We start from the raw sequence: 56,600 nt of genomic DNA on the forward strand, positions 1-56,600 counted from the left end.
TCGTCGAAGTTCGCCGCCGGATCGAAGTAGTCCAGCGCCTTGGTCATCAACAGATAAGTGTTGGCATCGAAACGCCCGGAGAACTCTTCGCCCTGATAGCGCAGGTAGCTTTCGACCTGAAACTCGACGCTGTGGAAGTCGTAGTTGAGCTTTTCACTCTTCAGGCCACGGCCGAATTTCTCGCCCATCGAGTCGTCGGACAGGTAGGTGATGTGCCCGACCATCCGCGCCAGCATCAGCCCGCGCTTGGGGATCACGCCTTGTTCCTGGAATGAACCGCCGTGGAACTCGGGGTCAGTGAGGATGGCCTGACGCGCGACTTCGTTGAAGGCGATGTTCTGCGCCGACAGTTTGGGCGCCGAGGCGATCGCCAGGCAGTGGCGCACGCGATCCGGGTAGGTGATGGTCCACTGCAAGGCCTGCATGCCGCCGAGGCTGCCACCGATCACGGCGGCGAACTGATGGATGCCGAGCAGATCAGCCAGACGCGCCTGGCTGTGCACCCAGTCTTCCACGGTGAGCACCGGGAAGTCGGCACCGAACGGCTTGCCGGTGTCCGGGTTGATGCTGCTCGGGCCGGTGGAGCCGTTGCAACCACCCAGATTGTTCAGGCTGACCACGAAGAATTTGGTGGTGTCGATCGGCTTGCCGGGACCGATGCAGCTGTCCCACCAACCGGGCTTGCGGTCGTCGGGGCTGTGATAGCCGGCGGCATGATGATGGCCGGACAAGGCGTGGCAGATCAGCACGGCGTTGCTCGCCTGCGCGTTCAGCGTGCCGTAGGTTTCGTAGATCAGGTCGTAGGCGGGCAGCGAACGTCCGCAGGCCAGGGCCAGGGGTTCACTGAAGTGCGCCGTTTGCGGCGTCACCAGACCAACAGAATCGGGGGGAAAGGCAGCTGGCATCGACCCTGCTCTCGTTGAAATGAGGCGTAAGTCTAAAGACCGGTGGGGTTAGCGGCAAGCAGCCCTCACCCTAACCCTCTCCCGGGGGGAGAGGGGACTGACCGAGGTGATCATTCGAGCGACGCCGACCTGAGTTATCGAGTCGAACTCAGGTATTGAAAACCAGCCAAATCAGGTTCCTCCCCCGGGGGGAGAGGGGACTGACCGAGGTGATCTTTTGAGCTGCACCGACCTGATTTATCGAGTTGAGCTCAGGTCATGAAAAACAGCCAAATCAGGTTCCTCCCCCCAGAGGGAGAGGGGGCTGACTGGCGGGATGTTCGAGATACGCCGACGTGGGATATCGAGTTGAACTGTGGTTTTGACAACCACGCAAATCGGCTCCCTCTCCAAGGGGAGAGGGCTGGGGTGAGGGGCGCAGACGCCGCAAAACTCAAGACGGGCGCCCAACCAGCCCCGGCAAATCCGGCAGTTTCTTCGGCGAACAGATCTTCACCCGTTTCTGCCGGTTCAATTCGCCGCTGAGCAAGCTGACCTGGCTCTTGGATACCCCGAACGCCTTGGCCAGAAAGGCCATCAGGTAAGCATTGGCCTTGCCCTCGACCGGCGGTGCAGTCAGGCGAATCTTCAAACGATCCCCGTGCAGCCCGCAGAAATCATCGCTGCGGGCTGCCGGTTGCAGGTGACATTCGAGGATCAAATCGTCCCCGTCCCAGCGAAACCAGCTCACATCAGCAGGCGCAGGATTTCCGGCATCATCGTCATCGCCGCCAGATTGTTGATCACCAGCATGTCGATCAGCTTCAGCGCGAGGAAGGCGAAGATCGGCGACAGGTCCAGACCGCCGAGGTTTGGCAGAATCTTGCGGAACGGCGCCAGGGCCGGTTCGCAGATCTGGTTCACCAGTTCAGCGCCCGGGTTATGGCTGCCCGGGGCGACCCACGACAGGATCACGCTGATGATCAGGGCGAAGAAGAAAATCTTCAGGAACAGCGCGGTGACGCCGATGATCGCCCAGATAAACAGCTGCAGCGGGTTACCGGTGGTGCCGTAGGTCAGCAGCAGGGTCAGGGCCATCAGTGCCAGTTGCACCAGAATCGCCAGCACCAGCGACGACATGTCAAGGCCGAACACGCTCGGGATGATCCGGCGCAGTGGCTTGAGCAGCGGCTGGGTGGCCTTGACCACGAACTGGCACAGCGGGTTGTAGAAGTTCGCCCGCACCAGTTGCAGGACGAAGCGCAGCAACACGATCAGCAAGTACAGGCTGCCGAGGGTTTGCAGCACGTAAACCGCTGCGGTGTTCAATCCAATCATGTAAGGCTCCTTATTTGCCCAGTTGTTCGGCCATTTCGGCCGAGCGGTGCGCGGCGGCGCCGAGTGCGGTTTCGACCAGGGCTTCGAAGCCGTTGGCCTGGAATGATTTGATTGCGGCCTCTGTGGTGCCGTTTGGCGAGGTCACGCGGCGGCGCAGTTCTGCGGCGTCGACATCGCTGGCAACTGCCATGTGCGCGGCGCCGAGGGCGGTTTGCAGGGTCAGCTGTTCAGCGATGTCCTGCGGCAGGCCGAGTTTGACGCCGGCGGCAGTCATGGCTTCGATCAGCAGGAAGAAATACGCCGGGCCGGAGCCGGAGACGGCAGTCACCGCGTCGAGTTGCTGTTCTTCGTTCAGCCACAGCGCGATGCCGACGGCGGACAGCAGCGCTTCGGCCTGCTGACGCTGTTCGGCAGTCACTTCGCTGGTGGCGTACAGGCCGCTGACGCCCTGACGCAGCAGTGCCGGAGTGTTGGGCATGCAGCGCACGATCGGCTGCTCGCCGAGCCATGCAGTCATGCTCGCGCAAGTGATGCCGGCGGCGATCGACACCACCAGTTGATGCGGTTTGAGGCTTGGGCGAATGGCTTCGCACACGGCTTTCATCGCCTGTGGCTTGACCGCCAGCACGATCACGTCGACACCGTCGATGGCCTGGGCGTTGTCGGCGAAGGTTTCGATACCGTGTTCGGCGCTGACCCGTTTACGGGTTTCTTCGCCCGGATCGCTGGCGCGGATGTGGCTGGCTTCCAGACCTTTGGCGCGCAAGCCGCCGATCAAACTGGCGGCCATGTTGCCGGCACCGATAAAGGCAATACGTGTGTGGCTCATGTTTGGTCCTTATCTAGAAGCGTTCAAGAGTGGGCGGCGTAGTCGCGGGCACCGAACAGGGCCGTACCGATCCGCACCCAGGTGGCGCCTTGGGCGATGGCCGCCTCGAGGTCGTGGCTCATGCCCATGGACAGTGTGTCGAGCGGCAGATTCAGGCTGGCCTGCAAACGTTGCACGGCAGCAAACGCGGCGTCCTGTTCGGCGCGATCTTCGGTCGGCTCGGGAATCGCCATCAGCCCGCGCAGTTTCAGCCGGGGCAGGGCGCTGATGGCCTCGGCCAGTGCCGGCAGGTCGGCCGGGGTGCAGCCGGACTTGCTGGCTTCACCGCTGACGTTGACCTGAATGCAGATGTTCAGCGGCGGCAGCTCGGCCGGGCGCTGTTCGGACAGGCGTTGGGCAATTTTCAGGCGATCCACGGAGTGCACCCAGTCGAAATGCTCGGCAATAGCGCGAGTCTTGTTCGATTGAATGGGGCCGATGAAGTGCCAGATCAAGGGCAGGTCGGCCAGTTCGAGCTGTTTGCCCAAGGCTTCCTGCAGATAGTTCTCGCCGAAATCGCGCAGGCCTGCAGCATGGGCTTCACGCAGGTCCTGTGCGGGTTTGGTCTTGCTCACGGCCAGGAGCTGCACGCTGTTCTCAGGGCGTCCGGCAGCGGCGGTCGCGGCGTGAATGCGTGAACTAACGAGGGCAATGTTGTCTGCTATCGTGGACATCAAGAGGCGCCGGCGGTCTGAAGGTTCGCGGCATTCTACTGGAATTGAGGAGCGCTATGGATATCACTGAACTGCTGGCCTTCAGCGCCAAACAAGGCGCTTCCGACCTGCACCTGTCGGCCGGTCTGCCGCCGATGATTCGTGTCGATGGTGATGTGCGGCGAATCAATCTGCCGGCGCTGGATCACAAGCAGGTGCACGAACTGATCTACGACATCATGAACGACACCCAGCGGGTCGACTTCGAGAAACACCTGGAAACGGATTTCTCGTTCGAAGTCCCCGGCGTGGCGCGCTTTCGGGTCAATGCCTTCAACCAGAACCGTGGCGCCGGCGCGGTATTTCGCACCATTCCCTCGAAAGTGCTGAGCATGGAAGACCTCGCCATGGGCGATGTCTTTCGCAAGATCACCGACGCCCCGCGCGGGCTGGTGCTGGTCACTGGGCCGACCGGCTCCGGCAAGTCGACCACGCTGGCGGCGATGATCGACTACCTCAATACCCACCGTCATCATCACATCCTCACCATCGAAGACCCGATCGAGTTCGTCCACGAATCGCGCAAATGCCTGATCAATCAGCGTGAGGTCCACCGTGATACCCGCAGTTTCGCGACCGCGTTACGTTCTGCATTGCGGGAAGACCCGGATGTGATCCTGGTCGGCGAGATGCGCGACCTGGAGACCATTCGCCTGGCCTTGACCGCTGCCGAGACCGGGCATTTGGTGTTTGGCACGCTGCACACCACGTCGGCGGCGAAAACCATCGACCGGGTCGTGGACGTGTTCCCCGGGGACGAAAAGTCGATGGTGCGTTCGATGCTGTCGGAGTCGCTGCTGGCAGTGGTGTCACAGACGCTGATCAAGAAGATCGGCGGCGGGCGGGTGGCGGCGCACGAGATCATGCTGGGAACGTCGGCGATCCGTAACCTGATCCGCGAGGACAAGGTGGCGCAGATGTACTCGGCGATTCAGACCGGTGGTTCGTTGGGAATGCAGACACTCGACATGTGCCTGAAGGATCTGGTGACCAAGGGTTTGATCAGCCGCGAGCATGCGCGGGAGAAGGCGCGTACGCCGGATAATTTCTAAGGGGGATTTTCGGTGTTCTAACCGGCCCTTTCGCGAGCAAGCTCGCTCCCACAATTGAGTGCATTCCTTCAATTGGAATGCTTTCACCTGTGGGAACGAGCTTGCTCGCGAAGAGGTCAGTACTGGCTGCGGATCAGTCAGTTCAACGTTGAACGACGCGCATCTGCTTGCCGGCCGGTTCTTTCGGCAACACACGCTTGGCAACCACGTAATGCTGTTTCCAATACGGTTTGTTCAGCGTGTCGATGCTCACTGCTTTGCCACGACGCGGTGCGTGGATAAAGCGGTCGTTGCCCAGGTAGATGGCAACGTGGTTGACCCGACGGCTCTTGATGTTGAAGAAAATCAGGTCGCCTGGCTTAAGATCCTTGCGCTCGACTTTCTCGCCGTGACCGCTGGCCATCGCATTGGAGGTGCGTGGCAGGTCGAAGGTGGCGTCGTTGAACGCATATTTCACCAGACCGCTGCAGTCGAAGCCTTTACTTGGGCTGCTGCCGCCCCAACGGTATGGAGTACCGAGGACGTTCACCGCGCGGCTCAGGACGTTGCTGCTTTCCTTGTTCGCCATCGGTGGAACCAGCTTGCCGTGATTGTTGCTGGCGAGCGTGGTGTGTTTCGTTTGTTTGCTGCTCTTGCTCGAAGGAGCCGAAGCATGGGATTTAGGGGTGAAACCGTTAACGTTGGGAAGACGTTGCTCACGATTGGTGGCGTGGGCGGCCAGTGGCATTAATAGGCAAATAGTTAGCCATGTCTTGAAAAATGGTCGCATTAGGCGTGGCTCTTATGGGTTTGCGCGCAACTTTATAACAGCTTTTTTTTCGATTCCGAGGCCGTTGGTCGATTCAATCGGCTGACAATGGAACCAAATAAGCGGCAAAAAGACGCAATTGTCCGACAGAAGTCCGGTGCTGTAAGGCTTTGACGGGAGACACGGTAACATTTGCCATACGTCGGCTACCTGTAAAAAAGTCACAAAGAATTCAAGAATATTTATCTATCGTGTGAATCGAGGTCTTCATGAACCGCTATCAGCTACCCCGTGTGAACGAAAAGGACACCCACAGCAAAATCATCGGTTACCTGCTGTGGATCTTCGGATTTACCGGCGCTCACCGCTTCTATTACGGCAAACCGGTCACCGGGACGATCTGGTTTTTCACCCTCGGCTTGTTGGGTATTGGCTGGCTGATCGACTTGTTTCTGATCCCGGCGATGGATCGCGAGGCGGATCTGCGTTTTGCTGCCGGGCCGATCGAGTACAACGTGGCGTGGATTCTGCTGACGTTCCTGGGGGTGTTCGGCGTGCACCGGATGTACCAGGGCAAGTGGATCAGCGGGTTGCTGTATCTGCTGACCGGCGGGTTGTTCTTTGTCGGGGTGCTGTATGACTTCTGGACGCTGAATGATCAGGTATCCGTACGCAACGCCGAAGGCAGAGGCGCCTTCCAGTAAGCCATCGCTGGCAAGCCAGCTCCCACAGGTTTTTGCGCTAACCCAAAGATAGCGCAAGACCTTGTGGGAGCTGGCTTGCCAGCGATTGGGGGCAACCCGGTATCAAGCCTGGTGGCTGATCCGCCCATCCACCAAGGTGTAGCGAACCACACCCGGCAACGTGTGGCCTACAAACGGGCAGTTCTCACCCTTCGACAACCAGTGTTCACCGGCGACTGTCGAAGCCTTCGGATCGAACAGCACGATGTCCGCCGCACCGCCCACCGTCAGTTTGCCCGCCGGCAGGCGCAGCGCGTCCGCAGGGCCAGCGCTCAGGCGCGCGAGCAGGGTCGGCAGATCCAGCAAACCATCCTCGACCAGGGTCATCGCCAGCGGCAGCAGCAGCTCGACGCTGCTGATGCCCGGCTCGGTTGCGCCGAACGGCGCCAGTTTGGCGTCGCGTTCGTGGGGCTGGTGATGGCTGGAGATTGCCGACACCACACCCGATTTCACAGCCTCACGCAGGCCGTCGCGGTCTGCGCGGGTGCGCAGCGGCGGTTGCACGTGATAAAGACTGCTGAAGTCGATCAGCGCTTCATCGGTGAGGATCAACTGGTACAGCGCGACATCCGCCGTGACCTTCAAGCCACGGGCCTGAGCCTGGGCGATCAGGGCCACACCGCGAGCGCTGGTCAGTTGGCTGAAGTGCGCACGCACGCCGGTCTGCTCGACCAGCAACAGATCGCGGGCCAGGGCCACGGTTTCCGCCGTTTCCGGAATGCCCGGCAGACCAAGGAAGCTGGCGACCGCGCCTTCGTGGGCCAGGCCGCCATCCGCCAGATCGTGATCCTGCGAGTTGAAAATCACCGTCAGATCGAAGGTGGCCGCGTATTCCAGTGCCCGGCACAGGGTGCGGGTGTTGCGGAAACTCTCCAGACCGTTGCCGAACGCGACGCAACCGGCGTCACGCAGCGCCACCAGCTCGGCAAGCTGTTCGCCGTCCAGGCCTTTGCTCAGCGCGCCAATCGGGAACACTTTGGTGTTGCCGGCTTCGCGAGCACGGTCGAGGATCAGTTCGGCCACTGCCGAGGTGTCGAGCACCGGTTTGGTCTTCGGCGGGCAGCACAGGCTGGTCACGCCACCTGCCGCCGCTGCGCGGGTTTCGCTGGCAATGCTGCCTTTGCGGCTGTAGCCCGGCTCGCGCAGGGCGACGTTCAGGTCGACCAGCCCGGGCGCGGCGACCAGGCCCTGGGCGTCGATGGTTTCGACGGCAGTGAAACCGGCCGGCGCGGCGCCGAGGGCGACGATCTTGCAGGCTTCAACGTGGATATCGGTGATTTGATCCAGGCCGCTGCTTGGATCGATGACGCGGGCGCCGAGAATGCTGAGCTTCACTGGGCGTTCTCCTGCTCGAATTGACGTTGCGCTGTTTGCCCGCTCATGGCCATCGACAGCACGGCCATGCGGATGGCGATGCCGTAGGTGACTTGATTGAGGATCACCGAGTGCGGGCCGTCGGCCACCGCCGATTCGATCTCTACACCACGGTTGATCGGCCCCGGGTGCATGACGATGCAATCGGGTTTGGCCCCGGCCAGACGCGCGGTGGTCAGGCCGAACAGGCGGTAGAACTCGCCTTCGCTCGGCAGCAGGCCGCCGGTCATGCGCTCACGCTGCAGGCGCAGCATGATCACCACGTCGACGTCCTTCAGGCCTTCGTTCATGTCGGTGTAAACCTTCACGCCGTACTGCTCGATGCCGATCGGCAGCAGGGTCTTCGGCGCGATCACGCGGATGTCCGGGCAGCCGAGGGTTTTCAGCGCGAGCATGTTCGAGCGTGCCACCCGCGAGTGCAGGATGTCGCCGACGATCGCCACCGAGAGGTTTTCGAAACCGCCCTTGTGCCGACGGATGGTGAGCATGTCGAGCATGCCCTGGGTCGGGTGGGCGTGACGGCCGTCGCCGCCGTTGATGATCGCCACCTGTGGGCAGACATGCTCGGCGATGAAGTGTGCCGCACCGGAATCGCCGTGGCGCACGACGAACATGTCGGCGGCCATGGCTTCGAGGTTGCGCAGGGTGTCGAGCAGGGTTTCACCTTTGCTGGCCGACGAGGTCGACACGTTCAGGGTGATCACGTCTGCCGACAGCCGCTGGGCCGCCAGTTCGAAGGTGGTGCGGGTGCGCGTGGAGTTTTCGAAGAACACGTTGCACACGGTCTTGCCGCGCAGCAACGGGACCTTCTTCACCGCCCGGGCCCCGACTTCGAGGAACGAGTCGGCAGTGTCGAGGATTTCCGTCAGCAACTCGCGGCGCAGGCCGTCGAGCGAGAGGAAGTGGCGCAGCTGGCCCTGATCATTGAGCTGCAGCGGGCGCTTGGTATCTAGAGGCGTCATCGCGAAGGGGACTCTCAATAGGGCGGATTAAGGGTTCAGGTCTTGCAGTTCGAGCGTCAGCGGCTCGGGGCCGGACAGCTTGACCCGCTCGTGAGCGGCCAGCGACAGGGTCGCGCCGACCACGTTCGGGCGGATCGGCAGCTCGCCGGCGTCCAGGTCGAGCAGGCAGACCAGGGTCACGCTGGCCGGGCGGCCATAGTCGAACAGTTCGTTCATCGCGGCGCGGATGGTGCGGCCGCTCATCAGCACGTCGTCGATCAGCACCAGGTGCTGGCCTTCGATCTCGAAGGGCAGGGCCGAGGGGCGCACTTGCGGGTGCAGGCCGTTCTGGCTGAAGTCGTCGCGGTAGAAGGAAACATCCAGCGTGCCCAGTGGCGCATCGCTGCCCAATTCCTTGAGCAGGGCCTGCGCGACCCAGATACCGCCGGTGCGGATGCCGATGTAACGCGGTTCGCTGATCTCACGCTGGGCAAGGTGCGCCTTGAGGCGGGTCGCCATCTGGCTGATCAGATCGGCGGGATTTGGCAGGCTCATGGTTGCTCCTTCTTGGGGTCGAGCCGGGTCCTTGGACGCGGCTCGGGTCGTAGCTCAAAAGAAAAGCGCCGAAGCGCTTGTCAGGATTCAAACAATGCAGTGTTTTCATCGAGCCAGCCCTGCAACAGCAGAGCGGCGGCGATGGCGTCCACCGGGTTGTCGCGGTAACTGCCTTTCTGCCCGCCACGTACCAGTCGCTCGCCTTTGGCCTCAAAGGTGGTCAGGCGTTCGTCGTGGGTATAGAAGGGCACATTGAAGCGGCCGTTGAGACGTCGGGCGAATTTCTCGGCGCGCAGGCACATTTCGCTGGGCGTGCCGTCCATGTTCAGCGGCAGGCCAACCACCACGGCGTCGGGTTTCCACTCTTTGAACAGCGCTTCGACCTGGTTCCAGTCCGGAACGCCGTTCTGCGCTTTCAGGGTGCACAGCTCGCGGGCCTGGCCGGTAATCACCTGGCCGACTGCAACGCCGATCTGTTTGGTGCCGTAGTCGAAGCCGAGAATCAGACGCAGGGCCATCAGGCGTGGCCTGCCTGGCTGGTCAGCAGACTGAGGTTGATCCCCAGGTGCCGTGCCGCCGCTTCCAGACGCAGTTCGCTGCTGGTGTTGAACAGGATGTCGGCATCGTACGGGCAGGTCAGCCAGGCGTTGTCGGCCAGTTCGGCCTCCAGTTGCCCGGCTTCCCAGCCCGCGTAACCGAGGGCGATCAGGCTTTTCGCCGGGCCTGCACCGTCCGCGATGGCAAACAGCACGTCCTGGGAAGTGGAGAGCGCCAGATCGCCGTCCAGTTGCGCGGTGGCCTGGAACATCTGGCCGGCCGGGTGCAGGACAAAACCACGATCAGTCTGCACCGGGCCGCCGATGAAAATCGGTACGTGCTGGCAGAGTGCTGGCGGCTCGATGTCCGGACGCAGTTGCTCGAGGATGTCAGCCAGATTCAGCTCTTGCGGTCGATTGACCACCAGCCCCATGGCGCCATTGGCCGTGTGCTCGACGATGTAGGTCAAGGTGTGGGCAAAGTTCGGGTCGGCCATGTGTGGCATGGCGATCAGGAAGTGATGCTTGAGGTAGCTGGGGCTGACGTTTTTCATGAGCGATAGTGTGGCGTTCGGGGGGCGAACTGACAAGCTGGAGATGCTGACAACAACACAGACCCCTTGTCGGAACATGGCATTTGTGGCGAGGGGATTTATCCCCGTTGAGGCGCGAAGCGGCCCTGAATCCATTGATACGGTCTGCCTGACACTCCGTGAATGATGGTTTTGCGACTGCTGCGCAGCCGAACGGGGATAAATCCCCTCGCCACAATGAATCTCATCGCTACAGGAATATTCAGTTGCTCGAGAGTTTGTCGCCCCGGGCGAATTTCCAGGTGCGGATGATTTCCAGTCGGTCGATATCCGACAGATCACCGGTAAACGGTGCAAACGGTGCGGCCAGCCGGACGATGCGCTGGGCCGCCTGATCCAGCAATGGCTGGCCGGAGGATTCGAGCACCAGCACTTCATACAGCGAGCCGTCGCGGTTGATCGAGACCATCAGGCGCAGGTTGCCGTAGATCTGCTTGCGCCGGGCTTCTTCCGGGTAATTGAGGTTGCCGATCCGCTCGACCTTCTTGCGCCAGTCATCCTTGTACCAGGCGCCCTTGTCGCGCATGGTCGAGGCGGCGCTCAAACGGTGAATGCGCGGGCGTTTGGCGTACAGCTGTTGTTCCTTGGCCAGTTCCGCTTCGAGGCTGGCGATGTCGCTGGACAGCTGCGAGCTATCGAACGTCGGTGCGTCGACCGCCGGTTTGGTCTCGGTCTTGGTTTCTTCTTTCTTGGTCGGCGCCTTTTGCTGTTTCGGCGCGACCGTGGTCACGGCAGCCTTGGGCGCGGCTTCACGGACTTCCGGCTTGGCGGCCGGAGGCGGGGTGACTTTCTTGACCTGATTGTCCTGGAACGGCGCGATCTCGGTGGTCTTGGGGATCGCCTTTTTGTCGAGGGTGCCGCTGCCTTCCTGGTTTTCCTGGGCGAGGAAATCGGCCTTCTTCGGCTTGGTGTCGCTCTTGAAGGTGGCGAGGGTGATTTCCAGGGTTTTGCTGATTTGCTTGGGCTCGACCATGGTGAAGCCGACGCCGAGCAGCAGCGCCAAATGAATCAGCGCTGCGAGAAACAGGGTAAATCCGAGGCGATCGGCCGGGCGCACGCCACGGTGGGCGAGTTCTGCGGGCAGATCGGACGGGAGGGTCATGACAGAAAAACCAACATCGCGTTTTTACGGGCTCGGCATGATAACGCAATGTTGGTTTTTAGCTGCAAGCTTCAAGCGGCAAGCGACAAGCTGCTCGCCGCTGGCTTCAAGCTTGCTGTTTGCGGCTCGAGGCTTGCAGCTGCTTTTCGATCGCATCCATCAGCATGCCGCCGATGTCGGTACCGAAAGCGTTGTCGATTTCGCGGATGCAGGTCGGGCTGGTGACGTTGATTTCGGTCAGGTGCTCGCCAATCACGTCCAGACCGACGAACAGCAGGCCTTTCTCGCGCAGGGTCGGGCCGACTTGCGCGGCGATCCAGCGATCCTTGTCGGTCAGCGGCCGCGCTTCACCACGACCACCGGCGGCGAGGTTGCCACGGGTTTCGCCCTGGGCCGGAATCCGCGCCAGGCAGTAATCCACCGGCTCGCCGTCGATCATCAGGATGCGCTTGTCGCCATCGACGATGGCCGGCAGGTAACCCTGAATCATGATCTGCTGCTTGCCGTGCAGCGTCAGGGTTTCGAGGATCACCGACAGGTTCGGGTGACCGGCGGTGTGACGGAAGATCGACGAACCGCCCATGCCATCCAGCGGCTTGAGGATCACGTCACCGTGGTGATCGGCGAATTCGCGCAGCACGTCCGGGCGACGGCTGACGATGGTCGGCGGCGTGCACTGCGGGAACAGCGTGGCGAACAGCTTTTCATTGCAGTCGCGCAGGCTTTGCGGCTTGTTCACCACCAGCACGCCCGCCGTTTCGGCCTGTTCGAGCAGGTAGGTGGAGTAGACGAATTCCATGTCGAACGGCGGATCCTTGCGCATCAGGATCACGTCCAGGTCGCTCAGCAGGTTGTCCTGCTCGGCGTCCAGTTCGAACCATTTTTCCGGGTTGGCGAAGACTTTCAGCGGCTTCATGCGCGCCCGCGCCTGGCCTTCGGCCTGATACAGGTCGCGCTGCTCCATGTAGAACAGTTCCCAGCCACGTTTTTGCGCGGCCAGCAGCATGGCCAGCGAGCTATCCTTTTTATAGGAGATGCTGGCGATAGGGTCCATGACAATCCCGACGCGAACGCTCATTGGGTTTTCCTCGAAAATTGGCTACCGGATCGGTATTGAAAAAGTGCCGCCAGAGTGGCTCCGGGCGGGTTTTCGGTCAAGGAAAAACCCGTCGATAGATTGCATCTGGAGACTGTGCTAAAAAGGCTGGCATGCAGCGCTGGCCCTTGAACATCAAGGGTTTCCAGCCATCACTGATAGCAAAACGGACAATTTGATTCGCAAAGGCGACGGTAGAGCCCTCTTATGGAACAGCAGTCCAGCGCCTTGAAGGTCATGGTGATCGACGACTCGAAAACGATTCGTCGCACCGCCGAAACATTGTTGAAAAATGTGGGTTGCGAAGTGATCACGGCGATTGATGGTTTCGACGCGCTGGCGAAAATCGCGGACAACCATCCCGGAATCATTTTTGTCGACATCATGATGCCGCGTCTGGATGGTTATCAGACCTGCGCTTTAATCAAGAACAACAGCGCATTCAAGGCCACGCCGGTGATCATGCTGTCGTCGCGCGACGGCCTGTTCGACAAGGCCAAGGGGCGGATTGTCGGTTCCGATCAATTTTTGACCAAGCCTTTCAGCAAGGAAGAACTGCTTAACGCGATTCAGGCCCATGTTCCGGGCTTCGCCGCCGTTTTGCCGCAGTAAGACACGTACAGTGATGCTCGGCCAGCGGGCCGGGCGTCAACAAGAAAAATGGGGAAAACCATGGCACGTATCCTGATCGTCGATGATTCGCCGACTGAAATGTACAAACTGACCGGCATGCTCGAAAAGCACGGCCACGAAGTACTGAAAGCCGAAAACGGCGCCGACGGTGTCGCGCTGGCCCGTCAGGAAAAACCCGATGCAGTGCTGATGGACATCGTCATGCCCGGCCTCAACGGTTTTCAGGCGACCCGGCAATTGACCAAGGACCCGGACACCGGCCACATCCCGGTGATCATCATCACCACCAAGGATCAGGAAACCGACAAGGTCTGGGGCACCCGTCAGGGCGCCAAGGATTACCTGACCAAACCGGTCGACGAAGACACCCTGATCAAGACCCTGAACAACGTGCTCAAAGGCTGATCGCGCAACCATGAGCGAATCGCTGACCGCGTTCGAACTGCTCTGGCAAATCGACCAGCGCTGCCGCTTGCTGGCGGCGGACTTGCCGTCGCAGGCCGCGCGCCAGGATCGCTGGAGCGGTATCGGCTTTCGCCTTGGCGAGCATTGGTATGTGGCGCCGATGGGCGAAGTCAGCGAAGTGCTGCACGAGCCGCGCTTCACTCAATTGCCCGGGGTCAAGCCGTGGGTCAAAGGGGTGGCTAACCTGCGTGGGCGCTTGCTGCCGATCATGGACCTGTGCGGTTTTTTCGGGCACGAGCTGTCGCCATTGCGTAAACAGCGGCGGGTATTGGTGGTCGAGCATGGCGATGTGTTTGCCGGGCTGATGGTCGATGAAGTCATCGGCCTGCAGCATTTCGAGCAGGACAGCTTCGAACCGATTTCGATCAGCAAGCGCCAGGGTTCCAAGGCCGAGTTCGTCAAAGGCTATTTCCGGCGCGAACAGAACTGGCGGGTGTTCAGCCTGTTTGCCCTGGCTAAATCCCCGGTATTCATGAGCGTCGCAATTTAGTCGAAACAACAGAGAACCCATGTGGGAATGGGCCATGTAATGGTGTGATTCTGTGGCAAGGGAAACCTGTGGCGAGGGGATTTATCCCCGATGGGTGGCGAAGCCGACCCAAAGGCTGCATTCGAGATGTATTTGATACAGCTCGAATCTTGGGGCCGCTGCGCGACCCATCGGGGATAAATCCCCTCGCCACAAAAGCTCCACTTCACAAGGCTAGCTTCTACAGGTGCTTCGGTGAGTTTCAAATTAGGCGAGGACCGATGACAAAAGCAAAAACAGACAAGTCGGCGGAAGGATCGCGCAGTCGCTCGCAGATCATCGTGCTGTTCATCGCACTGATCGTGTTCATCATGCTGCTGTTCGCCAACTTCGCGTACCTCAACACCCAGGCCAACTACGACAAACAGTACATCGGCCACGCCGGTGAACTGCGCGTGCTGTCGCAACGCATCGCCAAGAACGCCACTGAAGCCGCCGCCGGCAAGGCTGCCGCGTTCAAGTTGCTGAGCGATGCGCGCAACGATTTCGCCCAGCGCTGGGGTTACCTGAAGAAAGGCGACCCGGCCACCGGCCTGCCACCGGCCCCGGCCACCGTGCGCCCGGAAATGCGCGCCGTGCAGCTGGATTGGGAACGCCTGCTGAAAAACACCGACGCGATTCTCTCCAGCGAGCAGACCGTGCTGTCGCTGCATCAGGTCGCCGCGACGCTGGCCGAAACCGTGCCGCAGTTGCAGATCGAATACGAAAAAGTCGTCGAGATCCTCCTGCAACGCGGCGCTCCGGCGGCGCAAGTGGCGATGGCCCAGCGCCAATCGCTGCTCGCTGAACGGATCCTCGGCGCGGTCAACACCGTACTGGCCGGCGACGAAAACTCGCAGCAGGCCGCCGACGCCTTTGGTCGCGACGCCACCCGTTTTGGCCAGGTGCTCAACGGCATGCTGCAAGGCAACCCGGCACTGAAAATCAGCCAGGTCGAAGACCGCGATGCCCGCGCACGCCTGAGTGAGATTTCCGAGCTGTTCCAGTTCGTCTCCGGCTCGGTGGATGAAATCCTCGAAACCTCGCCGGAGCTGTTCAAGGTTCGCGAATCGGCGAGCAATATCTTCAGCCTCTCGCAAACCCTGCTCGACGAAGCCTCGCACCTGGCCACTCGCTTCGAAAACCTTGCCGGCGGGCGCAACACCGACACCATCGGTGGCTACGTCCTCGGTTTGCTGGCACTGGCCTCGATCATCCTCATCGGTCTGGTGATGGTCCGCGAGACCAACCGCCAGTTGCGCGAGACCGCCGAGAAGAATGAGCGCAACCAGAACGCGATCATGCGCCTGCTCGACGAAATCGAAGACCTCGCCGATGGCGACCTCACCGTGACCGCCTCGGTGACCGAAGACTTCACCGGCACCATCGCTGACTCGATCAACTATTCGGTCGACCAATTGCGTGACCTGGTGGCAACCATCAACCTCACCGCCGGCCAGGTCGCCGCCGCCGTGCAGGAAACCCAGGCCACCGCGATGCACCTGGCCCAGGCCTCGGAACATCAGGCGCAGCAGATTTCCGAAGCCTCGACCGCGATCAGCGACATGGCCGAGTCGATTGATCAGGTGTCGGCCAACGCTGCCGAGTCCTCGGCCGTGGCCGAGCGCTCGGTGGAAATCGCCAACAAGGGCAACGAGGTGGTGCACAACACCATCCACGGCATGGACAACATCCGCGAACAGATTCAGGACACCGCCAAGCGCATCAAGCGCCTCGGCGAGTCGTCGCAGGAGATCGGCGACATCGTCAGCCTGATCGACGACATTGCCGATCAGACCAACATCCTCGCGCTCAACGCGGCGATTCAGGCGTCGCTGGCCGGGGATGCCGGGCGTGGTTTCGCCGTGGTCGCCGATGAGGTGCAGCGCCTGGCCGAGCGCTCGTCTGCTGCCACCCGGCAGATCGAAACCCTGGTGCGGGCGATCCAGACCGACACCAACGAAGCGGTGATCTCCATGGAGCAGACCACCACCGAGGTGGTGCGCGGCGCGCGTCTGGCGCAGGATGCCGGGGTGGCCCTGGAAGAAATCGAAGGCGTATCGAAGACCCTCGCGGCGCTGATCCAGAGCATTTCCAACGCGGCGCAGCAGCAGACTTCGTCGGCCGGGCAGATTTCATTGACGATGAACGTGATCCAGCAGATCACCTCGCAGACTTCGTCCGGCTCCACCGCCACCGCCGAGAGCATCGGCAACCTGGCGAAAATGGCCAGCCAGCTGCGCCGTTCGGTATCCGGTTTCACCTTGCCGTCGGCGTCCGCGACGGACAAGGCGTGAGTGGAGTGGTTATGGGTGACCGGCACGACTATGTGGCCCTCGAATGGGTCAAGGGCGAAATTGCCGAAACGCTGAAACAGGCGCATCAGGCAATTGAAGCCGTGCTTGAGGATCCGCAGGCCTTTCCCGGGCTGGACGAGTGCCTGGATTACATCCATCAGGTCCACGGCAGTCTGCAGATGGTCGAGTTCTACGGCGCAGCCTTGCTCGCCGAAGAGATGGAACATCTGATCGAAGCCTTGCAGCACGAGCGCGTCAGCCACCGCGACGAAGCCCTGCACCTGCTGCTGCAAGCCCTTGGGCAATTGCCGATCTACCTCGACCGCGTGCAGGGCGCCCGCCGCGATTTGCCGCTGGTGGTGCTGCCGCTGATCAACGACCTGCGCAGCGCCCGCGGCGAAAGCCTGCTCTCGGAAACCAGCCTGTTCAGCCCGCAACTGCCGCAGCTGCCACCCCTCAGCGCGCAAGCGCTGGCGCTGCTGGAGCCGGCAGAACTGCCGAATGTGCTGCGCAAGTTGCGCCAGATGCTGCAAATGGCCTTGGTCGGTCTGCTGCGCGAGCAGAATGACCAGACGCATCTGGAGTACCTGGCGAAAGTCTTCCAGCGTCTCGAAGCCATGAGCGGCGATGCGCCATTGAGCCCGTTGTGGCAAGTGGCCTCGGCGCTGGTCGAAGGCATGCGCGAAGGCGCGATCGCCAACAGCCCGGCGCTGCGCAGCCTGTTCAAGGACGCCGACAAGGAACTCAAGCGCCTGCTCGAGCAGGGCATGCGCGGCCTCAACCAGCCGCCCCCTGCGGAGCTGCTCAAAAGCCTGCTGTTCTATATTGCCAAAGCCGAACATCCCACCGGGCAGATGCTGACCATGAAAGATCGCTACTCCCTGGACGACGCGTTGCCCGACAGCGCGATGGTCGACGAAGAACGTGCGCGCCTGGCCGGCCCCGACCGCGATGCGATGCGCTCGGTGCTGGCGGCGCTGTGCGAAGAGCTGGTGCGGGTCAAGGAGCGCCTCGACCTGTTCGTGCGCAGCGACCGTCAGCACACCTCTGATCTGGACAGCCTGCTGGCGCCGCTGCGGCAGATTGCCGACACCCTGGCGGTGCTCGGTTTTGGCCAGCCGCGCAAGGTCATCATTGATCAACTGGCGGTGGTCCTCAGCCTCGCCCAGGGCCAGCGCGAACCGAACGACGCCACGCTGATGGACGTCGCCGGCGCGCTGCTCTACGTCGAGGCGAATCTGGCCGGGATGGTCGGCACCGTGGAAACGGAAAGCCCCGAAGAGGCGCGCCTGCCGACCACCGACCTGACGCAGATCCACCAGATCGTGATCAAGGAAGCGCGCATCTGCCTGCAACAGGCCAAGGACATGATCGTCGACTACATCGACGCCGACTGGGATCGCCAGCACCTGCAAGCGTTGCCGGAACTGCTGACCCAGGTGCGCGGCGCGCTGGCGATGATTCCGCTGAGCCGGGCGGCCAGTCTGGTCGAGGCCTGCAATGGCTTTATCCGCGAGCATTTACTGCTTGATCCCCACGAGCCGGGCTGGCAGCAACTGGACAACCTCGCCGACGTGATCACCAGCCTCGAGTACTACCTCGAACGTTTAAGCGACGACCCGCAGGCCGCGAGCGAACAACTGCTGGATGTCGCGCAGAAGAGCTTGGCCAGCCTGGGCTACTTTCCTGACGAAGAGCCCGGCGCACAGCAGGTGCCAGTGCTCGATGACGTGCTCAGCCCCAGCGAAGCGTTGGTGATGCAGGACCTGCAAGTGCTGGACGACCCCGATATCGTGCAGTCGCTGGCCGAGGTGCTGGCCAGCCCGGTGTCGGCGGTCAACCCGCCGGCCCTGACCACCCCCGGCAGCCTGATGCCGCCACCGGCTGACGAAGAACCGGTCGACGACGAGCTGCGCGAAGTGTTCCTCGAGGAGACCGCCGAAGTCCTCGAAGTCCTCCACGAATACCTGCCGCGCTGGTCGGCCAATCCGCAAGACCATGCGGCCCTGACTGAACTGCGCCGGGCCTTCCACACCCTCAAGGGCAGCGGGCGCATGGTCCGTGCGCTGGTGCTGGGTGAACTGGCCTGGGCGGTGGAGAACCTGCTCAACCGTGTGCTGGAACAAAGCGTCGAGCCCGGTGCGGTGGTGCCGCAACTGCTCACCGACACGGTGTTGTTGCTCCCGGAATTGATCAGTGAATTCGCCACTCACCGGCAGCGTCAACGCAGCGACGTCGATCAGCTCGCCGCCCGCGCCCATGCGCTGGCCAAGGGGGACGAACCGCTGGCCGCTGAAGACGTGAATGATGTCGCGGCCCTTGATCCGCTGTTGTTGGAAATCTTCCGCAACGAGGCGGAAACCCATCTGGCCAGTCTCAACCGTTACCTCGATCAGGCCGCCGAACATGTACCGCTGCCGGCCAGCGATGAACTGCAGCGCGCCTTGCATACGCTCAAGGGCAGCGCGTCGATGGCCGGGGTGTTGCCGATTGCCGAACTGGCCGCGCCGCTGGATCAACTGGCCCGCGAGTTCAAGGCGCATCAGTTGCCGCTCGATCTCGATGAAGTGGAATTGCTGCTTGAGGCCGAAGGTTTGTTCCGCGTCGGTCTGCGCCAGCTCAAGCACGATCCGCTGGCGCCGATCGTCGGTGCACAGTCGTTGATCAAGCGCATTGAAACGCTGCTCGGCGAGCGTCTGGAAGCGATCCTCCAGACGCCGAACACCAGCCTGCGGATCAAGCGCGATCCGCAATTGATCAACAACTTCCTCGCCCAGGGCATGGACATCCTGCTCGACGCCGAAAACCTCTTGCAGCGCTGGCAACAACATCCCGGCGAGCGCCAGGAACTCAGTGCCTTGCTGGATGAACTGACCACCCTTGGCGAAGGCGCGCATTTGGCGGATTTGCTGCCGGTGGATGTGTTGTGCGAAGCCTTGCTCGACCTCTATGGCGCGGTGGAAGAAAGCAGCCTGGCGGTCAGCGAGCGGTTTTTTGAAGAAGCGCAGAACGCCCACGAAGCGCTGATCAACATGCTCGACGAATTGGCCGCCGGCCAGGAAGTCACGCCGCAGCCTGCGCGCATTCGCGCCCTGCACGAGCTGCTCGACGAGAGCCTTGACCCGTCGTCGATGGGCCTGATCCGCAGCGATGGCAGCCGTACCCTGAGCATTCGTGAACTGGGCAGCGCCACCGCAGAGTTGCAGCAGTCGGCGAGGTCGTTCGAGGGCGACGACGAGATCGTCGAGATCTTCCTCGAAGAGGCCGTCGACATTCTCGACAGCGCCGGACAAGCCTTGCACCGCTGGCTCAACGACCCGGACAACGCCGCACCGCTGTCCTCATTGCAGCGCGACCTGCACACCCTCAAGGGCGGCGCGCGCATGGCCGAAGTGGCGGCCATCGCAGATCTGGCCCAGGAGCTGGAAAGTCTTTACGAAGGACTGGTGGATCGCCGCTACAGCCACAGCGACGCTTTGGGCCAGTTACTGCTCAAGAGCCACGCGCAGTTGGCGTTGCTGCTTGACCAGTTGCAAAACCATCAGCCGCTGAGCCCGGCGCAGGAACTGATCGGCGCGATTCGCGAGCTGCGTCAGGGGCAACCGCTGGGCGAAGCGCCGTTACCGACGGCCGATCATGACAGCGCCGCACACGATCCGGAGCTGCTGGAAATCTTCCTCGAAGAAGGTTTCGACATCATTGAAAACTCTGGCGCGGCGTTGCTGCGCTGGCAGGCCGAACCGGGCAATCGCCAGGAAGTGGAAACCCTGCTGCGCGATCTGCACACCCTCAAGGGCGGTGCACGGATGGTCGAGATCGGTCCGATCGGCGACCTCGCCCATGAGCTGGAATACCTTTACGAAAGCCTTTCCACCGGGGCGTTGCAGCCGTCGGCGGAACTGTTCGCACTGGTCCAGCGCGGGCATGACCGCCTGGCGCAAATGCTCGATGGGGTGCGCGCCGGGCAACCGTGCCCGCCGGCCGATCGGCTGATCAGCGCGATCCAGAATTTCAGTCATCCGGCGACGGTGGAAACCCCGCCGGTATTGCCGCTGCCCGCCAAGACCGAGCCGGCGCCACCGGCTGCCGATGCCGGTGCGGACATGGTCAAGGTCTCCGCCGACCTGCTCGACGAGTTGGTCAATCTGGCCGGGGAAACCTCGATTTTCCGTGGGCGTATCGAGCAACAGGTCAGTGATGCGCAAACCGCACTGAACGAGATGGAAACCACCATCGAGCGCATACGCGATCAATTGCGCCGGCTCGACACCGAAACCCAGGGACGGATTCTCAGCCGTCAGCAAGTCGATGCCGACCATCTCGGTTACGAAGAATTCGACCCGCTGGAAATGGATCGCCACTCGCAGTTGCAGCAACTGTCGCGGGCGCTGTTCGAATCCGCTTCCGACCTGCTCGACCTCAAGGAAACCCTCGACCGCCGCAACCACGACGCCGAGAACCTGTTGCTGCAACAGGGGCGGATCAACACCGAATTGCAGGAAGGCCTGATGCGCACGCGCATGGTGCCGTTCGAACGCATGCTGCCGCGCCTCAAACGCATCGTGCGGCAGGTCGCCGAAGAGCTGAACAAGGACGTCGCGTTCATCATCGACAACGCCGAAGGCGAGATGGACCGCAACGTGCTGGAACGCATGGCCGCGCCGCTGGAGCACATGCTGCGCAACGCCGTCGATCACGGTCTGGAGTCTGCCGAAGTGCGGCTGGCGGCGGGCAAACCGGCACAGGGTACGATCAGCCTGGACTTGTCCCGTGAAGGCGGCGACATCGTTTTCGATATCCGCGACGACGGCGCCGGGGTGCCGCTGGAAGCGGTGCGGCGCAAGGCGATCAAGCGCGGTTTGCTGGCGCCGGATGCCGAAATCAGCGACCGCGATGTATTGCAGTTCATCCTCCAGCCGGGTTTCTCCACCGCTGAAAAGATCACGCAGATTTCCGGGCGCGGCGTCGGCATGGACGTGGTCCACGAAGAGGTGCGTCAGCTCGGCGGCACCATGAGCATCGACTCGGTGCCGGGGCAGGGCGTGCATTTCCGCATTCGCCTGCCGTTCACCGTGTCGGTCAACCGCGCGCTGATGGTGCAGTGCGGCGAGGATCAATATGCGATTCCGCTGAACACCATCGAAGGCATCGTCCGCGTCCTGCCGAATGATCTGGAAGGGCACTTCCGTAACGACCCGCCGAGCTACCACTACGGCGGCCAACGTTATGAGTTGTGCTATCTGGGCGAACTGCTGAAAACTGCGCCACGCCCGAAACTGCTCGGCCAGAGCCTGCCATTGCCGGTGCTGCTGGTGCAGTGCAACGACCGGCACATCGCGGTGCAGGTCGACGCGATGGCCGGTACCCGCGAGATCGTGGTCAAGAGCCTCGGTCCGCAGTTCGGCGCGGTGCAGGGCGTGTCCGGGGCGACGATTCTCGGCGATGGCCGGGTGGTGCTGATTCTCGATTTGCTGGCGCCGATCCGCGCGATGCAGGCGCGGGTTGCGCAGCGTCCGGCCCATGCGGACATCGACAGCGAGCCGCAAAAGCCGCTGCTGGTGCTGGTGGTCGACGACTCGGTGACCGTGCGCAAAGTCACCAGCCGTTTGCTCGAACGTCACGGCATGAATGTGCTGACCGCCAAGGACGGGGTCGACGCCATGCTGCTGCTCGAAGAACACATGCCCGACCTGATGCTGCTCGACATCGAAATGCCGCGCATGGACGGTTTCGAAGTCGCCACCCAGGTGCGCCACGACGAACGCCTGCAACACCTGCCGATCATCATGATTACCTCGCGCACCGGGCAGAAACACCGCGACCGCGCGATGGCCATCGGCGTCAACGACTACCTCGGCAAGCCGTACCAGGAATCGGTGCTGCTCGAAAGCATTGCCCACTGGAGCAAGAAACATGCATGAGCGCCGCCACAACGCGCGCACCAGCCAACTCACCGGCCTGCTGCTGCCACTGGCCGACCGCAACCTGATCCTGCCCAACGTCGCCGTGGCCGAGCTGATTGACTATCAGGCCAGCGCCTTCGACCTGGATACGCCGCCGTGGTATCTCGGCAAGGTTACGTGGCGTGAGCGGCAGATTCCGCTGCTGAGTTTTGAATCGGCGTGCGGGCAGAAAATCGTCATTGGCGAGCGGGCGCGGATCGTGATTTTGAATGCGCTGGGCGGGTTGCCGGAGCTGAAGTTCATTGCGCTGCTGGTGCAGGGGATTCCGCGTTCGTACAAGCTCGACAGTCAGTTGAGTTATGTCGATGTGCCGTTGTGTGCGCTGGAACAGGCAGCGGTGCAGGTCGGGGACCAGGTGGCGAAGGTGCCGGATTTGTTGGGGCTGGAGCAGTTGTTGGTGGAGGCTGGGCTCGTTCACTGATCCAAGGTTTGCGGTGACCAGACTGGACTCTTCGCGAGCAAGCTCGCTCCCACAGTAGGTTTATGTCGTACACAAGATCTGCGTTCTCTGAAGATCTCCTGTGGGAGCGAGCTTGCTCGCGAAAGCGCCAGTCGCCACACCTCAATCCGACAGACAAATCCTCAATCTCTGTGAGCAATAAACACCCTTCAGCGCAGTTGTTTAAAGACACCCGGTGTTACGGCTCACTGGCCTACAAATCCTTGCGCCGCTGCCTACGCATGCACCAGAATCCGCCGGCTTGTGCGCCTTGGGCAGGCTGCGTAACTTGATTCCGTCACTGATTCCCAGTGATCGGGTTTAGCAGCCCGGCTAGTTGTCCGGTCGTACGAGTCTCATCCAGTCAGGCATTCGCCTGCGCTTGATGGTGGCTGTGCGCATGGCACCTTCGGGTGCGCCGGGTTGGGGTTTGACCGGTCTGCTAACTTGCGCATAGCCGCCACCCTACCGTTTAGCAGCGGGATGGTGAGGCCTGATAGAGGTTCATCCCCATGTTCAAAGTAACGCCTAACCCGCCGTCCACCGACCCGGCATCCCCCTACGAATCCCCTGCTCAATAACCACGCAGCAATGGTGGAAGGTACGCACCGCAAGACTGTGCAGGGCATTGCGCAGGTGGTGATGGTGGCGGAGATGGCGGTGAATCGGGTGTTGGATAAGTTGGTGCCGACGGAATAGCGAAAAAGCCCGACCCTCACCCCAGCCCTCTCCCGGAGGGAGAGGGGGCCGACCGCAGGATGCTCACAAGTTACGCCGACATGAAAATACTGCTGTGAATCCATAATCGACTCGGTGGGGCAGGTCGGTGTATGGCGCAAGACACTTCGGTAGGTCCCCTCTCCCTCCGGGAGAGGGCTAGGGTGAGGGCGCTCTTGATCATTACCCTGAGCGTAACGATTCACCACCGCGCTTGATTGATGCCCCCACCCCACACGCCTACCTTAGCTCCACGACAGCGAACCCCGTGGAGTGAGCATGACAACAACAATTTCCCCCGACTCGCGCTGGACGCGGCGGCGTGACGAGAAGCAGCGGCGTCTCGACAAGGTGCGCGGGCTGGCCGACGGTGTGGTGTTGCCCACCGACAAGATCGTCGCCGCGCTCGAAGCGCTGATCCATCCCGGCGACCGTGTGGTGCTGGAGGGCAACAACCAGAAGCAGGCGGATTTCCTTTCCCGTTCGCTGGCCAAGGCTGACCCGGAAAAGCTCCACGACCTGCACATGATCATGCCCAGCGTCGGTCGCTCCGAGCATCTGGACCTGTTCGAACGCGGCATCGCCCGCAAGCTCGACTTCTCCTTTGCCGGCACCCAGAGCCTGCGCATCAGCCAGTTGCTCGAAGACGGCCTGCTGGAAGTCGGCGCGATTCACACCTACATCGAACTCTATGCGCGGCTGGTGGTGGACCTGATTCCCAATGTCGTGCTCTCGGCCGGGTTCATGGCTGACCGCGCCGGCAACATCTACACCGGCCCGAGCACCGAAGACACCCCGGCACTGATCGAACCGGCCGCGTTCAGCGACGGCATCGTTATCGTCCAGGTCAATCAGTTGGTCGACGACGTCAGCGAACTGCCGCGCGTGGACATTCCCGCCTCATGGGTCGATTTTGTCGTAGTGGCCGACAAGCCGTTCTACATCGAACCGCTGTTTACCCGCGACCCACGGCACATCAAACCGGTGCACGTGTTGATGGCGATGATGGCGATCCGTGGCATCTACGAAAAACACAATGTGCAGTCGCTCAACCACGGCATCGGTTTCAACACCGCCGCCATTGAACTGATCCTGCCGACCTACGGCGAATCCCTCGGCCTCAAGGGCAAGATCTGCCGCAACTGGACGCTCAACCCGCACCCGACGCTGATCCCGGCGATCGAAAGTGGCTGGGTCGAAAGCGTGCATTGCTTCGGCACCGAACTGGGCATGGAAAACTACATTGCCGCACGGCCCGACGTGTTCTTCACCGGCCGCGACGGTTCGCTGCGTTCCAACCGGATGTTCTGCCAACTGGCCGGGCAGTACGCGGTGGATCTGTTTATCGGCGCGACCTTGCAGGTCGATGGCGACGGCCATTCCTCGACCGTGACCCGTGGTCGCCTCGCCGGTTTCGGCGGTGCGCCGAACATGGGCCACGATCCACGCGGCCGGCGTCACGGCACCCCGGCGTGGCTCGATATGCGCCACGACGATGCGCAGCAACCGATGCTCGAACGCGGCAAGAAACTCGTAGTGCAAATGGTTGAGACCTTCCAGGAGGGCGGCAAACCGACCTTTGTCGAAACCCTCGACGCCGTGGAGGTGGCGAAGAAAAGCGGGATGCCGCTGGCGCCGATCATGATTTACGGCGACGACGTCACCCACCTGCTCACCGAAGAGGGCATCGCCTACCTGTACAAGGCGCGCTCGCTGGAAGAGCGCCAAGCGATGATCGCAGCGGTGGCCGGCGTCACCGCCATCGGCCTGCGGCACAACCCGAAAGACACCGAACGCATGCGCCGCGAAGGCCTGATCGCCTTGCCCGAAGACCTCGGCATCCGCCGCACCGACGCCACCCGCGAACTGCTCGCAGCGAAAAGCGTGGCCGATCTGGTCGAGTGGTCCGGTGGCTTGTACAACCCGCCCGCCAAGTTCAGGAGCTGGTAATGCACGCATTTAACCTGCAAGCGAAACCGCTTTCTCTGACCGAACACTTGGCCGACCTGGCAGTGGACGCGCTGATCGACGAAGCCGATCTGTCGCCGAAACCGGCGCTGGTCGACCGTCGCGGCAATGGCGCGCACACCGATTTGCACTTGGGCCTGATGCACGCTTCGGCGTTGTCGTTGTGGCCGGCGTTCAAGGAAATGGCTGAAGCGGCGGTCGAGATCGGCGAAGTCGATTCAACGCTGCGCGAAGCGATTGGCCGCATCGGTCGCGAAGGCGAGCAAGCGATGCTTGCCACCACCAACGGTGTGAACACCCATCGCGGGGCGATCTGGGCCTTGGGCCTGATCGTCACAGCGGCTGCACTGGACGCGAAATCCAGCAGCGCCAATGCCGTCACCCTACGCGCCGCACGTCTGGCATTACTCGACGACCGCTACGCACCGCGCCCACTCAGCCACGGCGCCCAAGTCGCCCTGCGTTACGGTGCACGCGGCGCCCGTGAGGAAGCGCAACTCGGCTTCCCGTCCGTGCTGCAACGCGGTCTGCCACAACTCAAGCGCAGTCGCGGCAAAGGCCACGGCGAACAGAACGCCCGGCTCGACGCCTTGCTCGCAATCATGACTGACCTGGCCGACACCTGCGTGCTCTATCGCGCTGGCGAAGAGGGTTTGCAGGCCATGCAGCAGGGTGCGCAAGCGGTGCTCGACGCCGGCGGCAGCGCCAGCCTCAGCGGGCGTCGGCGCCTGCACGAACTGGATCAACAACTCATCGCATTGAATGCCTCGCCCGGTGGCGCCGCCGACTTGCTCGCCGCCACGCTGCTGCTCGACCGAATCGAGCGCCACGGCATCCTTCAGGGAGCGTTTTGATGGAAACCCTATCCTTTGAATTCCCCGCCGGGCAGCCGCCACGCGGGCGCGCGCTGGTCGGTTGTGTCGGTTCGGGTGATCTGGAAGTGCTGATCGAACCGGGTCTGGCCGGCAAGCTGACGATCAACGTGCAGACTTCGGTCAACGGTGCGCAGCAGCGTTGGCAGCATCTGTTTGCGCGGATGTTCGACGGCACTACACCACCGGCGATGGCCATCGACATCCACGATTTCGGCGCGACGCCAGGTGTGGTGCGCTTGCGTCTGGAACAAGGTTTCGAGGAGATCGGCCATGACTGACAGCGCAGCGCTGTTGCACAAACACAGCTTTGTCGAACTCGGTGCGCGGCAACGGGCGCAAGCCTTGCTCGATGCCGGAACCTTCCGCGAATTGCTCGACCCGTTTCAACGCGTCATGTCGCCGTGGCTCGAACGCCAGGGCGTGGTGCCGCAGGCCGATGACGGCGTGGTAATCGCCAAGGGCAACCTCGACGGGTTGCCGGTGGTGATCGCTGCCATCGAAGGCGCGTTCCAGGGCGGCAGCCTCGGCGAAGTCGGCGGGGCGAAGATCGCCGGCGCGCTGGAACTGGCCGCCGAAGACAACCGCAAGGGCATTCCGACCCGCGCCGTATTGCTGCTGGAAACCGGTGGCGTGCGTTTGCAGGAAGCCAACCTCGGGCTGGCGGCGATTGCTGATATTCATGCAGCGATTGTCGATTTGCAGCAGTACCAACCGGTGGTCGGTGTGGTGGCGGGCAGCGTCGGTTGTTTCGGCGGCATGTCGATTGCCGCTGCGCTGTGCAGCTATCTGTTGGTGACCCAGGAAGCGCGTCTCGGTTTGAACGGCCCGCAAGTGATCGAGCAGGAAGCCGGGATCGAAGAATACGACTCCCGCGACCGGCCCTTCATCTGGAGCCTGACCGGTGGCGAGCAGCGTTTCGCCAGCGGCTTGGTGGATCGTTATGTCGCCGATGATGTGGCACAGATTCGGCAGCAGGTTGGCCAATTGCTTCAGCAAGGTTTGCCAAAGCAACCGCGCAGCCAACGTGCCGAATGGTTTCTGCAACGCCTCAGTCGTCTGAACACTGACCCGCAAATCGAGCCGTCGGTGGTTCGCGATCTGTATCAAGGAGAGCGCTCATGAGCGGTTATTCACTGCGCGGTTTGAACTGGTTCAACGCCTTGAGCGCGGGTGCTGTGGTGGTTGAAGGGCTGCCGGCCTCGTTGAAGGTGGCGGATGGCGAACTCGGACGGTTTATCGCCGTGGTCGCTGACCCGGACAACCGTTATCCACGTGCTCGCAACGGCGAGGTCGGTTTGCTCGAAGGCTGGGGGTTGGCCAAGGCTGTGGATGAGGCGATCACTGCCGATCGCGACAAAACACAGAAACGCCCGATCATCGCCATCGTCGATGTGCCGAGCCAGGCTTACGGTCGCCGCGAAGAAGCCCTCGGCATTCATCAAGCGCTGGCCGGTGCGGCGGACAGTTATGCCCGTGCACGTCTGGCCGGGCATCCGGTGATTGCGCTGCTGGTGGGCAAGGCGATGTCCGGGGCGTTTCTTGCTCATGGTTATCAGGCCAACCGTTTGATTGCTCTGCGCGATCCCGGGGTGATGGTGCATGCGATGGGCAAGGCCTCGGCGGCGCGGGTGACCTTGCGCAGTGTCGAGGAACTGGAAGCGCTGGCCGCCAGCGTGCCGCCAATGGCGTATGACATCGACAGCTATGCGAGTCTCGGACTGCTCTGGGAAACCTTGTCGGTTGAGCAGATTGAACAGCCGACCGTTGAGGATCTGGCACGGGTGAACGAATGCCTGAAACAGGCCGTCGGCGATATCTCCAGCACTGACTTGAGCAACCGTCTCGGCGCAAAAAATCGTGCTGCTTCCAGCCGTGTACGCGAGCTGCTGAGGGCGCAGTGGTGAACACGCCTCTGGCCCACGACCTGCTGTGGGGCATGAGCCCGGCGCAGTTGCCGGCGGATGCGCCGTTGTGGGCGGTTGAGTCGCTGGCGGCCGGGCAACCGGTGGTGGTGCGACGCGCCTTGAGCGCTGAAGGTTACGTCGCGGTCGGCGTGCGCGGTGTGTTGCGCGAGCAGCGGTTGGCGGCGTTTATGGCGGTCGAGTCGATTGCCTGTCGGGTCAGTCCGGAGGCGCTTTGTCATGTTGAGTGCGAGCGTGATTTGCCGGTGATGCAGGCACTCCAGCAACTGCGGCCAATGCTCGATGATTGCGGTTGGGTCTGGGGAATCAGCGGCAGCGTCGGGTTTGAATTGGCCAGCGGTTTTAAAGCGATGCACGCGGCCAGTGATCTCGATCTGATTTTGCGTACGCCGCAGTTGATCACGCGTAATCAGGCCCGCAAATTCGTGGAGCTTTTCGATCAGGCTGCGTGCCGGATCGACCTGCAATTGCAAACGCCGTTCGGTGCGGTCGCCTTGCGCGAATGGGCCAGCGGATCGGCCCGTGTGCTGCTGAAAAACCAGCATCAGGCGTGTCTGGTGACTGACCCGTGGAACCCGCAGGAGCAGGCAGCGTGAGCAGCTTGCTGGTGTTCCCCGGCCAGGGCGCGCAGCAAGCGGGCATGCTGCAGCGATTGCCACGGGAAACCTTGATCGAGGCCAGCGATGTGCTCGGTGAAGATGTTTTGCTGCTCGATTCCAGCGCCGCGTTGCGTACCACAAGGGCGGTTCAGCTGTGCCTGCTGATCGCCGGCGTTGCAGCATCGCGGCAGTTGTTGCAGGACGGACTCACGGCGGATTACGTTGCTGGCCTGTCCATCGGCGCCTACCCGGCAGCGGTGGTCGCTGGAGCCTTGAGCTTCAGCGATGCGTTGCACTTGGTCAGCCTGCGCGGTGAGTTGATGCAGCAAGCTTATCCACAGGGCTATGGCATGACCGCGATCATCGGCCTGCAATTATCCACAGTCGAAACGCTGTTGACGCAGGTGCACAGTGAGGATTCACCGGTGTACCTGGCCAACATCAATGCCGATAACCAGGTGGTGATTGCCGGCAGTGACGAGGCCATGCAAGCGGTGGCTGAACTGGCGCGCAGTCGTGGCGCTGGTCTGGCAAAACGTTTGGCAGTGAGCGTGCCGTCGCACTGTCCGCTGCTGGAGGCGCCTGCACAAACCCTCGCCGAGGCCTTCGCCAAAGTTGAATTGAAGAACCCGAAAATCGCTTACCTGAGTGGCAGTCGCGCGCGTCCGGTGATCAAGCCTGACGCCCTGCGTGATGACCTCGCTTTCAACATGTGCCGCGTGGTGGATTGGCGCGGCACCGTACAAAGCGCCTACGAGCGTGGCGTGCGTTTACAAATCGAACTGCCGCCCGGTGCGGTGCTGACCGGGCTGGCGCGCCGGGTGTTCGAGCAGGGCACGGTCACTGCCTTCGACAGTGCTCGTCTCGACACCTTGCAGGCGCTGTTGCGAGAGGAGGGTGGCCGCCAACTCTAAAACCGCCGACTCAAGCTTCGAACAACAAAAACAACATTCGACGATGCACTTTGAGGACTACAACAATGATTATTTACGGTGTGGCGTTTCTCGCCTTTTGTACGCTGGTGGGTATTTGGGTCGGTGAACTGCTCGGCAAGCTGATCGGTGTGCCGGCCAACGTCGGCGGCGTCGGCATTGCGATGCTGCTGTTGATCGGCCTCGGCACTTATCTGAACAAAAGCGGCTGGCTCAAGGGCAAGACCGAGCAGGGCGTCGAGTTCTGGAGCGCTATCTACATTCCAATCGTGGTCGCCATGGCCGCACAGCAAAACGTCTATGGCGCGTTGAAGGGCGGGCCGATGGCGATTCTCGCCGGCACACTCGCAGTGGTGATCGCTTTTGCCCTGGTGCCTGTGCTGACGCGCATGGGTAACAAGGAGCAGACCCCGATCGCTCCAGCCAAGACTGCGGGGTAATCGCCATGTACGAATCGATGATGAAAGTGATCACCGGCTACGGTTTGATCAGCGGGTTTCTGATTGTCGGGCTGACCATGTGGGTGTCCTACTGGATGTCCAACACCTTCACCAAGGGCCGTTTGCACGGCTCGGCCATCGCCATTCTGCTGGGGCTGGTGTTGTCATATGTCGGCGGTGCACTGACCGGTGGGCAGAAAGGCGTGGTGGATATTCCGTTGTTGTCGGGCATCGGTTTGCTCGGCGGTGCGATGCTGCGCGATTTTGCGATTGTGGCCACGGCCTTCGGCGTGAGTGTCGATGAGCTGAAACGTGCAGGGTTCGTCGGGGTACTGGCGCTGTTTGTCGGTGTAGGTACATCGTTCGTGGCGGGTGTTGGCGTGGCGATGGCATTCGGTTACACCGATGCCGTGAGCCTGACCACTATTGGTGCTGGCGCGGTGACCTACATCGTCGGCCCGGTGACGGGCGCGGCAATTGGCGCGAGCTCCGAGGTGATGGCGCTGTCGATTGCGGCGGGGCTGATCAAGGCGATTCTGGTGATGGTGATGACGCCGTTCGTGGCGCCGATGATTGGCCTGAACAATCCGCGCAGTGCGGTGATTTTCGGCGGCTTGATGGGCACGTCCAGCGGTGTGGCCGGCGGGTTGGCGGCGACCGATCCGAAGCTGGTGCCTTACGGGTGTCTGACGGCGGCGTTTTATACCGCGCTTGGGTGTTTGCTTGGGCCTTCGTTGTTGTTTCTGGCGATGCGCGGGTTGATGGGTTAGTCGCTAAAAGCTGCCCTCACCCTAGCCCTCTCCCGGAGGGAGAGGGGACCGACCGAGTTGTTTTCGCGTTATCCACCGACCTGAAATGCCTGAGTCGAACTCAGGCCTTGAAAAGTCCCCGATCTGCTCCCTTTCCCCCTCTACCCCTTGGGGGAGAGGGGACTGACCGAGCTGGATGTAGGAGGTACGTCGACCTGAAAGTCCTCAGTCGAACACAGGTTTTGAAAGGCCCCCGATCTGCTCCCTTTCCCCCTCGCCCCCTTGGGGGAGAGGGCTGGGGTGAGGGGGTAGCTCTTGATCTTGATTTTGCTCTAAATCCCAACCTGCCGATTGGCATACATCCGACACTCCGCCAGCAACGCCAGCAAATTCGGATCCCTCTCCTTGGCCTTCAAGAACACCACGCCAATGTGCTGCTGCAACCGGTACTTCTCCTGCAACGGAATCAGCTTCACCCGGTTCTCATACACCGCCGCAATCCGCCCCGGCAGCAATGCATAACCCACCCCCGAACTGACCATGCTCAACAGCGTGAAGATGTCATTCACCTGCATCGCCACCTTCGGCTCGAACCCCGCCTGTTTGAACACCCGGTTGCCGTCCTGATGGGTGGCGAAGCCCTGGGTCAAGGTGATAAATGTTTCATCGCGGACCTCGGCCAGATCGACTTCACTGCGTTGTGCGAACTTCGAATCTGCTGGCGTGGCGAGGAATATATCGTCGGAGAACAGCGGGATCTGTTCGCAGTCCGGGTCGTTGATGCTGTCGTCCAGCGACACCAGGATCGCGTCGACTTCCATGTTTTTCAGCTTGTAGAGCAGGTCGATGTTCGAGCCGAGAATCAGGTCGATGTTGAGTTCGCTGCGGCGGATCTTCAGGCCCATGATCAGTTGCGGTACGGTCTTCACCGTCAGCGAATACAGCGAGCCGAGCTTGAAGCGTTCAGCGGAGAACCCGGCGGCTTCGCGGGTCAGGCGTACGCTTTCGACCACGTCATTGATCAACTTCTGCGCGCGCTCTTCGAGCACGTAGGCGCTTTCCAGTGGCGTCAGGTTGCGGCCTTCGTGCTTGAACAGCGGACAACGCAGGGCGCTTTCCAGCGAATGGATCGCCCGGTGCACGCTGACATTGCTGGTCTGCAACTCGGCAGCGGCGCGGGCGAGGTTGCCGGTGCGCATGAAGGCGAGGAACACCTCGAGTTTTTTCAGGGTCAATTCTTCGTCGATCAGCATGGCGCGGACTCTTTTTGGTATCGACCGATTGTGCCCAATTACCGTGGCGTGCGCAGGTCCGCGTTGAACAGAAACATTGCGCTTTTACGCTCAAGGCCCGAGCCTTGCGCGCTGCGGCAACGAATCTTGAGGTGAGTGACACATGTATCACGGGGAAAGACTCAACGCCTGGACGCATCTGGTCGGGGCAGTGGCAGCGTTTATCGGCGGCGTGTGGATGCTGGTGATTGCCAGTCTCGACGGCAGTCCGTGGAAAATTGTCAGCGTGGCGATCTACGCCTTTACCTTGCTGGTGCTGTACAGCGCGTCGACCGTGTACCACAGCGTGCGCGGGCGCAAGAAAGCGATCATGAAGAAGGTCGACCACTTTTCGATCTACCTGCTGATCGCCGGCAGCTACACACCGTTCTGCCTGGTGACGCTGCGCGGGCCGTGGGGCTGGACGTTGTTCGGGATTGTCTGGGGGCTGGCGCTGATCGGTATTCTGCAGGAGATCAAGCCACGCTCGGAGGCGCGGATCCTGTCGATCGTGATTTACGCGGTGATGGGCTGGATCGTGCTGGTGGCGGTGAAGCCGTTGATTGCGGCGCTGGGCACCACCGGTTTCGCCTGGCTGGCCACTGGCGGGGTTTTGTACACCGTGGGGATCATCTTTTTTGCCCTCGATCACCGGTTGCGGCATGCGCACGGGATCTGGCATTTGTTCGTGATTGCCGGGAGTTTGCTGCACTTTGTGGCGATTCTGTTTTATGTCCTGTAAATGTAATCCCTGTGGGAGCGAGCTTGCTCGCGAAGGCGTCAGGTCAACCAACTTTTTTGCTGAATGACACGCCGCATTCGCGAGCAAGCTCGCTCCCACATTGGATCTAGGGTGTTCACAAAATCTGTGCTCACTGGAGATCTACTGTGGGAGCGAGCTTGCTCGCGAAGGGGCCTTAGAAATCACCCCACAGTTGCTGAGCCACCGCCAACGCCACCACCGGCGCGGTTTCGGTACGCAACACCCGCGGGCCGAGGCGGGCGGCATGGAAACCATTACCCTTGGCCTGCTCGACTTCAGCCTCCGACAAGCCACCCTCCGGCCCGATCAGAAACGCCAGTGTCGAAGGTTTCGCATGGCTCACCAGCGGCTCCGCCACCGGGTGCAGCACCAGCTTCAATTCGGCCTGGGTCTGCTTCAGCCAGTCGGCCAGCAGCAGCGGCGGATGAATCACCGGCACTCGTGAGCGCCCGCACTGTTCACAGGCGCTGATCGCCACCTGACGCCAGTGCAGCAGGCGTTTGTCGGCGCGTTCGTCCTTGAGCCGGACTTCGCAGCGGTCGCTGAAGATCGGGGTGATTTCGCTCACGCCCAGCTCGGTGGCTTTCTGAATCGCCCAGTCCATCCGTTCGCCACGGGACAGGCCCTGGCCGAGGTGGATGTGCAGCGGCGATTCAACCTGGCCGGCGAATTGCTCGTCGATCTGCACGGTCACGCGTTTCTTGCCGACTTCCACCAGCGAGCCGCGAAACTCATGGCCGGAGCCGTCGAACAACTGCACCGCATCGCCCTCGGCCATGCGCAGCACGCGGCTGATGTAATGCGCTTGGGCTTCCGGCAGTTCGTGTTCGCCGGTGCTCAGGGGGGCGTCGATAAAGAAGCGGGACAGTCTCATTTCGGGTCTCTAAAAAATGGGCGCGTACTTGCTGTAATGCAGAGCTTTTGTGGCGAGGGGATTTATCCCCGTTGGGTGGCGAAGCCGCCCCAAAATCTGCAATCGCGGTGAGTCAGGAGTATTGCATGGGCTGATTTTATGGCTGCCGCGCAGCCGAACGGGGATAAATCCCCTCGCCACAGGGTTGGTCTGAATCCTCAGGAATCAGCCCGGATCGCGGAAGCCGGGGTGGAAGTCTTTCGGCACGGCCACGCTGACGCTGTCACGCGTAGCAATGTCGATGCCTTCGCTGGCGACGTCGGCGAGGAAGTCGATCTGCTCCGGGGTGATCACGTACGGCGGCAGGAAATACACCACGCTGCCCAGCGGACGCAGTAACGCGCCACGCTCCAGCGCATGCTGGAACACCTTCAGGCCACGGCGTTCCTGCCAAGGGTAGGCCTCTTTGGTGGCCTTATCCTTGACCATCTCGATCGCCAGGACCATGCCGGTCTGGCGCACTTCGCTGACATTCGGGTGATCGACCAGATGCGCAGTGGCCGAGGCCATGCGCTGGGCCAACGCCTGGTTGTTTTCGATGACGTTGTCCTGCTCGAAGATATCCAGCGTCGCCAGCGCCGCCGCACAGGCCAGCGGGTTGCCGGTGTAGCTGTGCGAGTGGAGGAAGGCGCGCAGGGTCGGGTAGTCGTCGTAGAACGCGCTGTAGACCTCGTCGGTGGTCAGGCAGGCTGCCAGCGGCAGGTAGCCGCCGGTCAGGGCTTTCGACAGGCAGAGGAAGTCCGGGCGGATGCCGGCCTGTTCACAGGCAAACATGGTTCCGGTGCGGCCGAAGCCGACGGCGATTTCGTCGTGAATCAGGTGTACGCCATAGCGGTCGCAGGCCTCGCGCAGCAGCTTGAGGTACACCGGGTGATACATGCGCATGCCGCCGGCGCCCTGAATCAGCGGCTCGACAATCACTGCCGCGACGCTGTCATGATGCTCTGCCAGGGTCTGTTCCATGGCGGCGAACATGTTGCGCGAGTGTTCTTCCCAGCTCATGCCTTCGGGACGCCCGTAGCAATCCGGGCTCGGCACCTTGATGGTGTCCATCAGCAGCGCTTTGTAGGTTTCGGTGAACAGCGGCACGTCGCCGACCGCCATCGCTGCCATGGTTTCGCCGTGGTAGCTGTTGGTCAGGGTGACGAAGCGCTTTTTGTTTGGCTGGCCGCGGTTGAGCCAGTAGTGAAAGCTCATTTTCAGCGCGACTTCGATGCAGGACGAACCGTTATCGGCGTAGAACACCCGGTTCAGGCCTTCCGGGGTCATCTTCACCAGACGCTCGGACAGCTCGATCACTGGCTGATGGCTGAAGCCGGCAAGGATCACGTGTTCCAACTGATCGACCTGATCCTTGATGCGCTGATTGATGCGCGGGTTGGCGTGGCCGAATACGTTGACCCACCACGAGCTGACGGCGTCGAGGTAGCGCTTGCCTTCGAAGTCTTCGAGCCAGACGCCTTCACCGCGCTTGATCGGGATCAGCGGCAGCTGTTCGTGGTCTTTCATCTGGGTGCAGGGATGCCACAACACCGCGAGGTCGCGTTGCATCCACTGGTTATTCAGGCCCATTTACAGTCTCCTCGAGGCGGCTCGCGTCAGGCGCGGGCAAACAATCGCGCAAGCCTATGCAATGCGTCGCGTGGGGACAACCCATTGTGTCGATTGAGCTACTTTGTATGAGCCGATAGACGTCGCTGGCGGCGTTTTGATGGCTAACGTATTCTTCGCGGTTCTTTGGGTCGTCTGACCCGCAAAACTGCTTTTTCCTACGTGTATTTCCGGAGTTCGCTGAATGTCTGTCGGTTGGCTGCGCGCCTGTGCGCTGGTGATGTTGGGGCTGTTCAGCGTTACGGCGCTGGCCAAGGATAAAACCGCGATCGTGATTGGCGGCGGCCTGTCGGGTCTGACTGCCGCTTATGAACTGCAAAACAAAGGCTGGCAGGTCACGCTGCTGGAAGCCAAACCGAGCCTGGGCGGTCGCTCCGGTATGGCCACCAGCGAGTGGATCGGCAACGACAAGACCCAGCCGGTGCTGAACAAGTACGTCTCGACCTTCAAGCTGAGCACCACGCCGGCCCCTGAGTTCGTACGTACCCCGGGTTATCTGATCGACGGCGAATATTTCTCCGCTGCCGATCTGGCGACCAAGCAGCCGGCCACCGCCGAGGCCTTGAAGCGCTACCAGAAAACCCTCGACGATCTGGCGCGCTCGATCGACGATCCGCAGAACCCGGCCGCGACCAGCACCCTGCATGCGCTGGACCAGATCAACGTGTCGAGCTGGCTCGACAAGCAGAACCTGCCGGCCACGGCGCGTCAGTTGATCAACCAGGACATCCGCACCCACTACGACGAGCCGTCGCGTCTGTCGCTGTTGTACTTCGCCCAGCAAAACCGCGTGTATCGCGGCGTCTCCGACCGCGACCTGCGCGCCTCGCGTCTGGTCGGCGGCAGTCAGGTGCTGGCCCAGGCCTTCGTCAAGCAGATCAAGACCATCAAGACCAACTCGCCGGTTTCCGCGATCACTCAGGACAAGGACGGCGTGACCGTCAAGGTCGGCAGTGTTGGCTATCAGGCAGACTACGTGGTGTTGGCCGTGCCACTGCGCGCGCTGAACAAGATTGCCCTGACCCCGGCGCTGGACGCCCAGCACCTGGCGGCGATCAAGGGCACCAACTACGGCTGGCGCGACCAGATCATGTTGAAGTTCAAGACGCCGGTGTGGGAAAGCAAGGCGCGTATGTCCGGCGAGATCTACAGCAACGCCGGCCTCGGCATGCTCTGGATCGAGCCAGCCCTGAAGGGCGGCGCCAACGTGGTGATCAACCTGTCCGGCGACAACGCCCGCGTGATGCAGGCGTTCGGCGACAAGCAGATGGTCGATCAGGTGCTGATCCGTCTGCACGCGTTTTATCCACAGGCCCGTGGCTCGTTCACCGGTTATGAAATCCGTCGCTACAGCACCGACCCATCGATGGGCGGCGCTTACCTGGCCTTCGGTCCAGGCCAGATCAGCAAGTTCTGGCGTCTGTGGGAACGTCCGCTGCAACGCGTAGCGTTTGCCGGCGAACACACCGACACCTTGTACCCGGGCACCCTGGAAGGTGCACTGCGCACTGGTCAGCGTGCGGCCAGTCAGGTTGAAGATCTGGCGGCTGGCAAGTCGTTCGAGCCGGTCAAAGTCGGCCCGGCGGCTGCAACCGCAGCAGCGGCAGGCGCGGCAGGTGCCGTGGCAGCGAAGAAGGGCAACTTCTTCAGCAACCTGTTCGGCGGTTCGGATGACGAGAAGAAGCCAGAACCGGTGAAGGCGCCTGAGCCAGCTCCGGCGCCTGTGGCACCAGCGCCTGCGCCGACTCCGGCACCTGCGCCAGCACCGGTGGAAGCACCGAAGCCTGCGGCACCAGTGAAAGCTGAACCGGCGAAGAAAGCAGCGGCCAAGCCAGCGGCGAAGAAGCCGGCGGCGAAGACCGAAGCGAAAAAAGCCCCGGCAAAACCGGCGGCGAAAAAGGCTGAACCGGCGAAGAAGCCAGCAGCTAAACCGGCGGCGGTTCCAGCGGCAAGCACTGATACCAAGGCGCAGTAAGCGTTGCGGTGAATGAAAAAGCGCGGCGCTTATGCCGCGCTTTTTTTTGCCTGTGAGGGCCTCATCGCGGGCAAGCCCGCTCCCACAGGTTTTTGCGGTGAACGCAGAATTTGTGAACGCCGCCGACCATTGTGGGAGCGAGCTTGCTCGCGAAGAGGCCGGTTCAGGCAGCACTAACTTTGGATCTGTACCCAGTATCCTGCCCCACACTTTCCCCCTTTAATCTTTCCTTAACCACCATGCTCAAGACTCTTGATCGTATTTCTCGATATTTCAAAGCAAAATTTTCCGCTTTAATTCGATAGATAACTCGCTAGTCTTGGTTCGCAGTTCTCACAGGATTTGGGCAATGCAGCTACGTAACTCTTCTTCGCGCTATGGTTGGGTCAGCATCTTCATGCACTGGGGCGTGGCGCTGGTGGTCTTCGGACTGTTCGCGCTGGGTCTGTGGATGGTCGGGCTGGATTACTACAGCAGTTGGCGCAAAGAGGCGCCGGATCTGCACAAGAGCATCGGACTGGTGCTGCTGGGTGTGATGGTGTTGCGGGTGCTGTGGCGCTTTATCAGCCCACCGCCGCCGACGCTGCAAAGCTACAGTCGCATGACCCGTATCGGTGCAAAGTTCGGCCACGGGTTTCTGTATCTGGCGCTGTTCGCTGTGATGCTTGCCGGTTACCTGATTTCCACCGCAGACGGTGTCGGGATCCCGGTGTTTGGCCTGTTTGAAGTTCCTGCACTGGTTTCCGGGCTACCGGATCAGGCAGATACCGCTGGGGTGATTCATCTCTGGCTGGCGTGGACGCTGGTAATTTTTTCCGGCCTCCATGCGTTGGCAGCATTGAAGCACCACTTTATTGATCGTGATGCGACCCTGACGCGAATGCTCGGTCGCAAAGCCTGAAATTCAACCTCGACTCAAAGGAAAAGAAAGCATGTTGAAAAAGACTCTGGCCGCTCTGGCAATCGGTTCTGCACTGCTCTCGGCTGGTCAGGCCATGGCTGCGGACTACAAAATCGACAAGGAAGGCCAGCACGCCTTCGTTGACTGGAAAATCAGCCACCTGGGTTACAGCTTCATCCACGGTACTTTCAAAGACTTCGACGGCACGTTCTCGTGGGATTCGGCCAAGCCTGAAGCCAGCAAAATCTCCGTCGACGTGAAAACCGCCAGCCTGTGGTCGAACCACGCCGAGCGTGACAAGCACATCGCCAGCAAAGACTTCCTGGACGTGGGCAAATTCGCTGACGCCAAGTTCGTCTCCACCGCCGTTAAATCGACCGGCGACAAGACTGCTGACGTGACCGGTGACCTGACTCTGCACGGCGTGACCAAGCCTGTGACCTTCAAGGCCACGTTCAACGGCGAAGGCAAGGATCCATGGGGCGGCGAGCGTGCAGGCTTCAATGCCAAGACCACCCTCAACCTGAACGATTTCGGGATCAAGGGCCCAGGTCCTACCTCGCAAACTGCGGATCTGGACATCTCGCTGGAAGGCGTGAAAGTTAAGTAACTTTCGCCCTGCCACATAAAAACGCCCCCGGTCGCAAGGCCGGGGGCGTTTTTTATTGTCCGTCACACACATCCCCTGTGGGAGCGAGCTTGCTCGCGAATGCGGTGTGTCATTCACCAGAGGTCTCGACTGATCCGACGCTTTCGCGAGCAAGCTCGCTCCCACAGGGGGATTGTCGTGATGCGGGGATTGGTGACGGCATAAAAAATGCCCCGGCTCTTGCGAGTCGGGGCATTTTTCATTGCAGCGTGAAATCAGCGATTGCGGGTCAGCAGGGCTGGTTTCTCGCCACGTGGGCGGCTTGGCAGTTGATCGAGCTGCTCTGGCGTCGGGAAGCGGTCGGCTTTCGATTCCTTGTGCATGATCTTCGGACCGTTGCTGCGCGGGTTCTGCACGGCTGGTTCGGTACGTGGCTGATCGTCACGGGCTGGACGACGGTTGCGCGACGAGGACTCGTCACGACGACCCGACTGACCATCACGTGGTGCGCCATTGCGCGGGCCGTTGCGTTTGGCCGGCGGGGTGCCGGTGCTCGAACCGTTGCTGTTGCGCGGACCGTTCTGGCGACCCTGCGGCTGACCGCCACGAGGGGCGCCAGCGCCAGCACCTTGTGCCGGAGCGCCTGGACGGCGACCACGGCCACCGGCCGGGGCGGCTTTGGGCACGTAATCAACGCGGTTACCGAAGTTATCAATATCGTCGTCGAGGAACTCGTCCGGTGCACGATCAGCGGCGGCGCGTGGCGGCTGCGACGGTTGACGCTGTTCGCGGGCCGGAGTGCCTTCACGTGGCTTCTGCTGACGGGCAGGACGCTCGCCGCGTTCACCGGCGGGTTTTTCCTTACCCTTGTCCTTGCCTTTGTCCTTGCGACCGCCGCCACCGCCGCCGCCATTCGGACCGTCGCCACGCGGGCCACGGGAATTGCGCGGGTTGCGCATGTCCGGACGCTCGCGCACTTCAGGCTTCTCGGCCTCGATGGTACTGGCATCGAAGCCCATCAGGTCGCCATCGGCGATTTTCTGCTTGGTCATGCGTTCGATGCTTTTCAACAGTTTTTCTTCGTCCGGGGCCACCAGCGAGATCGCCTCGCCCGAACGACCGGCGCGGCCAGTACGGCCGATACGGTGCACGTAGTCTTCATCAACGTTCGGCAGTTCGAAGTTGACCACGTGTGGCAACTGGTCGATGTCCAGGCCGCGGGCAGCGATGTCAGTCGCGACCAGAATGCGCACTTCGCCGGCCTTGAAGTCGGCCAGGGCTTTGGTGCGGGCATTCTGGCTCTTGTTGCCGTGGATCGCGACGGCTGGCAGGCCGTGCTTGTCCAGGTACTCGGCCAGACGGTTGGCGCCGTGCTTGGTCCGGGTGAACACCAGCACCTGTTCCCAGGCGCCGGCAGTGATCAGGTGCGCGAGCAGCGCACGCTTGTGGCTGGCCGGCAGACGGAAGACCCGTTGTTCGATGCGCTCGACCGTGGTGTTCGGCGGCGTCACTTCGATGCGTTCCGGGTTGTGCAGCAGCTTGCCGGCAAGATCGGTAATGTCTTTGGAGAAAGTCGCCGAGAACAGCAGGTTCTGACGCTTGGCCGGCAGACGTGCGAGGACCTTCTTCACGTCGTGCACGAAACCCATGTCGAGCATGCGGTCGGCTTCGTCGAGGACGAGGATTTCGACGTGGGACAGATCGACGCTGCCCTGGCCGGCGAGGTCGAGCAGGCGACCCGGGCAGGCGACGAGCACGTCGACACCACGGGACATGGCCTGAACCTGCGGGTTCATGCCGACGCCGCCGAAGATGCAGGCGCTGACGAATTTCAGGTCACGGGCGTAGATCTTGAAGCTCTCGTGAACCTGGGCCGCGAGTTCGCGGGTCGGCGTCAGGACCAGAACGCGCGGCTGGCGCGGGCCATGACGCTGGGATTTGTCCGGGTGACCGTTAGGGAACAACCGCTCCAGGATCGGAAGGGCGAAACCGCCGGTTTTACCGGTACCTGTCTGTGCCGCAACCATCAGGTCGCGACCTTGCAACACGGCGGGAATGGCCCGCTGTTGCACCGGAGTAGGCTCGGTATAGCCCGCATCTTCGATGGCGCGGACTAAAGCCTCGGAGAGACCGAGGGAAGCAAAGGACATGAGTAATCCTGTTTTAGTTAGGGCTTGGCCCAATGGGAGTCTTGCCTGGCGCGAATCACGTTTAAGAGGACGCAATCCCGTCCGGTCCTGCTGCGGTTCCGAAGGCACGTCTGGAGCGCTCGCGCGGGCTGGAGAGCTGCGCTGTAGCGGGTCGAGAGGCCTGTTACGGTTCCGGGCGTCCGGGCGTGAGCCTGGCGGGAACGCCGGAGTATAACAGAGCAATCACTGCGCGCTGCTTTCCTGCTGCTCAACGGTTTTACTGCTGGCCGAGGCATTGCCCAGCGGCGCCCCGATAACGGGAGCCGCGCCATAACGGGCGCTCAGATCGGCATAGGCCGGTTCGCGCTTGAATCGTTTGAGCTCAGCGCCAAAACGCTGCACCAGCAAATCCATGCCAGCATTGCGCCGAACCGCGAGAAATTGGCTCTGGCGGCTAATGACGATGGGGTTTTCAGTGATCTGATCGCGAATATTCAATGCATCGAGCAAATGCTGGCCGACGCGGCGATCGGTGATCAACAGGTCGATGCGCCCGCGCACCAGTTTGCCGAAGTTGGCTTCATGGGTCGGTGCCGGTTCGCGGGTAAACAGCGTTGATTCGCTGAAATCCGGGCTGTACAGATAGCCGGGCGAGGTGCCGACGGTCAGGCCTTTGAGTTCTTCGAGTCTGCTGAACGGGTGCGGCCGGTCGTTGGCGTAGAACATCACGAATTCGACGTCGGACAGTGGTTCGCTCGGATAGAGCAGGGTGGCTTCGCGTTCAACACTGTGAAAAATGTCGAGTGCACCGTCGGCCTGACCGGTTTCCAGCATCGACAGGCAGCGCTTCCACGGCAGGAACTGCCACTCGACCTCGATGCCCAGGCGCTTGAACACGATGGCGGTGGTTTCGTAGTCCAGCCCGAGTTTCTTGCCGCCGTCTTCGTAGACATAAGGCGCCCACGGCTCGGTGACGATACGCAGCTTCTCGCCCCGAGCGGCAAAGCTCAGGCAAGCAAAAACCAGCACGGCGAATAACTGCGCGATCAAAGGCATGGCTTGAGATTACGACGAGAAACGCGAAAGAGCCAGAACGTGGCAGCAGAAGCTCTGTTTCGGGGCTTTAAAAGCAAAAGATCGCAGCTGCGACACCCCTGTAGGAGCTGCCGAAGGCTGCGATCTCTTGATCTTGCTTGTCGCTTTCAGCTTGAAGCTTGCAGTTGCTTCAACGCGGCAGTTTCAGGTTGTTCCAGATCGCCAGGCTTGGTTCCGCCTGGTTCATGGAATAGAAGTGCAGACCCGGTGCGCCGCCCTGCAGCAGGCGTTCGCACATCTCGCTGACGACCTGTTCGCCAAAGCGTTGAATGCTTTGTGCGTCATCGCCGTAGGCTTCCAGTTGCTTGCGGATCCAGCGCGGGATTTCCGCACCGCAGGCATCGGAGAAACGCGCCAGCTTGCTGTAGTTGGTGATCGGCATGATCCCCGGCACCACCGGAATATCCACGCCCAGCGCCTGCAAACGGTCGACGAAGTAGAAGTAGCTGTCGGCGTTGAAGAAGTACTGGGTGATCGCGCTGTCGGCGCCGGCGCGAGCCTTGCGCACGAAGTTGGCGAGATCGTCTTCGTAGTTGCGCGCTTGCGGATGCATCTCCGGGTAAGCGGCGACTTCGATGTGGAAATGATCACCGGTTTCTTCACGAATGAATTCAACCAGCTCATTGGCGTGACGCAGCTCACCGCTGGTCATGCCCATGCCGGATGGCAGGTCGCCGCGCAGGGCGACGATGCGCTTGATGCCGGCTGCCTTGTACTCGTTCAGCAGGCCGCGCAGGTCGTCCTTGCTGTCGCCGACGCACGACAGGTGCGGTGCGGCCGGTACTTTGACTTCGTTTTCCAGTTGCAGAACGGTGTTGAGGGTGCGATCACGGGTCGAACCGCCAGCGCCATAGGTGCAGGAAAAGAAGTCAGGGTTGTACGTGGCCAGCTGACGAGCAGTGGCGAGCAGTTTTTCTTGCCCGGCATCGGTTTTGGTCGGGAAGAACTCGAAGCTGTAGCGACGGTCTTGGGACATGGAGGGAACCTCCAGCTACAAGCTGCAAGATTCAAGCTGCAAGAGCAGCGGAGGTGCGCTGGTCTCTCGTGCCTGAAGCTTGCGGCCTGACACTGTTTTTAATTGGGGGCAGAGCCTCAGGCTTCGCACGGCAAGTCCGGCTTTTGACCTTACTTGACGCTCGAAGCCTGCGGCTCGCAGCTGCTCTTAACTTAGTAGCGGTAAGCGTGCGGCTTGAACGGGCCTTCGACGGTCACGCCGATGTAGTCAGCCTGTTGCTTGGTCAGTTGAGTGACCACGCCGCCGAAACCGCGAACCATTTCCAGGGCCACTTCTTCGTCGAGTTTCTTCGGCAGTACTTCAACGGTCAGGCGCTCGGCTTTCTGGGCAGGCGACAGGTCGGCGTACTTCTGGCCGAACAGGAAGATCTGGGCCAGTACCTGGTTGGCGAACGAACCGTCCATGATGCGGCTTGGGTGACCGGTGGCGTTGCCCAGGTTCACCAGACGGCCTTCGGCCAGCAGGATCAGGTAGTCGTCGTTCTGTGCGTCGAAAGCGCCGGGGCCGGTACGGTGGATCTTGTGTACCTGTGGCTTCACTTCTTCCCATGCCCAGTTCTTGCGCATGAAAGCGGTGTCGATTTCGTTGTCGAAGTGACCGATGTTGCAGACAACAGCGCGCTTCTTCAGGGCTTTGAGCATGTTGGCGTCGCAAACGTTGACGTTACCGGTGGTGGTCACGATCAGGTCGATCTTGCCCAGCAGCGCTTTGTCGATGCTCGCTTCGGTGCCGTCGTTGATGCCGTCGATGAACGGCGAAACCAGCTCGAAACCGTCCATGCACGCTTGCATGGCGCAGATCGGGTCAACTTCGGAAACCTTGACGATCATGCCTTCCTGACGCAGGGACTGCGCGGAGCCCTTGCCCACGTCACCGTAGCCGATGACCAGCGCTTGCTTGCCGGACAGCAGGTGGTCGGTGCCGCGCTTGATCGCATCGTTCAGGCTGTGACGGCAGCCGTACTTGTTGTCGTTCTTGGACTTGGTCACCGAGTCGTTGACGTTGATGGCCGGGATCTTCAGCTCGCCCTTGGCCAGCATGTCCAGCAGGCGGTGAACGCCGGTGGTGGTTTCTTCGGTCACGCCGTGAACGCGGTCCAGCACCTGTGGGTACTTGTCGTGCAGCAGCTGAGTCAGGTCGCCGCCGTCGTCGAGGATCATGTTGGCGTCCCATGGCTGGCCATCTTTCAGGATGGTTTGCTCCAGGCACCACTCGTACTCTTCTTCAGTTTCGCCTTTCCAGGCGAACACCGGGATGCCGGCAGCGGCGATGGACGCAGCAGCCTGATCCTGAGTCGAGAAGATGTTGCAGGACGACCAGCGTACTTCGGCACCCAGGGCAACCAGGGTTTCGATCAGCACGGCAGTCTGAATGGTCATGTGGATGCAGCCGAGGATTTTTGCGCCCTTGAGCGGCTGCTCGGACGCGTACTTGCGGCGCAGACCCATCAGGGCCGGCATTTCCGACTCGGCGATGATGGTTTCGCGACGGCCCCAGGCAGCCAGGGACATGTCGGCAACTTTGTAATCGTTAAAATCTGCAGGCGTGATAACAGCGCTCATGAAGAGCCTCCATTCGTAATGTATGCGAATGGGCGCCGTTGTGCGTTTAGTGTCCGGCCGTGGCCAGTCAACGCCCCATCCGAGCCTGACAGGTTGAACCTGCTGCAGCGCCCCTCGGACAGGTGGCGGGAAAACGGTAGCAAGTGAACGTTACCGTTTTGAAACGGGGGCGATTATAGCCGTCTAGACTGATCTTCCAAAGGGTTTCTGTCGGCCAGATGAAGATCGCTAATGGCGACCATAGTCGAAGGCTCATGGAGCATGACCGCTCGGTCTGCCAAGATGACGCCATCTTTCGGCAAACGCTCAGGAGTGAACATGAATTTCCACACCCGCAAATGGGTAAAACCCGAAGACCTGAACCCCAACGGCACTCTGTTCGGCGGCAGCCTGCTGCGCTGGATCGACGAAGAAGCGGCGATCTACGCCATCGTCCAGTTGGGCAATCAGCGCGTGGTGACCAAGTACATTTCCGAGATCAACTTCGTCAGCGCCTCGCGCCAGGGCGACATCATCGAACTGGGCATTACTGCCACCGAGTTCGGTCGGACCTCAATCACCCTGACCTGCGAAGTGCGTAACAAGATCACCCGCAAGAGCATTCTCACGGTCGAGAAGATGGTTTTCGTGAATCTGGGCGAAGACGGCTTGCCGGCACCGCACGGGCGGACCGAGATCAAGTACGTCAAAGACCAGTTCAAGGAAGATGAATTGGTCACTAAGTAACCTCTAGTTGGCTTCATCGCGAACAGGCTCACTCCTTTGTCAGTGACTGAGTCGTACCTGTAGGCGTGAGCCTGCTCGCGATAGTGGTTTCAGCGTCACCGAAGATTTATCTGACTACTGAACAGCTGTGAACGGCGGGGGTCGTAGCTAAAAGCCCCCCCACTGGTTACCACGCCATGAGCACCCCGACAGACGGCAAGACCCCCGACCTCTCGACCGATGAAAAACATGAAGTCGAGAAAAGCCAGCCGCCCCGCGCGGCGGTTCTGCATGAAATCATCCGCACCCAGGGCGACCAGGAACTGGAGCGCAGCATTGCCGCGCTGTGGTGGTCGGCGCTCGCCGCCGGGTTGACCATGGGCCTGTCGCTGATGGGCATGGGCCTGCTCAATTCGCGCCTGCCCGAGGGCGAGGAATTCAAGGTCATCGCCAGTTTCGGCTACTGCGCGGGTTTCCTCGCGGTGATTCTCGCCCGCCAGCAACTGTTCACTGAAAATACCCTGACTGCCGTCCTGCCGGTGATGTCCAAACCGACCCTGGCGAATTTCGGCCGGTTGATCCGCTTGTGGGGGGTGGTGCTGTTCGGCAATTTGTGCGGCACGATTCTGGTGGCGTACGTGATGCTCGAGCTGCCGATCTTCGATGGCAAAACCGATCACGCCTTCCTCGAAATCGGCCGCAAGGTCATGGAAAACCACGCCAGCCAGATGTTCGCCAAGGGCATTGTCTCCGGCTGGATGATCGCCACGATGGTCTGGATGATCCCGTCCATGGAGAGCGCCAAGATGTGGATCATCATCCTCATCACCTACCTGATGGCGCTGGGCGACTTCACCCACATCGTGGTCGGCTCGGCGGAAGTCTCGTATCTGGTATTTGCCGGTGAATTGCCATGGAGTGATTTCTGGATGGTGTTCGCCGGGCCGACGCTGGCGGGGAACATCATTGGCGGCAGTTTCATCTTCGCGCTGATCAGCCATGCGCAGATCCGCAGCGAGACCGGTACTCCCAAGGAAACGCACAAAGCGCAACAGTCTGCGGATCAGGCCGAAAAGCCTGACCCGCAGCGGATCAGGAAATGATCAATGGTGGGCGGGCTCGGCCGCTGTGGCCGGCTCGTCACGGGTGGCGTGCTTGACCAGTTTGCCGATGGTCAGCCCCTGCAACAGGATCGACGACAGCACCACGATGTAGGTGATGCTCAGCAGCAGATCGCGCTCCGGGCCCAGCGGCAGGGCCAGCGCCAGCGCCACCGAAACGCCGCCGCGCAAACCGCCCCAGGTCAGGATGCGGATGGTGCCGCGCGGCACCGTGCGCCAGCGGCGCAGCAGGACGATCGCCGGGGCCACGGTGAGCAGGCGCGACAGCAGAATCGCCAGCGCCAGCAAACTCGCCGCCGCTATGTGTGCCCAATTGAATGGCAGCAGTAACAGTTCCATGCCGATCAAGGCGAACAGCAGGGCGTTGAGCATGTCATCGAGCAGCTCCCAGAAGCCGTCGAGGTACTTGCGGGTCATGTCGTTCATCGCCAGGTTGCGTCCCAGGTTACCGATGATCAGACCGGCCACCACCATCGCAATCGGCGCCGAGACGTGCAGTTCGGTAGCCATCGCCGAACCGCCGATCACCAGCGCGAGGGTCAGCATCACTGTGATCTGATGCTGCTGGACGCTCTTGATCATCCGGTACACCCCATAACCGATCAGCCCGCCGAACAGCACGCCGCCAATGGCTTCGTGAACGAACAGCATCGCGGTGGCGCTGATGGTCGGCGTCTCGCCCAGTTGGGCGATGCCCAGCAACACGGTAAACACCACCACCGCCGTACCGTCGTTGAACAGCGATTCACCGACGATCGTGGTTTTCAGCGGCTTGGAGGCATTGGCCGTACGCAGTACGCCGAGCACCGCGATTGGGTCGGTCGGCGAAATCAGCGCGCCGAACAGCAGGCAGTACAGGAAGCTCACGTGCCAGCCGAACAGGGCAAAAATGTAATAGGCGAGGCTGCCGATCACGCCGGTGGCGATCAACACACCGAAGGTCGCCAGCAGGCCGATGGGCCAGCGGTAGCTGCGCAGGTCATTCAGGTTGACGTGCAGGGCGCCGGCGAACAGCAGGAACGAGAGCATCCAGTTCATCAGCAGATCGCCGAAGTCGATCTGGCCGATCAGTTGCTGCACGCGCTCTTCAAGACCGGGGTAGCCGAGCACGCTCAGGCCTTGCAGCAGCAGGGAGAACATCAGCGCGGTGACCATCACACCGATGGTGGGAGGCAGGCCGATGAAGCGGTAATTGACGAAGGTGAGCAGGGTGGTGAGGCAGATAAAAGCGGCGACAAGTTCAAGCATCCGGGGTCCTTTGGATGAAGGGTGAGTGGAACGCGCCCGGTGCTTGGGCGCTGGAGTTTGATGGGCCGAGAGCGACTGAGGGCACAAGCTTCCCTCACCCCAGCCCTCTCCCGGAGGGAGAGGGAGCCGACCTTATTGTCTTGCGGGATGTATCGAGCGGAATAACCGGGTCGAGTGTAGATTCGGCAATGCGCGTTCAGGTCGGCGGACTTCTGAAGCCTCCCCGTTCAGTCCCCTCTCCCGGAGGAAGAGGGAGCCGACCTTATTGTCTTGCGGGATGTATCGACCTGAATAACCGGGTCGATTGTAGATTCGGCAATGCGCGTTCAGGTCGGCGTACTTCTGAAGCGTCCCCGTTCCGTCCCCTCTCCCGGAGGGAGAGGGAGCCGACCTTATTGTCTTGCGGGATGTATCGACCTGAATAACCGGGTCGATTGTAGATTCGGCAATGCGCGTTCAGGTCGGCGGACTTCTGAAGCATCCCCGTTCAGTCCCCTCTCCCGGAGGGAGAGGGAGCCGACCTTATTGTCCTGCGGGATGTATCGACCTGAATAACCGGGTCGATTGTAGATTCGGCAATGCGCGTTCAGGTCGGCGTACTTCTGAAGCATCCCCGTTCAGTCCCCTCTCCCGGAGGGAGAGGGAGCCGACCTTATTGTCTTGCGGGATGTATCGAGCGGAATAACCGGGTCGATTGTAGATTCGGCAATGCGCGTTCAGGTCGGCGTAGTTCTGAAGCATCCCCCGTTCAGTCCCCTCTCCCTCTGGGAGAGGGTTAGGGTGAGGGCTAGCCGGACACATTGACCGCAGCCGCGCCGCGACGTTGCAGATAGATGAAAAACAGCGCCGTCAGCACCGTCAGCACGCCGACCAGCGCGCCGGTCCACGGCAAATCCGCCAGATCTGCGCCACTGGCAACCACCAACCCGCCGATCCACGCGCCCGTCGCGTTACCAAGATTGAACGCGCTCTGGTTCAAGGTCGAGCCGAGGTTCGGCGCCTCATGGGCCTGGTCGATGATCAGCAGTTGCAGGATCGGGCACAGCGCAAAGGCGAAAATGCCCCACAGCACCAGCGTGATCGCCGCCGGAATCACCGAACGGCTGGTCTGGCTGAACGCCGCCAGAATCACCACCACCGCCAGCGCCACACCCACCAGCGACGGCAACAGACGGCTGTCGGCCAGGCGGCCACCGAGCATGCTGCCACCGGTCAGGCCGACGCCGAACAACAGCAGCATCACCGTCACGCCGTGGGGGCTGACGCCGGTGATGTCCTGCAGGATCGGTGCAATGTACGTGAACACACTGAACAGGCTGGTCGATGCCAGCACGCTCATACCCAGTGCCAGCAACACGTTGACCTTGCCCAGCACCTTGAACTCGCTGGCGAGGTTGGCCTTGTCCATCGCGATGTGTTTCGGCAGCCACAGCCATTGCGCGAGAGCGGCGATCACGCCGATCACCGACACCGCCCAGAAGGTCGAGCGCCAACCGGCGTATTGGCCGAGCGCGGTGCCCAAGGGTACGCCGAGCACATTGGCCAGGGTCAGACCGGTGAACATCATCGCAATGGCCTGCGCGCGTTTGTTCGGTGCGACCAGTCCGGCGGCCACCACCGAGCCAATGCCGAAAAACGCACCGTGACACAACGCGGTGACCACCCGCGCTGCCATCAGCGTCGCGTAGTTCGGCGCGAGTGCGCAGAGCACGTTGCCGAGGATGAACATCAGCGTCATGCCCAGCAACGTCGCCTTGCGCGGCATGTTGGCGGTACCGATGGCGAGGATCGGTGCGCCGAACACCACACCCAGGGCGTACCCGGTAATCAACAGTCCGGCGTGAGGGATGCTTACGGCAAGGTCGCGGGCGACATCGGGCAACAGACCCATGATCACGAATTCAGTCGTGCCGATGCCGAATGCGGCAACAGCGAGTGCAAGCAAGGCGAGTGGCATGCGCAAGGTCTCTGTCAGTAGTCTTGACGCTTTGATCAGGCATACGCAGGCCGACGACCGATCTCGAAGGAGTGCGGTGCCGGCGGGAATTATTGGTATTTTTCTGTGCGCAACTGAGTGCGGCGTGGTCGCTTGCAGTATAAACAGCTGCTGACACATCGCGAATCAATAATCTGACTAATTGGCTGGATAACAACAATAAGGAGTGGGACGTGCTGGCGACAGCTCTGGTGTTGGTGGCGGCGCTGTTGCATGCGGCGTGGAATACCCTGATCAAATTCAGCGCCGAGCGGCTGCTGGTGGTGGCGTGCATGGACACCGTGGCGCTGCTGGTCGTCGCCATTGCGTTGCCGTTCGTGAGCTTGCCGCCGGTTGAAATCTGGCCGTGGATTCTTGCGTCGGCGGCGTTTGAACTGCTCTATCGCTATTTGTTGATTCAGGCCTACCGGGTCGGCGATCTCGGCTTGGTCTATCCGCTGATGCGCGGACTGTCGCCATTGGTGGTGTTGGCGCTGACCCTGATCTTCGCCGGTGAGGTGCTCACCACGCAGCAGATCTTCGGGATCATGTTGATTCCGTTTGGCATGGTTTGCCTGCTCTGGCAGGGCGGCGGCGGGAAACACTTGCCGTGGTCGATGCTGCCGGTGGTGGCGCTGATCGGCTTGTGCATCGGTTGCTACACCTACATAGATGGCCAGGCGTTGCGGCGCTGGTCGCACCCGCTCGATTACCTGGTCTGGGTCACGCTGCTCAGCGCCTGGCCATTTCCACTGCTGGCGTGGGTCGCCAAGCGCCCGGCGTTCATGCAGTTCTGGCGTGAGCAATGGAAGTTGGGGCTGGCCGTCGGGTTCTGCGTGTTGTTCAGCTACGCTCTGGTGCTGTGGGCGATGCAGTTGGGCTCGATTGCGGAAGCGGCGGCATTGCGCGAGATCAGCGTGATTCTGGTGGTGCTGTTCGGCATGCGCTACTTGAAAGAACCTTTCGGCCGGCCACGGCTCTTAGCCTGTGGGCTGGTGCTGATCGGCATGCTGGTCATGAAGTTCTGACCGCTCGCGAATTCTATAACTCGAAAAAAGGACGGCGTTATGACGGTGGCTCTGTGGTGTGTGTTGATCGCGATTTTTCTGCCCTATGTGTGCACGATTGTGGCCAAGGCCGCGGGCGGTTTCCGGCTGAGTGACAACCATGATCCTCGGGATTTTCTCGAAAGCGTGGGCGGCGTGGCACGACGGGCGCATGCAGCGCAACTCAACAGTTTTGAAGTGATGCCGGCGTTTGCCGCCGCGGTGATCGTCGCGCATCTGGTGGGCACGGCGCAGTTGGTGACGGTGAATGTGCTGGCGGTGATGTTTATCACCAGTCGCCTGCTGTACATCATCTGCTACCTGGCGGACTGGGCAATTCTGCGGTCGCTGGTGTGGTTTGTCGGGATGGGGCTGATTGCCGCGTTCTTCTTTGTGTCTGTTTGATTATCGGTGTTGCTGCTGGCCTCATCGCGGGCAAGCCCGCTCCCACAAGGTTTTTTGGTGTACACAAAATATGTGGTCACCATCAATTACTGTGGGAGCGGGCTTGCCCGCGATGGCGATTGATCAGGCAACAAACCTCTCAGGATTTGTCCTTGGGGGCATCCGCCACCTGCGGCACTTGCGGCAGCGCCGTTCCCTTGGGCCAGAGCATCCAGATCTGCCCCTGCTGTTTCATGTCCCCGGCCAGTTGCCCGGCTGCATCGCCCGTGCCCCAGAACAGATCCGCACGCACCTCGCCGGCGATCGCGCCGCCAGTGTCCTGCGCCGCAACCGGGCGAACCAGTGCGGTGCCATCCGGTTTCGTGGTCGACAGCCACAACAGGCTACCCAGCGGAATCACCTTGCGATCGACGGCGGCGCTGTAACCGGCGGTCAGCGGCACATTCAGCGAGCCGCGCGGGCCTTCGTTGCTGTCCGGGTTGCGGGTAAAGAACACGTAGCTCGGGTTGCTGCCTAGCAGTTCCGGAATGCGCGACGGGTTGGCCTTGGCCCAGTTGCTGATCGCGCCCATGGTCACTTCTTCTTTCTTCAACTCGCCCTGTTCCACCAGCCAGCGGCCGATGGGCCGGTACGGGTGACCGTTCTGGTCGGCGTAGGCGATGCGCAGTTGCTTGCCATCCGGTGTCTGAATCCGCCCTGAACCCTGGATCTGCAAAAACTGCAGGTTCATCGGATCGGTCAGGTAGGCCACCACCGGCGCTTTGACGCCTTTGGATTCGATGGTCGCCGCGTCGTCGTAAGGCTTGAGCACTCGACCTTCGAGACGGCCACGCAGGCGTTTGCCCTTGAGTTCGGGATAAATGCTCTCCAGCGAGACGATGATCATGTCTTCCGGCACGCCATACACCGGCACGTTGGCCACGTCGGTGGGCGTCAGGCTGCCAGGGTAGACCGGTTCGTAGTAACCGGTGATCAGGCCGTTGGGGTTGTCATGCTCGGCGCGCAGACCGAACACATCGAGGTTCTGCTTGAGGAACGCGCGAATCTCGTTGGCGCTCTGCGGCACGTTGGTTGCCGCGGCGCACGTGCCACCCCAGACCGGATCAGCTTTGAGTCGGGTGCAGGCGCTGCGCCATGAGCCGAAACCGGCGACCAGATCGCTGTCGGACACCGCCGGCAGGGATTCCCAGGTGGCGCTGGAATAGGTGGCCAAGGCGTGGGTTTTCGGTTTGGCATTGTCGCCGCCTGTACAGCCGGCAAGGATTGCCAGCAGCGGCAGGGTTGCGATCAGTGGGTGACGCCAGGCCTTGAAACGGCTGTTCATGGAGTGATTCCTGTGCCGGTCGCCCGAGTGCTCCATGCGCTCGAACAACCCGTATTTTTAATAGGGCTATTGGTGTTTGTCGGGGAGGCGAGGATACTGGCCGCCGAATTCCGTGACCTGAAGCCGCCATGACTCTTAAACGAATTGCTGTTGTATTGCTGGCCTGCCTGACCCTGTCCGCCTGTGGCGGTGTCGATCCGAATTCCCCGTTGGGCCAGCGCAAGGCGATCTTCAAGCAGATGCTCAAGACCGGCGAAGAGCTCGGTGGCATGTTGCGTGGGCGCATTGCGTTCGACGGGCCGAAGTTCGCCGACGGTGCGGTGAAACTCGATGCGCTGTCCCATGAGCCGTGGAAGCATTTCCCGCAGGTGCGCGAAGCCGATCACACCAGCGCCAAGGACGAAGTCTGGTCGCGTCAGGCCCGTTTTCAGGAACTGGCTCGCAACCTTGAGGCGGCCACCGGTGAATTGGTGATCGCCAGCCAGGTTCAGCCGTACAAGGCCAGCAACCTCGGGCCTGCGGTGCAGAAAGTTGAAGATGCCTGCAGCGCTTGCCATAAGGAATTTCGCGATCATTGATTGCATGAGGGGGGCTGAGACAACTAAGCCCCTGTGGCGAGGGCGCTTGCTCCCTCGCCACAGGGGCATCGGTTACTTGTCGATTTGGTCCAGCGCATCCTGCAGTTCCTTGCGCGACTCGGCGAGCTTGTCCTTGCGCTTGTTGATCTTCTCCGGATCGCCTTTCTTCATGGCTTTGTCGAGGTCAGCCTGACGCTGGCTCACTTCGTGTTTGGCTTCGAGTACCTTGTTTTCGCGTTCTTTCTTCAAGCCAGCGTCGGTGCAGTGTTCAGTCACTTCGCGCAGGGCTGTTTCCAGGCCGGCCTGTTGATCGGCATTGCCGCGGGATTTGGCCTGCTCAATCTGGTTCATGATGCCCTGCTTCTTGGCAGCGCAACCGGTCAGGCCCGGGGCGTCTTCGTCGGCCATCACGGGGGCGGCCATGATGCCGCAAAGGGTCAGCATGGCGAGCGGTGCGAGAAATTTCATAAAAGCTCCATGTGCAAAGGCAATCGGTCGGTTGGGCACTGCGCTGTTGGAGCGCCTCGGGGCCGTTGGGTTCCCGGCGTGCCGGGATCGCGTAGTCAGAAACCGTCGATGCCGGCGGCCTGTAGGGTTTCGCTCAAGGCCAGTACCTGCGGGTCGCGAAAGAATGCGCTCAATTGCGCTGCGCGTCCCGGGCCGATACCGGCTTCAGCCTGCCATTGTTCGGTGTCGCGTCGGGCCAGCGCCTGCCATGAGTCAGGCAGTTGTGCCTGGCCGGTCGGCGGTAACCCCAGCGCTTTCAGCCACTGGCCGAAGGGCCGTTGGCGGGCACTGTGAAAACTGTGAATCAGGCGTTCGCTGCTGCGCTCGCCGAAGCCGGCAATGTTAGCAAGCTCTGGTGCGTCGAGGGTCAACCAATCCAGCAGGTTGTTCAGGTGGCCTGTTTCGAGAAGTTTCTCCCAGGTGCCACGGCCGACATGTTGCATCGCCAGACCTTGCTTGCCACTGAGCCAGGTCAGGCGAGCGAGAAACTGGCTTTCGCAACCGGGTGTCGGTTGCCAGCAACTCAAGGCGTGGAAATCACTGGCGTCGGGGACGTCAATGTCGGCCCGCTCGGTCGTGCGCAGTACTACGCTGTCGAGCCGTGGAATCGTCAGCCCGGCCAGGCTGATTGCCACTTGGTCACCGGGACGGATATCCAAAGTCTGCCAGCGCTTGAGCGAACTGGCGCTCACGCGTTTTATCTCCCGATCATCGAGCATGATCGGCGTCAGCTCCAGCACGGGTGTGATGCGGCCGGTGCGACCGATTTTGAAATTCACTTTGCGCACCTCGGCCAGCGCCTGGGCAAACGGGTATTTCCAGGCCACCGCCCAGTAGGGCGCGCTCGCCTGCCAGCGCTCGGCCGGTGGGCGCTGGCTTTGACGCAGCACAATGCCGTCGCTGGCGAATGGCAGTGGTGACCGATACCAGTGCTCACGCCACTTTTGTGCGTCTTCAAGGTTGGCGATGGCCTGACTGAATGGCGCTGTCGTGGCGAAACCCAGTGTCGCCAACGTCGCTATTCTTTCGGGCAGACTCGCCGGCCCCTGTGGCCAATCCCAGACGAACAGACCGATCCCGGCCGCCTGCTCGACGCTCAGGGTTTTCCGGCTCATCAGTCCGGCAACCGTGGCGCGGGCGTTGACGCTGCCGGCGCGGGCCTGCACATGTCGAGTCAGACGCCAGTAGAGTTCGCCCTGGACCAGCAGATCGAGGGGCTGCGTCAGTTGTTGAGGAATGGCGTGGATCTTTTGCGCTGACGCCGTCCAGTCCTGGCCGCTGCTACCGTCACCGCGACTGATCGCCTGCTGCAACAGACCGCGACGGTAGATCAGCGTCACTGCGACGCCATCGACCTTGGGTTGTACCCAGACATCCCGGCGGTCCTGCAGCCAGGCTTGAACCGCCGCCGCCTCATGAAGTTTATCCAGGCCTGTGTGTGCAACCGGATGCGCGATAGGCCCCGTTGCGCTGCGCAAAGGTTGCGGCGCCGCTGGCCGCTGGAAACACTGTCGCCATTCGTTGAGCCGCAAGCGGGCTTGATCATAGAGGTCGTCGGCAAGCAGCGAACGGCCTTCGCGATGATAGGCTTCGTCCCATTGGTCGATCTGGTTTTGCAGGGCGGTGATTTCGTTTTGCGCGGTGGCGGCAGGCCATTCGGGGCAGGCGGCGTAAGCGATCAGGTGGATGAAACTCAGCAGAACAACTGAAAACAGGCGCAGCGTCGCAAGCATGGTGAGCGTCCTTGCTCAGGGGGAATGCTTGAAGGCTAGGCGAGGATTTTGACGTGGGTTGGCGGGGTGTTTTGCCGGGTGTTTCGGTTGGAAAGTCATGTTGTCTGTTCGGGCATCTAGCGAGCAGGCTCGCTCCCACAGGGTATTGCGCACGCATGAAAAAGCCCCGCACGGCGCGAACCGTGCGGGGCTTTTTTGTACCGCCAGGGCGTCTTACAGACCAGCAGCGGAACGCAAAGCGTCGGCGCGGTCGGTTTTTTCCCAGGTGAAGGTGGTGAAGGTGTCTTCGCCAACTGTCTTGGTCTGCGATGCACGACCGAAGTGGCCGTAGGCTGCAGTTTCCTGGTACATCGGGTGCAGCAGGTCGAGCATGGTGGTGATTGCGTATGGACGCAGGTCGAACACTTCACGCACCAGTTTGATGATCTTGTCATCGCTGATCTTGCCGGTGCCGAAGGTGTTCAGCGAGATCGACGTCGGCTGGGCGACGCCGATCGCGTAGGAAACCTGAATCTCGCAACGCTCGGCCAGGCCGGCAGCGACGATGTTCTTGGCCACGTAACGGCCAGCGTAGGCCGCCGAACGGTCAACCTTCGATGGATCTTTACCGGAGAACGCGCCGCCGCCGTGACGGGCCATGCCGCCGTAGCTGTCGACGATGATCTTGCGACCGGTCAGACCGCAGTCACCTACCGGGCCGCCAATGATGAACTGGCCGGTCGGGTTGATGTGGAACTGGGTGTCCTTGCTCAGCAGTTCGGCAGGCAGCACGTGCTTGACGATCAGCTCCATCACGCCTTCGCGCAGGTCTTTGTACGAGACTTCCGGGTTGTGCTGGGTCGACAGTACAACAGCGTCGATACCCACCACCTTGCCGCCTTCGTAACGGCAAGTCACTTGCGACTTGGCGTCCGGACGCAGCCAAGGCAGCAGACCCGACTTACGGGCTTCGGCCTGGCGCTGCACCAACTGGTGCGAGAAGGTGATCGGCGCAGGCATCAATACGTCGGTTTCGTTACTGGCGTAGCCGAACATCAGGCCCTGGTCGCCGGCGCCCTGATCTTCAGGCTTGGCACGGTCAACA

The 56,600-nt window shown here is 61.5% G+C and carries 52 protein-coding genes, 2 pseudogenes and 1 riboswitch (2 of these 55 only partly in view); of the genes and pseudogenes, 28 read left to right on the forward strand and 26 right to left on the reverse strand.

Annotated features, from left to right (window positions below):
• The 5 genes from K5Y35_RS09340 to K5Y35_RS09360 form a co-directional block, all read right to left on the reverse strand.
• A protein-coding gene (locus K5Y35_RS09340) for a homoserine O-acetyltransferase (RefSeq protein WP_123469557.1) crosses the window boundary here: on the reverse strand, positions 1-905 show its 5' portion. The gene continues 235 nt to the left of window position 1, outside the view; 905 of the gene's 1,140 nt are visible here — the first part of the coding sequence; the start codon lies at positions 903-905; its stop codon lies beyond the left edge, outside the window.
• Positions 906-1,338: 433 nt separating this feature from the next.
• Positions 1,339-1,635 carry a DUF167 domain-containing protein gene (locus tag K5Y35_RS09345; protein ID WP_123469555.1) on the reverse strand — a complete coding sequence of 99 codons (297 nt, stop codon included), beginning with the start codon at positions 1,633-1,635 and terminating at the stop codon, positions 1,339-1,341.
• Complete coding sequence (locus tag K5Y35_RS09350) at positions 1,632-2,222, reverse strand: YggT family protein (RefSeq protein WP_123469553.1); 591 nt, start codon at positions 2,220-2,222, stop codon at positions 1,632-1,634. The genes K5Y35_RS09345 and K5Y35_RS09350 overlap by 4 nt, the downstream gene beginning before the upstream one ends.
• 10 nt (positions 2,223-2,232) lie before the next feature.
• Complete coding sequence (gene proC / locus K5Y35_RS09355) at positions 2,233-3,051, reverse strand: pyrroline-5-carboxylate reductase (protein ID WP_186747123.1); 819 nt, start codon at positions 3,049-3,051, stop codon at positions 2,233-2,235.
• A 23-nt stretch (positions 3,052-3,074) separates the two neighbouring features.
• Complete coding sequence (locus K5Y35_RS09360) at positions 3,075-3,764, reverse strand: YggS family pyridoxal phosphate-dependent enzyme (RefSeq protein WP_123469549.1); 690 nt, start codon at positions 3,762-3,764, stop codon at positions 3,075-3,077.
• 56 nt (positions 3,765-3,820) lie between these two features.
• Here K5Y35_RS09360 and K5Y35_RS09365 point away from each other — a divergent pair, with 56 nt between their 5' ends.
• Positions 3,821-4,855: a type IV pilus twitching motility protein PilT gene (locus tag K5Y35_RS09365; protein WP_007953348.1), complete on the forward strand. Its 1,035-nt coding sequence runs from the start codon at positions 3,821-3,823 to the stop codon at positions 4,853-4,855.
• A gap of 142 nt (positions 4,856-4,997) precedes the next feature.
• On the opposite strand, the gene K5Y35_RS09370 is transcribed toward K5Y35_RS09365, so the two are convergent.
• The gene (locus K5Y35_RS09370; protein ID WP_123469548.1) at positions 4,998-5,624 is read right to left on the reverse strand and encodes a C40 family peptidase; all 627 of its coding nucleotides are present in this window, start codon (positions 5,622-5,624) and stop codon (positions 4,998-5,000) included.
• 248 nt (positions 5,625-5,872) lie between these two features.
• Here K5Y35_RS09370 and K5Y35_RS09375 point away from each other — a divergent pair, with 248 nt between their 5' ends.
• Positions 5,873-6,307 carry an NINE protein gene (locus tag K5Y35_RS09375; RefSeq protein ID WP_123469546.1) on the forward strand — a complete coding sequence of 145 codons (435 nt, stop codon included), beginning with the start codon at positions 5,873-5,875 and terminating at the stop codon, positions 6,305-6,307.
• A gap of 102 nt (positions 6,308-6,409) precedes the next feature.
• On the opposite strand, the gene K5Y35_RS09380 is transcribed toward K5Y35_RS09375, so the two are convergent.
• The 7 genes from K5Y35_RS09380 to gshB all read right to left on the reverse strand — a co-directional run bounded on the left by K5Y35_RS09380 (position 6,410) and on the right by gshB (position 12,525).
• Positions 6,410-7,681: a dihydroorotase gene (locus K5Y35_RS09380; RefSeq protein ID WP_222834119.1), complete on the reverse strand. Its 1,272-nt coding sequence runs from the start codon at positions 7,679-7,681 to the stop codon at positions 6,410-6,412.
• Positions 7,678-8,682 carry an aspartate carbamoyltransferase catalytic subunit gene (locus K5Y35_RS09385; protein WP_003229107.1) on the reverse strand — a complete coding sequence of 335 codons (1,005 nt, stop codon included), beginning with the start codon at positions 8,680-8,682 and terminating at the stop codon, positions 7,678-7,680. The genes K5Y35_RS09380 and K5Y35_RS09385 overlap by 4 nt, the downstream gene beginning before the upstream one ends.
• Positions 8,683-8,709: 27 nt before the next feature.
• Positions 8,710-9,216 carry a bifunctional pyr operon transcriptional regulator/uracil phosphoribosyltransferase PyrR gene (pyrR, locus tag K5Y35_RS09390; RefSeq protein WP_123469541.1) on the reverse strand — a complete coding sequence of 169 codons (507 nt, stop codon included), beginning with the start codon at positions 9,214-9,216 and terminating at the stop codon, positions 8,710-8,712.
• Positions 9,217-9,296: 80 nt separating this feature from the next.
• Positions 9,297-9,734, reverse strand: coding sequence for a Holliday junction resolvase RuvX (gene ruvX / locus K5Y35_RS09395; RefSeq protein WP_003229101.1), 438 nt, complete (start codon positions 9,732-9,734; stop codon positions 9,297-9,299).
• Complete coding sequence (locus K5Y35_RS09400; RefSeq protein ID WP_123469539.1) at positions 9,734-10,306, reverse strand: YqgE/AlgH family protein; 573 nt, start codon at positions 10,304-10,306, stop codon at positions 9,734-9,736. The genes ruvX and K5Y35_RS09400 overlap by 1 nt, the downstream gene beginning before the upstream one ends.
• A 241-nt stretch (positions 10,307-10,547) precedes the next feature.
• Positions 10,548-11,447, reverse strand: a complete 900-nt coding sequence (locus tag K5Y35_RS09405; protein ID WP_222834120.1) for an energy transducer TonB — start codon at positions 11,445-11,447, stop codon at positions 10,548-10,550.
• Positions 11,448-11,553: 106 nt separating this feature from the next.
• Positions 11,554-12,525 carry a glutathione synthase gene (gene gshB, locus K5Y35_RS09410; RefSeq protein ID WP_222834121.1) on the reverse strand — a complete coding sequence of 324 codons (972 nt, stop codon included), beginning with the start codon at positions 12,523-12,525 and terminating at the stop codon, positions 11,554-11,556.
• 225 nt (positions 12,526-12,750) lie between these two features.
• Here gshB and pilG point away from each other — a divergent pair, with 225 nt between their 5' ends.
• The 16 genes and pseudogenes from pilG (at position 12,751) to madM (ending at position 31,071) form a co-directional block, all read left to right on the forward strand.
• Positions 12,751-13,155, forward strand: a complete 405-nt coding sequence (pilG, locus tag K5Y35_RS09415; RefSeq protein ID WP_007913673.1) for a twitching motility response regulator PilG — start codon at positions 12,751-12,753, stop codon at positions 13,153-13,155.
• A gap of 60 nt (positions 13,156-13,215) precedes the next feature.
• Positions 13,216-13,581 (forward strand): twitching motility response regulator PilH, encoded by a 366-nt coding sequence (gene pilH, locus K5Y35_RS09420; RefSeq protein WP_222834122.1) that lies wholly within the window; start codon positions 13,216-13,218, stop codon positions 13,579-13,581.
• A 10-nt stretch (positions 13,582-13,591) separates the two neighbouring features.
• Complete coding sequence (locus K5Y35_RS09425; protein WP_122604417.1) at positions 13,592-14,131, forward strand: chemotaxis protein CheW; 540 nt, start codon at positions 13,592-13,594, stop codon at positions 14,129-14,131.
• Positions 14,132-14,391: 260 nt separating this feature from the next.
• The gene (locus K5Y35_RS09430; RefSeq protein ID WP_186747144.1) at positions 14,392-16,446 is read left to right on the forward strand and encodes a methyl-accepting chemotaxis protein; all 2,055 of its coding nucleotides are present in this window, start codon (positions 14,392-14,394) and stop codon (positions 16,444-16,446) included.
• Positions 16,447-16,457: 11 nt separating this feature from the next.
• Positions 16,458-22,367, forward strand: coding sequence for an Hpt domain-containing protein (locus K5Y35_RS09435; RefSeq protein WP_222834123.1), 5,910 nt, complete (start codon positions 16,458-16,460; stop codon positions 22,365-22,367).
• Positions 22,360-22,830 (forward strand): chemotaxis protein CheW, encoded by a 471-nt coding sequence (locus K5Y35_RS09440; RefSeq protein ID WP_123469524.1) that lies wholly within the window; start codon positions 22,360-22,362, stop codon positions 22,828-22,830. The genes K5Y35_RS09435 and K5Y35_RS09440 overlap by 8 nt, the downstream gene beginning before the upstream one ends.
• Before the next feature lie 530 nt (positions 22,831-23,360).
• Positions 23,361-23,547 (forward strand): annotated as a pseudogene (locus tag K5Y35_RS27840) (DUF6124 family protein).
• 297 nt (positions 23,548-23,844) lie between these two features.
• The gene (mdcA, locus tag K5Y35_RS09445) at positions 23,845-25,515 is read left to right on the forward strand and encodes a malonate decarboxylase subunit alpha (protein ID WP_038358792.1); all 1,671 of its coding nucleotides are present in this window, start codon (positions 23,845-23,847) and stop codon (positions 25,513-25,515) included.
• The gene (locus K5Y35_RS09450; RefSeq protein ID WP_222834124.1) at positions 25,515-26,387 is read left to right on the forward strand and encodes a triphosphoribosyl-dephospho-CoA synthase; all 873 of its coding nucleotides are present in this window, start codon (positions 25,515-25,517) and stop codon (positions 26,385-26,387) included. Before mdcA ends, K5Y35_RS09450 begins: the two co-directional genes overlap by 1 nt.
• On the forward strand, positions 26,387-26,686 hold the full coding sequence (locus K5Y35_RS09455) for a malonate decarboxylase subunit delta (protein ID WP_003229075.1): 300 nt from the start codon (positions 26,387-26,389) through the stop codon (positions 26,684-26,686). The genes K5Y35_RS09450 and K5Y35_RS09455 overlap by 1 nt, the downstream gene beginning before the upstream one ends.
• Positions 26,679-27,530: a biotin-independent malonate decarboxylase subunit beta gene (locus K5Y35_RS09460; RefSeq protein WP_222834125.1), complete on the forward strand. Its 852-nt coding sequence runs from the start codon at positions 26,679-26,681 to the stop codon at positions 27,528-27,530. Before K5Y35_RS09455 ends, K5Y35_RS09460 begins: the two co-directional genes overlap by 8 nt.
• A complete protein-coding gene (mdcE, locus tag K5Y35_RS09465; protein WP_222834126.1) occupies positions 27,527-28,312 on the forward strand; it encodes a biotin-independent malonate decarboxylase subunit gamma in 786 nt (261 codons plus the stop codon). The genes K5Y35_RS09460 and mdcE overlap by 4 nt, the downstream gene beginning before the upstream one ends.
• Positions 28,306-28,926 (forward strand): malonate decarboxylase holo-ACP synthase, encoded by a 621-nt coding sequence (locus K5Y35_RS09470; protein WP_222834127.1) that lies wholly within the window; start codon positions 28,306-28,308, stop codon positions 28,924-28,926. The genes mdcE and K5Y35_RS09470 overlap by 7 nt, the downstream gene beginning before the upstream one ends.
• Positions 28,923-29,843, forward strand: coding sequence for a malonate decarboxylase subunit epsilon (gene mdcH / locus K5Y35_RS09475; RefSeq protein ID WP_222834128.1), 921 nt, complete (start codon positions 28,923-28,925; stop codon positions 29,841-29,843). The genes K5Y35_RS09470 and mdcH overlap by 4 nt, the downstream gene beginning before the upstream one ends.
• Before the next feature lie 65 nt (positions 29,844-29,908).
• Positions 29,909-30,301 carry a malonate transporter subunit MadL gene (madL, locus tag K5Y35_RS09480; RefSeq protein ID WP_222834129.1) on the forward strand — a complete coding sequence of 131 codons (393 nt, stop codon included), beginning with the start codon at positions 29,909-29,911 and terminating at the stop codon, positions 30,299-30,301.
• Between the two features lie 5 nt (positions 30,302-30,306).
• Entirely contained in the window at positions 30,307-31,071 is a 765-nt protein-coding gene (gene madM, locus K5Y35_RS09485; RefSeq protein WP_038861195.1) for a malonate transporter subunit MadM, read from the forward strand.
• Positions 31,072-31,382: 311 nt separating this feature from the next.
• Here the strand turns inward: madM and K5Y35_RS09490 are convergent, their stop codons facing one another.
• A complete protein-coding gene (locus tag K5Y35_RS09490; RefSeq protein ID WP_222834130.1) occupies positions 31,383-32,303 on the reverse strand; it encodes a LysR substrate-binding domain-containing protein in 921 nt (306 codons plus the stop codon).
• 142 nt (positions 32,304-32,445) lie between these two features.
• On the opposite strand from K5Y35_RS09490, the gene trhA reads away from it, so the two are divergent.
• A complete protein-coding gene (gene trhA, locus K5Y35_RS09495; RefSeq protein WP_064589617.1) occupies positions 32,446-33,063 on the forward strand; it encodes a PAQR family membrane homeostasis protein TrhA in 618 nt (205 codons plus the stop codon).
• Between the two features lie 5 nt (positions 33,064-33,068).
• Positions 33,069-33,161 (forward strand): annotated as a pseudogene (locus tag K5Y35_RS27845) (metal ABC transporter ATP-binding protein); the annotation flags it as partial.
• Between the two features lie 77 nt (positions 33,162-33,238).
• On the opposite strand, the gene K5Y35_RS09500 reads toward K5Y35_RS27845, so the two are convergent.
• Positions 33,239-33,958: a 16S rRNA (uracil(1498)-N(3))-methyltransferase gene (locus K5Y35_RS09500; RefSeq protein WP_222834131.1), complete on the reverse strand. Its 720-nt coding sequence runs from the start codon at positions 33,956-33,958 to the stop codon at positions 33,239-33,241.
• Positions 33,959-34,162: 204 nt separating this feature from the next.
• Positions 34,163-35,569 carry an adenosylmethionine--8-amino-7-oxononanoate transaminase gene (locus tag K5Y35_RS09505; protein ID WP_123469507.1) on the reverse strand — a complete coding sequence of 469 codons (1,407 nt, stop codon included), beginning with the start codon at positions 35,567-35,569 and terminating at the stop codon, positions 34,163-34,165.
• Between the two features lie 223 nt (positions 35,570-35,792).
• Between K5Y35_RS09505 and K5Y35_RS09510 the strand changes: the two genes are divergently transcribed.
• From K5Y35_RS09510 to K5Y35_RS09520, 3 genes are all read left to right on the forward strand, one after another.
• Positions 35,793-37,583: a flavin monoamine oxidase family protein gene (locus K5Y35_RS09510; RefSeq protein WP_222834132.1), complete on the forward strand. Its 1,791-nt coding sequence runs from the start codon at positions 35,793-35,795 to the stop codon at positions 37,581-37,583.
• A gap of 349 nt (positions 37,584-37,932) precedes the next feature.
• Positions 37,933-38,484, forward strand: coding sequence for a cytochrome b (locus K5Y35_RS09515; RefSeq protein ID WP_123469503.1), 552 nt, complete (start codon positions 37,933-37,935; stop codon positions 38,482-38,484).
• 31 nt (positions 38,485-38,515) lie between these two features.
• On the forward strand, positions 38,516-39,094 hold the full coding sequence (locus K5Y35_RS09520) for a YceI family protein (RefSeq protein ID WP_083367682.1): 579 nt from the start codon (positions 38,516-38,518) through the stop codon (positions 39,092-39,094).
• A gap of 254 nt (positions 39,095-39,348) precedes the next feature.
• Here K5Y35_RS09520 and K5Y35_RS09525 read toward each other — a convergent pair whose 3' ends face one another.
• From K5Y35_RS09525 to ahcY, 4 genes are all read right to left on the reverse strand, one after another.
• Positions 39,349-41,223 (reverse strand): DEAD/DEAH box helicase, encoded by a 1,875-nt coding sequence (locus tag K5Y35_RS09525; protein WP_123469500.1) that lies wholly within the window; start codon positions 41,221-41,223, stop codon positions 39,349-39,351.
• Between the two features lie 222 nt (positions 41,224-41,445).
• The gene (locus K5Y35_RS09530) at positions 41,446-42,258 is read right to left on the reverse strand and encodes a substrate-binding periplasmic protein (RefSeq protein ID WP_222834133.1); all 813 of its coding nucleotides are present in this window, start codon (positions 42,256-42,258) and stop codon (positions 41,446-41,448) included.
• 169 nt (positions 42,259-42,427) lie between these two features.
• Positions 42,428-43,273 carry a methylenetetrahydrofolate reductase [NAD(P)H] gene (gene metF / locus K5Y35_RS09535; protein WP_123469496.1) on the reverse strand — a complete coding sequence of 282 codons (846 nt, stop codon included), beginning with the start codon at positions 43,271-43,273 and terminating at the stop codon, positions 42,428-42,430.
• Between the two features lie 191 nt (positions 43,274-43,464).
• On the reverse strand, positions 43,465-44,874 hold the full coding sequence (gene ahcY / locus K5Y35_RS09540; protein ID WP_007959684.1) for an adenosylhomocysteinase: 1,410 nt from the start codon (positions 44,872-44,874) through the stop codon (positions 43,465-43,467).
• A gap of 23 nt (positions 44,875-44,897) precedes the next feature.
• Positions 44,898-44,996, reverse strand: a riboswitch (S-adenosyl-L-homocysteine riboswitch).
• Positions 44,997-45,192: 196 nt separating this feature from the next.
• Here ahcY and K5Y35_RS09545 point away from each other — a divergent pair.
• Together K5Y35_RS09545 and K5Y35_RS09550 are read left to right on the forward strand one after the other, a co-directional pair.
• Positions 45,193-45,600, forward strand: a complete 408-nt coding sequence (locus K5Y35_RS09545) for an acyl-CoA thioesterase (RefSeq protein ID WP_003229043.1) — start codon at positions 45,193-45,195, stop codon at positions 45,598-45,600.
• A 176-nt stretch (positions 45,601-45,776) separates the two neighbouring features.
• Positions 45,777-46,682 (forward strand): formate/nitrite transporter family protein, encoded by a 906-nt coding sequence (locus K5Y35_RS09550; RefSeq protein WP_222834134.1) that lies wholly within the window; start codon positions 45,777-45,779, stop codon positions 46,680-46,682.
• Here K5Y35_RS09550 and K5Y35_RS09555 read toward each other — a convergent pair whose 3' ends face one another.
• Positions 46,683-47,948 (reverse strand): cation:proton antiporter, encoded by a 1,266-nt coding sequence (locus tag K5Y35_RS09555; protein WP_123469492.1) that lies wholly within the window; start codon positions 47,946-47,948, stop codon positions 46,683-46,685.
• Positions 47,949-48,735: 787 nt separating this feature from the next.
• Positions 48,736-49,905 carry an MFS transporter gene (locus K5Y35_RS09560; protein ID WP_222834135.1) on the reverse strand — a complete coding sequence of 390 codons (1,170 nt, stop codon included), beginning with the start codon at positions 49,903-49,905 and terminating at the stop codon, positions 48,736-48,738.
• A gap of 212 nt (positions 49,906-50,117) precedes the next feature.
• On the opposite strand from K5Y35_RS09560, the gene K5Y35_RS09565 reads away from it, so the two are divergent.
• Entirely contained in the window at positions 50,118-50,951 is an 834-nt protein-coding gene (locus tag K5Y35_RS09565) for an EamA family transporter (RefSeq protein ID WP_123469488.1), read from the forward strand.
• 39 nt (positions 50,952-50,990) lie between these two features.
• Positions 50,991-51,374: an MAPEG family protein gene (locus K5Y35_RS09570; protein WP_123469486.1), complete on the forward strand. Its 384-nt coding sequence runs from the start codon at positions 50,991-50,993 to the stop codon at positions 51,372-51,374.
• Between the two features lie 139 nt (positions 51,375-51,513).
• Here K5Y35_RS09570 and K5Y35_RS09575 read toward each other — a convergent pair whose 3' ends face one another.
• Complete coding sequence (locus tag K5Y35_RS09575) at positions 51,514-52,698, reverse strand: murein transglycosylase A (protein ID WP_222834136.1); 1,185 nt, start codon at positions 52,696-52,698, stop codon at positions 51,514-51,516.
• A gap of 128 nt (positions 52,699-52,826) precedes the next feature.
• Here K5Y35_RS09575 and K5Y35_RS09580 point away from each other — a divergent pair, with 128 nt between their 5' ends.
• A complete protein-coding gene (locus K5Y35_RS09580; protein WP_128616115.1) occupies positions 52,827-53,276 on the forward strand; it encodes a c-type cytochrome in 450 nt (149 codons plus the stop codon).
• A 72-nt stretch (positions 53,277-53,348) separates the two neighbouring features.
• Here K5Y35_RS09580 and K5Y35_RS09585 read toward each other — a convergent pair whose 3' ends face one another.
• The 3 genes from K5Y35_RS09585 to metK form a co-directional block, all read right to left on the reverse strand.
• The gene (locus K5Y35_RS09585; RefSeq protein ID WP_123469479.1) at positions 53,349-53,744 is read right to left on the reverse strand and encodes a DUF1090 domain-containing protein; all 396 of its coding nucleotides are present in this window, start codon (positions 53,742-53,744) and stop codon (positions 53,349-53,351) included.
• 95 nt (positions 53,745-53,839) lie between these two features.
• Positions 53,840-55,516, reverse strand: a complete 1,677-nt coding sequence (gene ligB / locus K5Y35_RS09590; protein WP_222834137.1) for an NAD-dependent DNA ligase LigB — start codon at positions 55,514-55,516, stop codon at positions 53,840-53,842.
• Between the two features lie 213 nt (positions 55,517-55,729).
• A protein-coding gene (gene metK / locus K5Y35_RS09595; RefSeq protein WP_123469475.1) for a methionine adenosyltransferase crosses the window boundary here: on the reverse strand, positions 55,730-56,600 show its 3' portion. The gene runs 320 nt beyond the window's last position; the window shows 871 of its 1,191 coding nt (coding positions 321-1,191); its start codon lies off the right edge, out of view; the stop codon is at positions 55,730-55,732.

Source organism: Pseudomonas sp. SC3(2021), assembly GCF_019856535.1.
Classification (GTDB): Bacteria; Pseudomonadota; Gammaproteobacteria; order Pseudomonadales; family Pseudomonadaceae; genus Aquipseudomonas; species Aquipseudomonas monsensis.

Bases quoted from the DNA above. Each gene is read 5' to 3' on its own strand.
- K5Y35_RS09350 (WP_123469553.1), bottom strand. From the start codon at position 2,222: ATGATTGGATTGAACACCGCAGCGGTTTACGTGCTGCAAACCCTCGGC.
- proC (WP_186747123.1), bottom strand. From the start codon at position 3,051: ATGAGCCACACACGTATTGCCTTTATCGGTGCCGGCAACATGGCCGCC.
- K5Y35_RS09360 (WP_123469549.1), bottom strand. From the start codon at position 3,764: ATGTCCACGATAGCAGACAACATTGCCCTCGTTAGTTCACGCATTCAC.
- K5Y35_RS09365 (WP_007953348.1), top strand. From the start codon at position 3,821: ATGGATATCACTGAACTGCTGGCCTTCAGCGCCAAACAAGGCGCTTCC.
- K5Y35_RS09370 (WP_123469548.1), bottom strand. From the start codon at position 5,624: ATGCGACCATTTTTCAAGACATGGCTAACTATTTGCCTATTAATGCCA.
- K5Y35_RS09375 (WP_123469546.1), top strand. From the start codon at position 5,873: ATGAACCGCTATCAGCTACCCCGTGTGAACGAAAAGGACACCCACAGC.
- K5Y35_RS09385 (WP_003229107.1), bottom strand. From the start codon at position 8,682: ATGACGCCTCTAGATACCAAGCGCCCGCTGCAGCTCAATGATCAGGGC.
- pyrR (WP_123469541.1), bottom strand. From the start codon at position 9,216: ATGAGCCTGCCAAATCCCGCCGATCTGATCAGCCAGATGGCGACCCGC.
- ruvX (WP_003229101.1), bottom strand. From the start codon at position 9,734: ATGGCCCTGCGTCTGATTCTCGGCTTCGACTACGGCACCAAACAGATC.
- K5Y35_RS09400 (WP_123469539.1), bottom strand. From the start codon at position 10,306: ATGAAAAACGTCAGCCCCAGCTACCTCAAGCATCACTTCCTGATCGCC.
- K5Y35_RS09405 (WP_222834120.1), bottom strand. From the start codon at position 11,447: ATGACCCTCCCGTCCGATCTGCCCGCAGAACTCGCCCACCGTGGCGTG.
- gshB (WP_222834121.1), bottom strand. From the start codon at position 12,525: ATGAGCGTTCGCGTCGGGATTGTCATGGACCCTATCGCCAGCATCTCC.
- pilG (WP_007913673.1), top strand. From the start codon at position 12,751: ATGGAACAGCAGTCCAGCGCCTTGAAGGTCATGGTGATCGACGACTCG.
- pilH (WP_222834122.1), top strand. From the start codon at position 13,216: ATGGCACGTATCCTGATCGTCGATGATTCGCCGACTGAAATGTACAAA.
- K5Y35_RS09425 (WP_122604417.1), top strand. From the start codon at position 13,592: ATGAGCGAATCGCTGACCGCGTTCGAACTGCTCTGGCAAATCGACCAG.
- K5Y35_RS09430 (WP_186747144.1), top strand. From the start codon at position 14,392: ATGACAAAAGCAAAAACAGACAAGTCGGCGGAAGGATCGCGCAGTCGC.
- K5Y35_RS09435 (WP_222834123.1), top strand. From the start codon at position 16,458: ATGGGTGACCGGCACGACTATGTGGCCCTCGAATGGGTCAAGGGCGAA.
- K5Y35_RS09440 (WP_123469524.1), top strand. From the start codon at position 22,360: ATGCATGAGCGCCGCCACAACGCGCGCACCAGCCAACTCACCGGCCTG.
- mdcA (WP_038358792.1), top strand. From the start codon at position 23,845: ATGACAACAACAATTTCCCCCGACTCGCGCTGGACGCGGCGGCGTGAC.
- K5Y35_RS09450 (WP_222834124.1), top strand. From the start codon at position 25,515: ATGCACGCATTTAACCTGCAAGCGAAACCGCTTTCTCTGACCGAACAC.
- K5Y35_RS09455 (WP_003229075.1), top strand. From the start codon at position 26,387: ATGGAAACCCTATCCTTTGAATTCCCCGCCGGGCAGCCGCCACGCGGG.
- K5Y35_RS09460 (WP_222834125.1), top strand. From the start codon at position 26,679: ATGACTGACAGCGCAGCGCTGTTGCACAAACACAGCTTTGTCGAACTC.
- mdcE (WP_222834126.1), top strand. From the start codon at position 27,527: ATGAGCGGTTATTCACTGCGCGGTTTGAACTGGTTCAACGCCTTGAGC.
- madL (WP_222834129.1), top strand. From the start codon at position 29,909: ATGATTATTTACGGTGTGGCGTTTCTCGCCTTTTGTACGCTGGTGGGT.
- madM (WP_038861195.1), top strand. From the start codon at position 30,307: ATGTACGAATCGATGATGAAAGTGATCACCGGCTACGGTTTGATCAGC.
- K5Y35_RS09490 (WP_222834130.1), bottom strand. From the start codon at position 32,303: ATGCTGATCGACGAAGAATTGACCCTGAAAAAACTCGAGGTGTTCCTC.
- trhA (WP_064589617.1), top strand. From the start codon at position 32,446: ATGTATCACGGGGAAAGACTCAACGCCTGGACGCATCTGGTCGGGGCA.
- K5Y35_RS09500 (WP_222834131.1), bottom strand. From the start codon at position 33,958: ATGAGACTGTCCCGCTTCTTTATCGACGCCCCCCTGAGCACCGGCGAA.
- K5Y35_RS09505 (WP_123469507.1), bottom strand. From the start codon at position 35,569: ATGGGCCTGAATAACCAGTGGATGCAACGCGACCTCGCGGTGTTGTGG.
- K5Y35_RS09510 (WP_222834132.1), top strand. From the start codon at position 35,793: ATGTCTGTCGGTTGGCTGCGCGCCTGTGCGCTGGTGATGTTGGGGCTG.
- K5Y35_RS09515 (WP_123469503.1), top strand. From the start codon at position 37,933: ATGCAGCTACGTAACTCTTCTTCGCGCTATGGTTGGGTCAGCATCTTC.
- K5Y35_RS09520 (WP_083367682.1), top strand. From the start codon at position 38,516: ATGTTGAAAAAGACTCTGGCCGCTCTGGCAATCGGTTCTGCACTGCTC.
- K5Y35_RS09525 (WP_123469500.1), bottom strand. From the start codon at position 41,223: ATGTCCTTTGCTTCCCTCGGTCTCTCCGAGGCTTTAGTCCGCGCCATC.
- K5Y35_RS09530 (WP_222834133.1), bottom strand. From the start codon at position 42,258: ATGCCTTTGATCGCGCAGTTATTCGCCGTGCTGGTTTTTGCTTGCCTG.
- metF (WP_123469496.1), bottom strand. From the start codon at position 43,273: ATGTCCCAAGACCGTCGCTACAGCTTCGAGTTCTTCCCGACCAAAACC.
- ahcY (WP_007959684.1), bottom strand. From the start codon at position 44,874: ATGAGCGCTGTTATCACGCCTGCAGATTTTAACGATTACAAAGTTGCC.
- K5Y35_RS09545 (WP_003229043.1), top strand. From the start codon at position 45,193: ATGAATTTCCACACCCGCAAATGGGTAAAACCCGAAGACCTGAACCCC.
- K5Y35_RS09550 (WP_222834134.1), top strand. From the start codon at position 45,777: ATGAGCACCCCGACAGACGGCAAGACCCCCGACCTCTCGACCGATGAA.
- K5Y35_RS09555 (WP_123469492.1), bottom strand. From the start codon at position 47,948: ATGCTTGAACTTGTCGCCGCTTTTATCTGCCTCACCACCCTGCTCACC.
- K5Y35_RS09560 (WP_222834135.1), bottom strand. From the start codon at position 49,905: ATGCCACTCGCCTTGCTTGCACTCGCTGTTGCCGCATTCGGCATCGGC.
- K5Y35_RS09570 (WP_123469486.1), top strand. From the start codon at position 50,991: ATGACGGTGGCTCTGTGGTGTGTGTTGATCGCGATTTTTCTGCCCTAT.
- K5Y35_RS09575 (WP_222834136.1), bottom strand. From the start codon at position 52,698: ATGAACAGCCGTTTCAAGGCCTGGCGTCACCCACTGATCGCAACCCTG.
- K5Y35_RS09580 (WP_128616115.1), top strand. From the start codon at position 52,827: ATGACTCTTAAACGAATTGCTGTTGTATTGCTGGCCTGCCTGACCCTG.
- K5Y35_RS09585 (WP_123469479.1), bottom strand. From the start codon at position 53,744: ATGAAATTTCTCGCACCGCTCGCCATGCTGACCCTTTGCGGCATCATG.
- ligB (WP_222834137.1), bottom strand. From the start codon at position 55,516: ATGCTTGCGACGCTGCGCCTGTTTTCAGTTGTTCTGCTGAGTTTCATC.